The organism is Sphingomonas sp. EU05-FHT14C10, from assembly GCF_058790595.1.
Genome location: NZ_JBYTEN010000004.1, coordinates 54751 through 110863, shown reverse-complemented (window position 1 = coordinate 110863; position 56113 = coordinate 54751). Strand labels below are relative to the sequence as shown.

Below are 56113 nucleotides of genomic sequence, written 5' to 3'. Positions count from 1 at the left end.
ATCGGCGGCCCCATTCCGGCACGCTTCCACGAATTACGCGCGGCCGAGGATGCGCGCGTGCTGGCCGAAGGCGTGCCGCCCGTTGCCGGCGCGGTTGCCGCCGTCGAAGGCTTCGACCCCGCATTGCCCCGCGCCATCGCGTCGTCGAGTTCTTCGGTGTGGATCAAGGCGCATCTCGATCATGTCGGGTTGCGTCGCCATTTCGACGATGCGCTGATCTTCAGCGGGCGCGAACATGTGCGCCACGGCAAGCCCGCACCAGACATCTATATCCACGCAGCAGCGGCGCTTGGCGTGTCGATCGAACGCGCGCTGATCGTCGAGGATTCGCCGGTAGGCGTGACGGGCGCGGTCGCATCGGGTGCGACGGTGGTCGGCCTCACCGCCGGGCGTCACTGCGCGCCCGGACATGGCGCGATATTGAAGCGCCTCGGCGCACACCACATTGCGTCGAGCTGGACCGAGGTATCGGCGCTGCTCGGAGTCTGAGCCAAGCCTACAGGATCAGACTCTAAAGCTGGTGCCCAGTCCGGTCGCGCTTGGTCGCGAGATATTTCTCGTTGAAGGGATTGGACGGCAGCTTGTGGGGAACGCGCTCGACGACGGTCACGCCGTGCGCCTCGAGCCCCGCCACCTTGTTGGGATTGTTGGTGAGCAACCGCACCTTGGCGACGCCGAGCAGGTCGAGCATCCGCGCCGCGACCGAGAAATCGCGCACGTCGACCGCGAAGCCGAGGCGGACATTGGCGTCGACCGTATCGAATCCTTGATCCTGCAAGCTGTAGGCACGCAGCTTGTTGACCAGCCCAATGCCGCGTCCTTCCTGGCGCAGATAGAGGAGGATGCCCCAGCGGGCGTCGGCGATCGCGTGGAGCGCGGCGTGAAGCTGGGGCCCGCAGTCGCATTTGAGACTGCCCAGCACGTCGCCGGTCAAGCATTCGCTGTGGAGTCGGACGAGCGGCGGGTTGCCGTCGGGCTGGCCGATGATGAGCGCAACATGCTCGTCGGCTGTCTCGGCGCTGCGGAAGGCGACGATCTCGGCCGTCTCGTTCGCCTCGACAGGAAGGCGCGCGCGCGCCGCGACCACCAGCCGGGCTGAGGAATCGTAGGCGGCGATGTCGGCGGGCGTGATCGCGGTATCCTCGTCGTCGGCCGCGCGAACGAAGAAGGCAGGGAGCAGGCCGGCGAGGCGCGCCAGTTCGAGCGCCGCCGCCGCCGCGTCGGTAGCGCCGACCGGAACCGCGCGGAATGGACCCTTGAAGGGCGTCGCGAGGTCGAGCGCAGGGTCGGCGATCGCGGTCGCCATCGCCATGTCGATCCATGGCGTCCGCTCGATCCGCGTGGCGGCGCCCGCGACGGCATCGCGCTGGTTGGCGAGCTTGAGCGTCGCGGCGCGCGAGGTCGACAGCAATATGTCCGCGCTAGCGGCGGGATCGAACGCCGCGAGGCGCGGCGCATCGGCCGTCTCGATGGCGAGCAGCGCCAGCGCGCCGTCGGACCCGGCGATGCGGACTTCCCAGCCCCGGCGAAGTGCGTCGACGGCGCGGGCGGCAGCGCGGGGATCAGTCAAAAGGCGAACTCGGTAATGAGCGGTATGTGGTCGGATGGCTTGCCCCAGTCGCGGCATTCCTCATGCACGCGGTGGGCGACAGCCTGTTTCGCAAGCTCGGGGCTGGCCCACATATGGTCGAGCCGGCGGCCGCGATCGGATGCCGCCCAATCCTTCGCACGATAGCTCCACCAGGTGTAGAGCCGCTCGGGCGCGGGCACGAAGCGGCGGCCGAGATCCACCCAGTCGTGCGCGGCCTGCAGGCGGGCCAGCGTCTCGACCTCGATCGGCGTATGGCTGACGACGTCGAGCAGCTGCTTGTGGCTCCACACGTCCGATTCGAGCGGCGCGATATTGAAATCGCCGACCAGCAGGGTGGGCGTCTTCAGCGTCGCTGACCAGTCGATCATCCGCGCGAGGAAATCGAGTTTCTGGCCGAATTTGGGGTTGAGGTCGCGATCGGGAATATCGCCGCCGGCAGGCACATAGACATTTTCGAGACGCAGTCCGTTGGCGAGGCGGACGCCGACATGCCGCGCCTCGCCATTGGCTTGCCAGTCTAGTCGGTCATCTTCGGCCAGCGGCACGCGGCTGACGATCGCCACGCCGTGATGCATGCGCTGGCCATGCAATATCTGATGCTTGTAGCCGAGGCGGTGGAAGGCGGCGGCGGGGAAAATCTCGTCCACCACCTTGGTTTCCTGCAGGCAGAGGATGTCAGGCGTCTGTTCGGTCAGGAAGCGTTCGACGATGTCGATCCGCGCACGCACCGAATTGATGTTCCACGATGCGATCTTCAATGTGTCGGCCATGGCTAGCATCTAGACGGGGATTTGCTCTGGTGGAAGCGGGCCTGCGCCGCGTCGTTGCGGCATCGCCGCAACCGCAAAAAAGGAAAGGCCCCCGCTCCGGGGGCATGGAACGGGGGCCAACCTAGCGTTCGTCACGCTGGCGGGACGAGGTCCTTTGGGGAGGGGCAACAGGGGGGAAACCCGTCCCGCTGACTTTTCGTCCGCACCGTCTGTCTAGGCGACGCTACCTGTCGCCAACATGAACGACATCGTCAGCGACCGCGCGTCTGCGGGCGCGGATCGCGCCAGCGGAACGTTCCGTCGTCCACCGGGGCGTTATAGCGCTGCTCGTTGAGGCGGATCTGCGTCCGGTTGTTCTGTGCATCGAGCGCGGTCCAGCCGGTCAGCGTCAGCCCCGCCGGCCCGTCGCCGCGCGCGAAGGCCAGCGTGATCGTGCCGAATTCGGGATGTTTGGGGTCGCGCGCCTGCACGAGGATGAGGCGCGGATCGGGCGAATCGATGATCCTCGCGATCTGCGACAGATCCTTGCGCGGATCGAGGATGAACGAGAGCGGCGAATTGCCGATCGGCCAGCGCGACACCTGCTTCACCGAATAATCGATGAAGGTCAGCGCCTTGCCGTCGCCGACGATGAGCAGCGGCACGCCTTCCTGATATTGGAAGCGCACCTTGCCCGGGCGCTTGAGGGTGATCGTGCCGCCCACGACCTTGCCGTTGCGGTCGGTCTGCGTGAAGCGCGCGGTCATCGTATCGATGCCCGCCATGAAGCTTTTGACCTGCGCGAAATCATCGGCGGGCGCGGTGCTTTGCGCGGCCAGCGGCGCAGCAACGGCGGCCAGCGCGATCGGCGAAAGCGCAAGGATAAGGGGCAGGCGAACTTTCATTCATTCACTCCGGTGAGACACGAGGCCTTTCGTTCAACCGGGTTGAACGCGCACTGAACCCGAATGGGTTCCCGATCAGAGAGGATGACCGTCGCGGTCGATCAGGACGTCGCGGCGGCCGACATGATCAGGCGGGCTTACCTTTCCCTCCTGCTCCATGCGCTCGATCAGGCGCGCCGCGCTGTTATAGCCGACGCGAAGCTGGCGCTGGACATAGCTGGTCGAGGCCTTCTGGCTTTCGGCAACGATCTGGAGCGCGCGGCGGTAAAGCTGCTCTTCGGGGCTGTCGTCGCCCTGCGGCGCGCCTTCCAGCTCGAAGCCGCCATCCTCGGGCTCCTCGGTGACGGCCTGGATATAGTCGGGCTTGCCCTGCGCGCGCCAATGATCGGCGACGGCGCGGACTTCCTCGTCCGAAACGAACGGCCCGTGGACGCGGACGACCTGCTTGCCGCCGGGCATGTAGAGCATGTCGCCCTTGCCCAGCAGCTGCTCGGCGCCCTGCTCGCCCAGGATGGTGCGCGAATCGATCTTGCTGGTGACCTGGAAGCTGATGCGCGTCGGCAGGTTCGCCTTGATCACGCCGGTGATGACGTCGACCGAGGGGCGCTGCGTCGCCATGATCAGGTGGATGCCCGCCGCGCGCGCCTTCTGCGCCAGGCGCTGGATCAGGAACTCCACTTCCTTGCCCGCAGTCATCATCAGGTCGGCAAGCTCGTCGACGACGACGACGATCTGGGGCAGCGGCTCGTAGCTGAGCTGCTCTTCCTCATAGATGGGCTGGCCGGTTTCGGCATCATAGCCCGTCTGCACGCGGCGGCCGAGCGGCTGGCCCTTGGCCTTGGCGGCGCGCACCTTCTCGTTGAACGAGGCGAGGCTGCGCACGCTGACCGAAGCCATCATGCGATAGCGCTCCTCCATCTGCTCGACTGCCCATTTGAGCGCGCGGATCGCCTTGGGCGGATCGGTGACGACGGGGGCGAGCAGATGCGGGATGTCGTCATAGGTGCTGAGTTCCAGCATCTTGGGATCGATCATGATCATCCGGCACTGCTCGGGGGTCAGCCGGTAGAGCAGCGACAGGATCATCGCGTTGAGGCCGACCGATTTGCCCGATCCGGTGGTGCCGGCAACGAGCAGGTGCGGCATTGGCGCGAGATCGGCGATCACCGGATCGCCGCCGATATTCTTGCCCAGCACCAGCGGCAGCGAGCCTGACTGCGCTTCGAAGGCCGGGCTGGAGATGAGTTCGTGGAGCACGACCGATTCGCGCTTCTGGTTGGGCAGTTCGATGCCGATGACGGTGCGCCCCGGGATGGTCGCGACGCGCGCGGAGATCGCGCTCATGTTGCGCGCGATATCGTCGGCCAGCGCGATCACCCGGCTGGCCTTGATCCCCGATGCCGGTTCCAGCTCGTACATGGTGACGACCGGGCCGGGGCGAACCTCCACGATCTCGCCTTTCACATGGAAATCGTCGAGCACCGATTCGAGCAGGCGGGCGTTGCGCTCCAGCCCGGCCTTGTCGATCGTGCCGCCGGTCGAAGGCGGGGCGGGGGCAAGCAGCGACAGCTTGGGAAGCTGGAAGCGGTCCTTGAGATCGAAGGATGTCTGGACCGGCGCCTGCTTCTTCGCGTTGTCGGCCGGCTTGCTCTCGGGCACCGAAATGACGGGCGGCGGTCGGCGGTCGGGCTCGGCGGTGGGGCGCGGTTCGGGCGGGCGCGCAGTCTTCGCCTTGCGCGAAAGCGCGACCGGCCGCTCCGCGACATCGTCCTCGTCGTCCTCATAATCGAATTCGTCATCGTCGCGCGCGCGGCGGCGGAACAGCCAGCCGCGCTCGACTTCGTCGAGCTCGAGGCTCTTCGCCCAGATCACCGCGCCGCCAAGCCCGATCAGGATGCCGCTGCCCAGCGAGGTCCAGAAGCGGGCTTGCTCGGGAAGGAAGGCGATCAGTGCATCGGCTGCCATCGAACCCGAAAGCCCGATCGCGCCGCCAAGCCCCGCCGGCAAGCCGCCGATCGCGCCGCCCTTGGCCATGGCGAGCGCGATGCCCAGCATCGCGATGCCGATCAGCGCCTGCGGGATCGTCCGTTTCCAGCGCCCCGGATCGCGATCATGCCACAGGCGAAGCGCGATGAAGACCATCAGCGGGAGGATCAGTGCGATCACCGGCCCGAAGATCCAGAGCAGCCCGTCCGCCACCCAGGCGCCAGGGGTGCCGATGAAATTCTTCGCCGGCCCTTCGGCGGCGGTGTTCATCGAAGGATCGCTGGGATGGTAGGAAACCAGCGCAAGCGCGAGCAGCAGCGCGAGGATGAGGATCGCGACGCCGCCGAACAGCGCGCCGCTGCGCGCGGCGCCCCGCCGCATCGCTTCCCGCCAGCCCGGGCTCTGCGTCGCCATTGCGCGGCTCCCCATGTTCGTCATCCAAGTCTATGTGCTGAGCGTCTGTGCGCTTAATGTTCCGCCCTGGGCCACAATGCAGCCCGAGCGGACTCCGCGTCAAGCGGGCTTCCGCGCGGGCCGTCGCGGGTCTAGGACGGATGCCATGCAGAATGAGCTCGAAGCGGACGTCATCATCCTGGGCGGGGGGCTGGTCGGCCTTACGCTCGCGCTTGCCCTTGATGCGCACGGTCTGTCGAGCGTGGTCGTCGACCCCGCCGATCCCGATGCGATCCTTGCTCCGGGCTTCGACGGGCGCGCCTCGGCGATCGCCAGCGCGAGTTGGAAGATGCTCGATGCGATCGGCATCGGCGCGCGACTGGCGGGCAAGGGTTGCGAGATCCGCGACATCCACGTGACCGATGGGCTGGCGCCGGGGCGGCTCGCCTTTGAATCGGCGGCGGACGAAGGCCCGCTGGGCTATATGTTCGAGAACCGGCATGTCCGGCAGGCGCTCCACGCTGCGGCGGCCGAGAGCGCGAATGTCGCTCTGCTGATGAAGACGCGCGCGATCGAGACGCATCGCGACGCGCATGGCGTCACCGCCATTCTGTCCGACGGACGCACGACAAAGGCCGCTCTGCTCGTCGCGGCGGAGGGGCGCCAGTCGCCGACGCGCGAGGCGGCGGGGATCAAGGTCGCGCGCTGGCAATATGATCATGTCGCGATCGTCGGTGCGCTCGAGCATGAAAAGCCGCACGGCAACATCGCCTATGAGATCTTCTATCCCGAGGGTCCGTTCGCGCTGCTGCCCATGCCGCCGGGCAATCGCTCGGCGATCGTCTGGTCGGTGTCGCGCGAGCATGCCCCGGCGATGATGAAATTGGGCGAACGCGCCTTCGTGGCCGAGGCCGAGAAGAAGATGGGCGGCCTGCTCGGCAAGCTGAAGTCGATCGCGCCGCGCAGCGGCTTTCCGCTCGGCTTCCACCACGCATCGCAGCTGACCGCCGAGCGGCTCGTGCTGGTCGGCGATGCCGGGCATGGCATCCATCCGATCGCGGGGCAGGGGCTCAACCTCGGGTTGCGCGACGTTGCGGCGCTTGCCGAAGTGCTCGTCGATGGCAGCCGGCTCGGGCTCGATCTCGGCGACACCCAGCTTCTCGATCGCTACGCGCGCTGGCGCGGGCTCGACACTTTGATGGTCGCGGGCGCGACCGACGCCTTCACGCGGCTGTTCGGCGTGCAGGGCAAGGCGGCCTCGGCCGCGCGGCGCTTCGGCCTCGGCGTGGTCCAGCGCACGCCGCCGCTCAAGCGCTTCTTCATGCAGGAAGCGCGCGGCGAAACGGGGGCGCTGCCTCACCTGCTGCAGGGCGAGCTGGTTTAATCCGTGAGCCTGCGCGCTTCTTCGACCAGTAGCACCGGCACGCCGTCGCGGATCGGATAAGCAAGCCCGGCGGCCGTCGAGACCAGTTCGTTCGCCGCTTCGTCGTAGATCAACGGCGTCCGCGTCACCGGGCAGACGAGAATCGCCAGCAGATCGGGGTCGATGCTCATTGCAGCGTCACGTCCGCGCGGCCGTCGCCATGATGGCGGCCAAAGAACTGCATGAGCTGGACGAGCAGGTCGGCGCGATCGTTGAGCCCATCGGCCTCGAGCAGCGCCTGCTTGGCCGCAACGTCGAACGGCGCGATCTGCGCGATCCCGTTGACCAGCGATTCGTCGTCGAGCCGCGCGACCGCATCCCAGTCGACGGCATAGCCCTGCGTATCGGCGAAGCGCTTCGATTCGGTCTCCAGCGCGGCTCGGCGCACCACCGCCAGTGCGGGCTCGTCGGCGGGCGTCTCGATCTCCGCCTCGATCTGGCGAAAGGGCGTCGAGACATCGAGCTCGCCGACCATGCGGAAACGCGCCAGCCCTTCGAGCACGATATTGTAGCGCCCGTCATCGAGCGCCTCGACCTCCGAAATCCGGCCGACGCAGCCGATCGCGAACAGTTCTGGCGGATCGCCGGCGGACGGGCGCGGCTGGATCATGCCGATCCGCCGGTCGCGCGCCATCGCGTCGCTGACGAGGGCGCGATAGCGCGGTTCGAAGACGTGGAGCGGCAAGTGCATCCGCGGGAAGAGCAGCGCGCCGCCCAGCGGAAAGATCGACAGCCGCGACGGGCGGTCGGCCATCAGGTGAACAGGATGGCGGACAGGCGGCGACGCTGCGCCGAAACCCAGGGATCCTCCAGACCGACCACTTCCATCAGCTTGAGCAGTCGCTGGCGCGCCGCGCCGTCGTTCCACGTCCGGTCCGTGGCGATGCTGGCGAGCAGCGAATCGGCGGCGCCGTCGCGGTCGCCGGCGGCCATCAGCGCGCCGGCCAGCTCATATTGCAGCGCGAGATCGTCGGGCGCAGCGGCGGCACGCTGCTTGAGATCGCCAAGATCGTCGGCCGGGGTCGCCTCGCGGGCCAGCGCGATCGCAGACAGCGCACGCTCGATTGCCGGGTCCTTCGCCGCCTCGGGAGGCAGCGAATCAATCAGCGCCTGTGCTTCGTCGGTGCGGCCGAGCGCGGCATAGGCGCGTGCAAGGCCCGAGATCGCGTCGGCTTCCACAGGCGCCATTTCCAGTATCTGCGAAAAGACGCTGGCCGCGCGCTCATTGTCGCCGCTCGCCAGAACCTCCTCGCCCATCGCGAGCAGCGGGGCGAGATCGGCCTCGCGCTGCTGTGCCGCACCCTGCACCGGCAGCTGGCGGAGAAGCTGGTCGAGCATCTGGCCGATCTGGCCCTCGGTCCGCGCGTTGGTGAGATCGGCGACCAGCTGGCCCTGGAAAACCGCATAGACGGTGGGGATCGACTGGACGCGGAACTGCGCGGCGACCAGCTTCTGCGCATCGACGTCGATCTTGCGCAGCAGGACGCCCTTGTCGGCATAGGCCGCCGCGACCTTTTCGAGCACGGGACCCAGCTGTTTGCACGGCCCGCACCATTCGGCCCAGAAATCGAGAATGACGAGCGATTCCATCGACGGATCGATGACATCGCGCTTGAAGGTTTCGATTTCCTCGCGCTCGGCGGCGCTCAATCCCAGGGTTGCCACTTTGTCGCTCCAGTTGCTTGGCCGCCCTTATGTGGGGCGAAGCCCCGCGCTGCCAAGCCCCGGCGCGGGATTCGCGCATGTCGGGGCGGCGATTGGCGAAAAGTCGCAGGAGGGGGCTTGCGCCACCCGATCCCCCACGCTATCAGCCGCGCCTCACCCGCCCCCTCCCTTGGGGGCAAACGCCGAGCGGGCGTAGCTCAGGGGTAGAGCACGACCTTGCCAAGGTCGGGGTCGAGGGTTCGAATCCCTTCGCCCGCTCCAGTTTTCCGAAAATCGATATCGAACCTCAGTTCGTCGGCGCAGCGCGCGGCGGCTCGGGGAGCAGCGGCGGCGGTCCGGCCAGCTTGGGCTCGACGATCGCACTCGTCTCGAGCACGTCCAGCGCCTGGCGCGTCGCGATGTAGCGGCGTGCGGCCTGCATCCAGCCATCGGCCTTTTCGCGGCCCGGCATGCGCGCGACTTCGGCGAGCGCGGCATCGACGCGCCCGGCCTCAAGCATCCGCCGTGCGCGGCGCAGCCGCTCGCTGGGCAGCGGCGAGGGGCTGCCGGCCTTGCGGATGACGGCCAGCCCCGACAGTTCGCGCTTGAAGGATGACCACCAGCCGCTGCTGCTCGTCGTGTCGGCGGCGAGCGACGGGCCGAGATCGTCGAGGCTCAGCTCCAGATCCTCGATGGTCAGCGGATCGCGCGACGCGGCGATCACCGTCGCCACCGCCTGCGGCTGGGTGGCGCCGAAGCGCGCGCGTAGCTGCGCCTCGATATAGCCGAGCCCCAGTCCGCGTTCGATCGCGCGCCGCGCCGCGAAGGCGATCAGCAGCCCTTCGGCCCGTGATGCGTCGCCCGAGGCAAGCTGCGCGCGTTCGCTGACATGCGCGATTCGCGATTCGAGATCCGCGACGCGCGTGTCGAGCGCGGATACGGTCTGCGGATCGGCGGTCACGCGCGGCAAGGCGGCCGGCGCGGCGAGCATCGGCGCGGGTGTCGCGACGGGGGCGGGGGCAGGCGATGCGCCGACGACGCCAAGCGTCTTCGCCGCGCGGTCCGAATGCGAGAGCAGCCAGGCCATCAGGCCAAGCCCGATGAGGAAAGCCACGAGGATCGCGATCAGCGGGCCGCGCCAGCTTCGCATCCGGGCGGCATCGCCCGGGGTCGGATCAATTTCGCCCGTCATCATTGCATCCACTCATCGCATGGCCGCCTTCACTGGCACAAGCCCGCCGCAGCCGCCAGCAAAGCCGCATCATCGGGCGTCACCGCGACCGCGCGGGCGGCCCAGCCTTCGCCCGCCGCCTCGGCTGTCGCCGCGCTGATCGCCGCGATCCTCACGTCGCGGTGCGCAGGGGCCAGCCCGGCGAAAATTCGCGCGGCGCGCGGCGAATGGAGCAGCGCGACATGCCCGGCGGCATCGGCGAAGCCGGGGGGCGGATCGACGATATTCGCCCGATAGACCTCGATCGCATCGATCTGCAGGGTGCCCGGATCGAAGTCGCGGCGATCGGCCCCGCAGGGATGGAGGATGCGCCGCCGGCCGTCACCGGCCATCATCGCGGTCAGCCCCTGCGCGTCGCCCGGTCCGATCCGCGCATCGGCCAGCCCCACCTCCGCCAGCGCCTCCGCGGTTCGCTCACCGACGGCGTAGAGCGGCAGTCGGGCATAGAGAGGCAAGGCCGCCCCCGCCATGCGCGCGGCATTGGCGCTGGTGATCATCAGCGCATCATATCGGTCGGGATCGGGCGGCGCCCAATCGACCGCCCCAATCGTGAACAACGACCTGATCTCCGCTTTCAGACCCAGCCGCGCGGCGGCGCGCGCCGTTTCCGACGCGCCGGGTTCGGGCCGGAGGATCAGCAGCGAACGGTTCATCCCGTGAACAGCGCGCGGACCGGTTTGGGCGATTGCTCGAGCAGGCGCCGCGCGAGAATCGCCGCTTCGCCACCGTGGAGAATGAGCGTCTCGTCCTTCACGCTGCTCGATCCGTCGGGCGCATAGACCGCGCCGCGAAGATGGATGCCCTTCGCGCCCGATGTCGCGAGCGCGGCGATCGGCGAGTGGCAATCGCCGCCCAGTGCGAGGAGAAGCGCGCGTTCGGCGCGGACGCAGGCGCTGGTCGGCGCATGGTCGATCGCGCGCAGCCATTCGATCATGCGATCGTCCAGCGCGCGCGCCTCGATGCCCACCGCGCCCTGCGCGGGGGCGGGCAGCATCGTGCCGATCTCGATTGCGGTGCCGATGTCGGCGCGTCCCAGCCGATCGAGCCCGGCGGCGGCAAGCAATGTCGCCTCGGCCTCGCCCAGATCGAGCCGCGTGAGCCGCGTATCGACATTGCCGCGAAAGGGCACGATCGACAGGTCGGGCCGCAGGTTGAGCAACTGCGCGGCACGGCGCGGCGAACTGGTGCCGACGCGCGCGCCCTCGGGCAGCACCGCGATCGATTCGGCGCCGATCAGCCGGTCGCGCACGTCCGCGCGCGGCAGCATCGCGACGATCGCGATCTCGGCCGGGCGGATCGTCTCGACATCCTTCATCGAGTGGACCGCGAAATCGATCTCCTTGGCGAGCAGCGCGCGATCGAGCTCCTTGGTCCACAGCGCCTTGCCGCCGACCTCGGCCAGCGGACGATCCTGGATGCGGTCGCCGCTCGTGCGGATCGGCACGATCTCGATATCCTCGGCGGCGATGCCGTGCGCCTCGCCCAGCGCGCGGACGACCATATGCGCCTGAGTGAGCGCCAGCGGAGAGCCGCGCGTGCCGAGCCTGACGGGTGTCTTCATGTCGCATTGCCCTTATCGCCGCGCGGCCGCTTTGTGAAATAGCCGATGAGCGACTATCTGCGCGGCATGGCGATCATTCTTGGACTCGAATCGAGCTGCGACGAGACGGCGGCGGCGCTCGTCACCACCGATCGGCAGGTGCTGGCGCACCGGCTGGCGGGGCAGGAGGCGCATCATCGCCCCTATGGTGGCGTGGTGCCCGAGATCGCGGCGCGCGCGCATGTCGAGATATTGGCGCCGCTGGTCGAACAGGCGCTGGGTGATGCGGGGCTGAGGCTCGTCGATGTTGACGCCATAGCGGCAACCGCAGGGCCGGGGCTGATCGGCGGCGTGATGGTCGGGCTGGTCACCGGCAAGGCGCTGGCGCATGCGGCGGGCAAGCCACTGGTCGCGGTCAATCATCTCGAGGGTCATGCGCTGTCGCCGCGCCTCGCCGATCCCGCGCTGCGCTTTCCCTATCTGCTGCTGCTCGTCTCGGGCGGCCATTGCCAGCTGCTCTTCGTCGAAGGCGCGGGGCGTTACCGCCGGCTGGCGACGACGATCGACGATGCCGCGGGCGAGGCGTTCGACAAGACGGCCAAGCTGCTGGGGCTTGGCTTTCCGGGCGGCCCGGCGGTGGAGAAGGTGGCGGCGCTGGGCGACCCCAAGGCGATCCGCTTCCCGCGCCCGCTGCTCGGCACGCGCGAACCCCATTTCTCCTTCGCGGGGCTGAAGAGCGCGGTGCTGCGCGCGCGCGACGCCGGCGTGCACAGCGCCGAGGATATCGCCGCCAGCTTCCAGGCGGCCGTGATCGATTGTCTCGTCGATCGCACGAAAAGGGCGATCGCCCGCGCGCATGGCGCGACCGCGCTGGTCGTCGCGGGCGGCGTCGCGGCAAACACGCCGATCCGCAGCGCGTTGGAGGCGCTGGCGCACAGGCACGATCTGCCCTTCGTCGCGCCGCCGCTCTGGCTGTGCACCGATAATGCGGCGATGATTGGTTGGGCGGGCGCGGAACGTTTCGCGGCCGGCCATAGCGACGGGCTCGATACGCCGGCGCGCGCGCGCTGGCCGCTCGATCCCGATGCGGAGGCAGTGCGCGGCGCGGGGGTGAAGGCATGACGATCGGCGTGGTTGGGGCGGGCGCATGGGGCACGGCGCTGGCGCAGGTGATGGCCGGCGACGGCAGCGACGTGCTGATCTGGGCGCGCGAGCCCGAAGTCGTCGAAGCCGTCAACCGCGACCAGGTCAACAGCCTGTTCCTGCCCGATCGACCATTGTCGCCCGGGATTCGCGCGACGGGCGAGCTGAGCGATCTCAATGGTTGCGAAGCCCTGCTCGTCGTCGTCCCCGCGCAGCATCTGCGGACCGTGCTTTCGGGCCTGACGCCGGGGACGGCGCCGCTCGTGCTCTGCTCCAAGGGCATCGAGGCGGGATCGATGATGCTCCTGAGCGAAGTCGCGGCGGCGCTTCATCCGCAGGCGACTGTGGCCGCGCTTTCGGGCCCGACCTTCGCGTTCGAGGTCGCGGGCGGCTTGCCCACCGCCGTCACGCTCGCGGCCGAGAAAGACCATGTCGCGGCGACGCTCGCGACGCGCTTCGCGCGGCCGACCTTCCGCCCCTATGCCTCGACCGATCTGGTCGGCGCGGAGATTGGCGGTGCGGTCAAGAATGTCCTCGCCATCGCTTGTGGTGTCGTCGAAGGGCTGCGCCTCGGCCAGAATGCGCGCGCGGCGCTGATCAGCAGGGGCTTTGCCGAAATGACGCGCTTCGGGATGGCGCGCGGCGCGCGGGCGGAGACGCTGGCGGGGCTTTCGGGGCTGGGCGATCTCGTGCTCACCTGCTCGTCGACCAGTTCGCGCAACTTCTCGTTGGGCAAGGGGCTGGGCGAGGGGCAGAGCGCCGCCGCGCTGCTCGCCGACCGGCGCACCGTGGCCGAAGGCGCCTTCACCGCGCCCGTGCTGCGCGAAGCGGCGCGCGCCGTGGGGGTCGAGATGCCCGTCGTCGACGCGGTCTGCGCCTTGCTCGATGGCCATATCGATGCGCCGCGCGTGGCAGAGGCCTTGTTGTCGCGTCCGCTGCGCGTCGAGGGCTGAGGCTCAGCGCCCCAGCGCGCGAGCGATCAGTGCGTTGCAGTCGGCATCGGTCGCCAGCGGCGCCTGCTTGCCGGTGATCGCCTTGCCCAGCATACGCAGCAGCGTCTTTTCCCGCTTCACCTTGGGCGGCGGGAAGACGGCAGGATTCTTGATCGTCCCGCCGAAAGGCAGCGGCTTGTCGTAACGCAGCAGGCTCTTCTTCTTGGGTGCGCCGATTGCGCTGCCGTCGAGCTTCTCGCTCGCGAGGCTGATCGTCCCGCTGATCGTCGCCTGCGATCGTGTCGTGTCGATGATCAGCGGATTGAGCCGGCCGAGCCCGCCCGTCACGTCAAGCCGCAGCACCAGGCAGCGCAGCCCGGCCTCCTTGTCTTTCTTCGCGATCAGCCCGCGCGCAATGTCCATGCCGATGAACGAGGCAAGCCGCGCGGGCAGCTCTCCGTCGCGCGCGGTGATCGCGACCATCCCGCTCGAATCGCCGATCGCGGCGCGCAGCCGTGTGCCCCGCCCCGTGAGCCGCGCGCGCGCCTCGAGCTTGCCCGAAAAGTCGCTTTCGCCGGCCAGGCTGGCAAGCGTCGCATCGTGCATGGCGAGGTCGAGGCGCATCACCGGCGGATCGCTCTTGCGCTGATCGACGGTCATCCCGCCGATCAGCCGCCCGCGCGGCATGGTCAGCGTCAGCGGCGCGACGGTCAGCAGCCCGTGGTCGAGCGCGATCCGCGCCTTGAGCGAGACGAAGGGCGTCGGCTGCGCCCACAGCAGCTTCGCCACGCTGAAATCGATATGCCCGTCGGTGTGCATCATGCGCTTGAGGTCGATCGCGGTGTCGGGGATCAGCCTTGGCCCCATCTTGCGTCGCCGTGCCGCGCCGATCGCGCGACCCTCGGCATTGGCGAGATCGTCGAAATCGAAGCGTTGCGATGTCGCGCTGCCCTCGATGATGCTGCGTCCGTCGCGCTTTTTCACCGTCACCTGCCCGCGCAGGTCGGATCGGCCGACCGTTCCGGCCAGATTGGTGACCGTCCAGTCGCGCCCGTCATGCCGCGCATCGGCGGAAAGCTTCACCGGCTGCGTCCCCGGCAACCCCGCCTCGATGATCGCATCGAGATATTTGAGGTCCTGTCCGCTCGCGGCGACATGGACGTTCATGTGCGCGGCGTCGAAGGGGGCGTCCATGACACCCGCGGCGCGCATCGCCAGCGCATCGCCCTTGATCGTCGCGGCGAAAGGCCAGGCTGCCGCCGGGCCGCCTTTCAGCGGCGCGCCGGCGACGCCGATCCGCACCGGCGCGCCCAGCACCGCGCCCGTTCCGCCAAGCAGGAAGCCGCGCTTGTCGAAGCGCGCCTGCGCGTTGAACCGTCGGTCGCGCTTCGCATCGGCATAGCTGATCGTCGCATTGCTGATGCTCACCGTTTCCAGCCGCAGCGGCGGGCCGGGCTTCGCGTCGGGCTTGCGCTCGCGCTGCCAATTCTCGCGCCCGCCGGCGTCGCGGATGAGGTTGAGCGCCAGCCCGTCGACCGCGATCTCGCTCGGCTCGACGCGCTTGTCGATCAGGGGCAGCAGCGGCAGGCGGATGGTGATCGTCCGGGCTTCGATCAGCGTGCCTGGTCCTGCCCAGCCGGGCTGCGCGATCGAAAGGTCGCGGATCGCGATGCGCGGGGTCAGCGTGAAATGGTCGATCCGTTCGATCGCGCCGATCCGGGCCGGGGCGCCGATCGAGTCGGACAGCGCCTTTTCGACGCGGGGCTTGAGCCAGCCGATCGGCGCGAGCGCCGCCGCCAGCAGCGCCGCGAGCAGGATCAGCGCGATCCCGCCGACACTCCACAGTGCAAGTCTCAATGGCTTCAAGCGGTCGGCCCCCTCTCGCCCGCGTTAGAAATCGACGGCTATGCCTTTCAGTTCCCAGTCGCCGTAGCGCGTCGGATCCTTGCCCAGCGGGTCGCTTCCGGGCTGCGCGACCGGCTCCGGGCGCGGCACGGGCGGACTCTTCGTCAGGTAGGCGGGCGGCTTCACATGGGCTGGCCGGCGGCTCATCGCATTTTCTTTCGGCTGTTGCGGGCGTGGTCGCTTGCCCCCACATTGGGCGCGAGGAGGCGAGGACGCAAGATGAACGGCTTCAGGACGACCATACTGCTGGCGGCGCTGACGGCGCTGTTCATGGCGCTTGGCTATACGCTGGGTGGCAGTGGCGGTGCGGCGATCGCGCTTTTGGTCGCTGCCGGGATGAACCTCTTCACCTTCTGGAACGCCGATCGGATCGTGCTGGCCATGCACAATGCGCGCGAGGTCGACATGGCGAGCGCGCCCGAATTCGTCGGCGTCGTGCAGGGGCTGGCGCAGCGCGCCGGGCTACCGATGCCGCGCGTCTATCTGATCGACGACGATCATCCCAATGCCTTCGCCACCGGCCGCGATCCCGATCATGCCGCCGTCGCTGCGACCACGGGGCTGCTTGCGATGCTGTCGCGCGACGAGGTCGCCGGGGTGATGGCGCATGAACTCGCGCATGTCCGGCACCGCGACACGCTGGTGATGACGATGGTCGCGACGATCGCCGGTGCAATCTCGATGCTCGCCAATTTCGGGCTGTTCTTCAGGGGCGGAGACGATAATCGCGGCAATATGCTTGCCAGCCTCCTCGCCGTGATCGTCGCGCCCTTCGCCGCGATGATCGTCCAGATGGCGATCAGCCGGCAGCGCGAATATGGCGCCGATCGCGGTGGGGCGGAAATTTCAGGCAATCCGCGCGCGCTTGCCTCGGCGCTCGCCAAGATTTCGAACGGCGCGGCGCGCATTCCCAATCCGGTGGTCGAGCGCAACCCGGCCGCCGCATCGCTCTATATCGTGCCGGCGCTCGCCGGTGGCGGCGACAGCTGGTTCTCGACGCATCCCGACACGCAGAACCGCATCGACGCGCTCGAGGATATCGCGATGGAGATGGGTCAGCTTCCCCCGCCGCCATCCTCGCCTGCCGGCCCGCGCGCCTCGGCATTGTCGCCGCTTCCCGTCCGCCGGCGCGGCAGCGCCCTCGATCCGCTGCGCCGCAATTGAGCGCGCCTTCCGAAGCCCCCGGCGTCGCAACGCGCCGCGCCGCGCTGCGCCTGCTCGATTCGGTGCTGCGCCAGGGCCGCGCGCTCGAACATGCGCTCGGCCCCGCGACGCGCGAGCTGGAGCGTGCCGACGATCGCGCGCTCGCGCATGCCATCGCGGCTCAGGTGCTGCGCCGCCTTCCCGATCTCGATGCACTGATCGACAGCGCCACGCAAAAGCGGCTGCCCGATGACGCCAAGGCGCGCTTCGCGCTGCGCATCGCGCTTGCGCAGGCCCTGTCGCTCGGCACCCCGCCGCACGCCGCGATCTCGACGGTGCTGCCGCTCGTCGACGGCGGCCCGCGCAAGCTGGTCCACGGCGTCTTCGGCGCGCTTATGCGCCGCAAGGCGGTGCTCGCCGAAACCCCGTCGCTGCCGCGCAACGTCGCGCTGCGCTGGGGCGAGGCCTGGGGCCGCGACATGGCCGATGCGGCCGCCGAGACAATCGCCGCGCCGCCGCCGCTCGATCTGACGCTCGTTCCCGGCGCGCTCGCGCCCGATGGCCTGTCGCTGGCTCCCGGCCATGTCCGCATCGCGTCCAGCGATGTGACCGCGCTCCCCGGCTATGCCGAGGGCGGCTGGTGGGTGCAGGATCTCGCCGCCTCGATCCCGGCGCGGCTGCTCGGCCGGGGCGAGGGCCGGCATGTGCTCGATCTCTGCGCCGCGCCCGGCGGCAAGACGATGCAGCTCGCGGCGGCCGGCTGGCGCGTCACGGCGGTCGAGCAGGCGCCAAGTCGTCTCGCGCGACTTCGTGAGAATCTCGCGCGCACGAGCCTTTCCGCCGATCTGGTCGAGGCCGATGTGATGCAATGGGCGCCCGCCGCCCCCGTCGATGCACTGCTGCTCGATGCGCCGTGCAGCGCGACCGGTATCTTCCGCCGCCATCCCGATGTGCTTTACCGCGTCCGCGCCAAGGACATCGCGGCGATGGCCGAGGTGCAGGCGGCGATGCTGGCGCGCGCGGCCGATTGGGTGAAGCCCGGCGGGCAGCTGATCTACGCCACCTGCTCGCTTGAGCCGGCGGAAGGCGAGGCCCAGCTCGCGGCCTTCCTCGCGGCCCGGCCCGACTATCGGCTCCAGCCCGTCAATCCCGCCGAACTGCCGCAAAATGTCGTGCCGACGGCGGGGCATGTCCGCACGCTTCCGACGATGCTGGCGGGCCAGGGCAGGCTCGACGGCTTCTTCGTCGCGCGGCTGATTCGTCAGGGCTGAAAAGCCGCTTTCAGTCGCTTGCCCCGATTCGCATGCCCGCGTAAGGCATGGCATCCATGACGTCGCCAGTTCGCATCGCCCCTTCGATCCTTTCGGCCGATTTCGCGCGGCTGGGCGAGGAAGTGCGCGCGATCGACGCGGCCGGGGCCGACTGGATCCATGTCGATGTGATGGACGGCCATTTCGTCCCCAACCTGACGATCGGGCCGGGCGTGGTGAAGGCGCTGCGCCCGCACACGACGAAGCCGTTCGACGTCCATCTGATGATCTCGCCGGTCGATAATTTCCTCGATGCCTTTGCCGAGGCGGGCGCGGACAACATTACCGTCCATCCCGAGGCCGGCCCCCACGTCCACCGCACCGTCCAGCGTATCAAGGCGCTGGGCAAGTCGGCCGGAATCTCGCTCAACCCGGCGACCCAGATCTCGACGCTCGACTATCTGATCGACACGATCGATCTCGTGCTGATCATGAGCGTCAATCCCGGCTTCGGCGGCCAGAGCTTCATCGACAACCAGCTCCGCAAGATCGAGGCCGTGCGCACGATGATCGATCTGTCGGGTCGTGACATCCGGCTGGAGGTCGACGGTGGCATCGATGTCGAAACCGCACCCCGCGCGATTGCGGCGGGTGCCGACGTGCTGGTGGCCGGCACCGCGACCTTCAAAGGCGGCCCATCGGCCTATGCGGATAATATTCGCGGCCTGAGAGGCGGGTGACCAAGGTCACCCCGATCGATCCCGCCGCCGATGGGATCGAGGAGGGAAAGCGGCTCATCCGTCTCGATGGCGAGAAGGGCCAGTCGCTCGCCGAGCGCGCCGCCAATGCCTTTAATCGCCTGACCTGGCGCACGCCGCTCTACAGCTTCCGCCTGCGCGGCCGTTTTCCGCTCAAGCTGCGCGCGGTGCCCGACGATCCGATCATCGGCGATCTGCGCGCGGGCCAGTCTATGCTCGGCGGCGTGCTCAGCTATCGCGGCGAGAAGCTGGCGATCCGCGATCTCGATTTCGCGACGCTTGCGGTCTCGCCGGGGTTCGCCGCTTATCTGCACAGCTTTGCCTGGCTGCGCGATCTGTCGACTGCGGCGACGCGCGAACAGGGCGTTCCCGTGGCCGAGGCGATCATGCGCCGCTGGCTCGCCGTCCATGGCGATCAGGTCGGCGGCACGGCGTGGCGTTATGACGTCACCGGCCAGCGCATCCTGTTCTGGGCCGCGCATGCGCCGCTGATCCTCTCGTCGCGCGATCTGATCTACCGCTCGTCGGTGCTCAACGGACTCGCCCGCTTCGCCCGCCATCTCGATCGCGGTGCCGATCGGGCGCCGCCGGGGCTGACGCGCGTCGCCGCATGGTCGGGCGTGGTCGCGGCGGGCCTGCTCATCCCCGGTGGCGAGCCCCGCCGCCATTTCGGCGAGGACGGGCTGACGCGCGCGCTGTCGAGCGCCTTCTACGACGATGGCGGCACGATCGATCGGTCGCCGACGGCTCTGCTCGACGGTATCGCGCTGCTCACCCTGCTTCGCGCCGTCTATGACGCCCGCCGCGAGGAGCCCTTGCCCGCGATCCAGACGGTGCTGTCGCGCGCGGTGCCGGCATTGCTCGGCGTCACCCACGGCGATGGCGGGCTGACCAGCTGGCAGGGCGGCCTCCCGATCGATGCCCAGCGCGTCGCGACGATCGTCGAGGCCAGCGGCGTGCGCGCCCGGCCGCTCCGTCAGGCGCGCGACTGGGGGTATCAGCGGCTGGCCGGGGGCGCGACGATGGTCAGCGTCGATGCCGCGCCGCCGCCGGTCAGCCGCTTGTCGGACGGCGGCTGTGCGTCGACGCTTGCTTTCGAGATGTCGGACGGTCCCAACCGGCTGATCGTCAGCTGCGGCGGCGCGCGCCATCGCGGCGCGACTTTGCCGGCCGAGCTTGCCGAGGGGCTGCGGACCACCGCGGCGCATTCGACGCTGGTGCTCGGCGACAGCAATTCGACCTCGATCCATGTCGACGGCAGCCTCGGGCGCGGCGTCGGCGAGGTCGAGATCGACCGGCAGGAAACCGAGGCGGGCAGCCGGCTCGAAGGCAGCCACGATGGTTATGCGCGCAAACTTGGCTTCACCCACCGCCGCCAGATCGCCCTGTCCTCCGATGGTCGCGAACTGCGCGGCGAAGATGTCCTGATCCCCACGGGGCGCAAACGCTTTCGCCGCTCGACCGCTTTCGCGATCCGCTTTCACCTCGCGCCGGGGATCGAGGCGACGCCCACCGCCGATGGGCAGGGCGCGCTGCTCCGCATTCCGGATGGCGCGCTATGGCAGTTCCGCGCCGCCGGCGGCGGACTCGCGATCGAGGACAGCCTGTGGGTCGATGGCGCCGGGCGGCCACAGCCGACGCTCCAGCTCGTCGTCAGCGGCGAGACGCCGGGCGGCGGCACCAATGTCGGCTGGCTGTTCCGCCGCGCCGGCTGACCCCGGCGCCGCGCCCGACGTTCGAACGCTGTCCTACAGCCGCCAGCCGATGTTAGGCTTGGGTCCGGCTCATGCCGGCCCGTTCTTTGACATCGCCCCGGCTTCGAAGTTGAGAAGACCCCTCCAGCCTCTCAACTTTGTCAACTTCCAGATGCAGGAATGGCGGAAAACCGTCATTCCCTACACGAGGCATCGTCACGCTGCCTCGTCATTGCGAGGAGGCGAAGCCGACGAAGCAATCCAGCAATCTTCGACGTCGTTCTGGATTGCTTCGCTATGCTCGCAATGACGATACAGGGATGATCGGCGTCAGATCGACTTGATCAGCCCGCCTTCGGCGCGGATCGCGGCGCCGTTGGTTGCCGCTGCAAGCGGGCTCGACAGATAGGCGACGAGGCTTGCGATCTCATCGGCCTTGATCAGCCGCTGGAGCAGCGAGCTCGAACGATGGAGGCGGAAGAATTCGGCCTCGACCTCGGCGTCGTTCGCCTTCGGATCGGATGCGATGCTGCGCAGGAACTCGAAGATTCCCTCCGACTGCGTCGGCCCGGGCAACACGCTGTTGACGGTCACGCCGCTGCCCTTGGTGCGTTCGGCCAGCCCGCGCGCGACGGCGAGCTGGGCGGTCTTGGTCATGCCGTAATGAACCATCTCCTCGGGGATGGAGAGCGCCGATTCGCTGGCGATGAAGATCACGCGGCCCCAGTCGCGCGCCAGCATGCCGGGGAAATAATGGCGCGACAGGCGGATGCCGCTCAGCACATTGACCTCGAACAGGCGAAGCCAGTCGGCGTCGCTGATCTCCTCGAAAGGCTTGGCTTCGTAGATGCCCAGATTGTTGACGAGGATATCGACCTGCGGAAGCGCCTTGATCACGGCCTCGGCGCCCTCGACGGTGGCGAGATCGGCGACGATCCCGTCCGCATTCTCGGTCGCGGCGACTGCCTTGTCGACGCCGGCCTGACCGCGCCCGACGATCGTCACCTTGGCGCCTTCGCGGCCCAGCGTCTGTGCGATGGCGAGCCCGATTCCGCCGGTCGATCCCGAAACAAGCGCCGTCTTGCCGCTCAACTGGAGATCCATGGTCATGTCCTTGTCTGGTGGGGGATGGGGAAAGCGCCATCTGGGGACGCGCGAGACGGGTTCAAGGACGGTTGCGACACCGCGCCGCGCGGCCTATGGCGCGCGCCATGAGCGACATCAGGATCACGCGCGCGCTGCTCTCCGTCTCGGACAAGAGCGGCCTTGTCGAACTGGGCCAGACACTGGCCCGCCACGGCGTCGAGCTCGTCTCGACGGGCGGCACCGCCAGGGCGCTTCGCGATGCGGGGCTCGTGGTCAGCGACATTTCGGACCTCACCGGCTTTCCCGAGATGATGGACGGCCGCGTCAAGACGCTTCACCCCAAGGTGCATGGCGGCCTGCTTGCGGTGCGCGACGATCCCGAACATGCGGCGGCGATGGCCGCGCACGGCATCGGCGCGATCGATCTGGTGATCGTCAACCTCTATCCCTTCGCGCAGACGGTGGCGAAGGGCGCGCCGCGCGACGAGGTGATCGAGAATATCGATATCGGTGGTCCCTCGATGGTCCGTTCGGCGGCGAAGAACCATGCCTATGTCGCGATCGTCACCGATCCCGCCGACTATGCCGAACTGAGCGCCGAGCTCGATGCCAAGGGCGGCGCGACCTCGCTCGGTTTCCGCAAACGCCTTGCGGCCAAGGCCTTCGCCGCGACCGCGACCTATGACGCGATGATCTCGCAGTGGTTCGCCTTCGCCGACCAGCAGCAGCTTTTCCCCGATACGCTCGCGATCACCGCGAAGCGCGGCGACGAGCTCCGCTATGGCGAGAATCCGCACCAGAAGGCGGCGCTCTACATCCCCGTCGGGCCGCATGCCAAAGGCATCGCGCAGGCCGAACAGCTCCAGGGCAAGGAGCTGAGCTACAACAATTACAACGACGCCGATGCCGCGCTGGAGCTGGTCGCTGAATTCCGTGACGGGCCGCCGACGGTGGTGATCGTCAAGCACGCCAATCCCTGCGGCGTCGCCAGCGCCGATACGCTGCTCGAGGCCTATGAGGCGGCGCTGGCCTGCGACAGCGTTTCGGCTTTTGGCGGGATCATCGCGGTAAACCGGCCGCTCGATGCCGAGACTGCCAAGGCGATGACCGGCATCTTTACTGAAGTCGTCGTCGCGCCCGATGCCGATGCGGAGGCGCGCGCCATCTTCGCCGCCAAGAAGAATCTGCGCCTGCTGCTCACGGGCGAACTGCCCGATCCCGCGCGCGGCGGATTGATGCTCAAATCGATCGCCGGCGGCTTTCTCGTCCAGTCGCGCGACAATGGCCGCGTCACGCACGACATGCTGAAGCTCGTGACCAGTCGTGCGCCGACCGAGCAGGAGCTGGCGGACGCGCTCTTCGCCTGGACAGTTGCCAAGCACGTGAAGTCGAACGCCATCGTCTATGCCAAGGGCGGTAGCACGGCCGGCATCGGCGCGGGGCAGATGAATCGCCTCGAATCGGCGCGCATCGCGGCGTGGAAGGCAAAGGACGCGGCGGAGAAGGCCGGCTGGGCCGAGCCGCGCACCATTGGTTCGGCGGTCGCCTCGGATGCCTTCTTCCCCTTCGCCGACGGGCTGCTCGCAGCCGTCGAGGCCGGCGCGACGGCCGTGATCCAGCCGGGCGGGTCGATCCGCGACGAGGAAGTGATCGCAGCCGCAAACGAGGCCGGGCTGGCGATGCTCTTTACCGGGATGCGTCACTTCCGGCACTGAGCGGGCGGAGCGGCGGCGCTTCATCGCCGCCGCGCGCCGGCTCGGACGGCGTCCGCTTGAACAGCACGCGATCTTCCTCGGTGAAGCCGCGCTTCCAGATCACCGCGCAATAGACGGCGAGGATCCCGGGGATGCCCAGCGACAGCTCGGCCCATTCGGGCAGTTGCGTCGCCGCTTCGCCAACGATCACCGCCGCCGCCGACGCCCAGATGATCGGCCAGCGCCAGCCCGATACCGGTGCGCCGAGCAGCCGGCCGAGCAACCGCGCCTTGACGATCGACGCGCCTGCCAACGCCAGCGCCAGGGCGACGGCGGGCCCTGCGGCTGCGATCTTGTCGTCGCGCAGCGCAGCACCGTCGTCGGCGAAGCTGTGGAGCGCGAAGATCAGGACGAAGGACAGCAGCGCCTGCACTGCGATCATCGCCAGCGAGATCATCAGGTTGCGGTGGCGCGCGATATAGATGAGCGCGGCTTCGGACACGACGGCGGTCGCCGCAACGACTTCGGCGGCGAGCAGGAAGGCGAGCGCGCCGGTGCCGCCGACGAAATTGGGGCCGACAAGGCCCATCACGCCTTCGCCGGGAATACCGAGCGCGAGGCCAATTCCCGCCTGCGCCGCGATGATCCAGAAGCCGACCTGGCGGACTTGCTTCGCGACCGCCGGCTTGTCGCCTTCGGCGAGCTTGGCGGTGATGACGGGGCCGAGGATCGGATCGAAGCTGGTTTTCAGCTTCTGCGGCAGCGAGGCGACCTGCTGGGCGACATAATAGATGCCGACGATCGCGGGCGAGAAGAACAGACCAAGGATCGCGATGTCGATGCGTCGCGATCCCCATTCGACCGCATCGGCGGCGGCGAGCGGCGCGTTGCGTTGCGCCAGCCGCCACAGCCGCCCCGGATGCGGCGTCCAGCCCCGCGGCCAGCCATAGCTGCGCGCGAGCGGGATCATCGCGGTCACGAAGGCCGCGACCATCGACAATACATAGGCGAGGATCAGCCCGTCGCGCGTCGAATAAAAGGCGAAGGCGAAGGCGCCGATGCTGATTGTCCAGGGCTCGACGATCGCGCGCGCGCGCACCGTCGCCCCCACATCGCGTCGGTACGCCAGCGCCGCGAGAGCGATGTCGGCACCAGCGATAAAGAAGATGATCAGCGGCAGCAGCCGGTCGAGCCCGTCAATCCCGCTGTTGGGGAACATCATGCGGGGAACGAGCGCGAGGATCGCGCCCGTCACGGCCGAGAGGATGAGGGTGACGACCAGCGCATCCCACACCGCATGGCCGTGGCGGTCGTTATCGGTGCGCGTCAGCTGCAGCGCCAGCCCGCGCTTCAGCCCCAGGGTCGATATCTGCGCCGCAAACTCGACGACAAGCACGGCATAGGCGAAACGGCCGAGTGCTACGTCGCCATACCAGCGGCCGGCGATGAAAAGGAAGGGCAAGCGCGCGGCAAGCCGCAGCAGGAAGCCGAAGAAATTGGTCCTCCCGCCCTTTGCGAGCGCGGCGATATCGCCTTCGCCCGTCTTTGTGGCTTCTGCCCCCATCAGCTTTCCTTAAAGGCGGACGCGGCGGAGCGCCAGATCGCCTGTCGCACCGTCAGTGCGCAGCGCCCCAGCTCGCCCCGGTGCCGATCTCGACGCCCAGCGGCACGCTGAGCGCGACGGCGGGCAGCGCGGCATTGGCCATCACGTCGCGGATCACCTCGCTCGCGGCCGCGACATCGCCTTCGGGTAGCTCGAACACCAGTTCGTCATGGACCTGCAGCAGCATTTTGACCCGGGGCAGCCCCGCCTCGGCCAGCGCGGCATCCATGCGCGCCATTGCGCGCTTGATGATGTCGGCGCTGGTGCCCTGGATCGGGGCATTGATCGCCGCACGCTCGGCGCCCTGGCGTTCGTGCTGGGTCTTGGAGTTGATCCGGCTGAAATGCGTCTTCCGCCCGAACAGCGTCGTCGTATAGCCGGTCTCGCGGACATGCGTCAGCGTCTCGGCGATATAGCGGTTGATGCCGGGGAAGCGCTCGAAATAGCGATCGATCATCGCCTGCGCCTCGTCGGGCGTCACGTCGAGCCGGCCGGCCAGCCCCCAGCGCGAAATGCCGTAGAGGATCGCGAAGTTGATCGTCTTGGCGCGCCCGCGCGTGTCGCGGTTGACCTCGCCGAACAGCTCTTTCGCGGTCAGGCTGTGGATATCGTCGCCGCGCGCGAAGGCTTCCTTCAGCGGCGGCACGTCGGCCATGTGCGCGGCGAGGCGAAGCTCGATCTGGCTATAGTCGGCGGAAAGGATGACGTTGCCCGGCTCGGCGACGAACGCGTCGCGGATCTGCCGCCCCGCCTCAGTGCGCACGGGGATGTTCTGCAGATTGGGGTCGTTGGACGAAAGCCGCCCGGTCTGCGCGCCGGTCAGGCCGTAGCTGGTGTGAACGCGCCCCGTCTCGGGGTTGATCTGTTCCTGCAGCGCGTCGCTATAGGTCGACTTGAGCTTGGCGATCTGGCGCCAGTCGAGCACCTTGCGTGCGATCTCTACGCCCTCGCCGGCGAGCCGTTCAAGCTCGTTGACGTCGGTCGAATGAACGCCGCTCTTGCCCTTGCGCCCGCCTTTCAGCCCCATGCGGTCGTAGAGGATCTCGCCCAGCTGCTTGGGGCTGCCGATGGTGAAGGGGCCGCCGGCAAGCGTGTGGATTTCGCCTTCCAGCGCCAGGATCTGCGTCGCAAATTCTGAAGACAGCCGGGTCAGCACGCCGCGATCAACCTTGATCCCGCGCTGTTCCATCCGCGCTAGCACCGGCACGAGCGGCCGATCGACGCGTTCGTAGATGCGCGTCACCTGCTCGGCCGGCAGGCGTGGCTTGAACCGCCGGTGGAAGCGCAGCGTGACATCGGCGTCTTCCGCCGCGTAGCGCGTAGCGCTGCGCAGATCGACTTCGTGGAAGCCAAGCTGCTTCTTGCCGGTGCCGACGACGTCCTTGAAGGCGATGCATGTGTGGCCGAGGTGAAGCGCGGCCAGCTCGTCCATGCCATGGCCGTGGAGGCCGGCTTCCAGCGCGAAGCTCATCAGGATCGTGTCGTCGAAGGGCGCAAGGCCCATGCCCGCGCGCGCCAGCACGATCATGTCATATTTGAGGTTGTGGCCGATCTTGAGGACCGACGGATCCTCGAGCAACGGCTTGAGCCTGGCGATCGCCCCCGTGCGATCGATCTGCACCGGCGCGTCGGAAAGCAGGTCGCGGCCGACATGGCCGATCGGGATATAGCAGGCCTTGTTGGGCGCCAGCGCCAGGCTGACGCCGACAAGCGTGGCACGCATCGGATCGATCGAATCGGTCTCGGTATCGACCGCGACGAAGCCCTGCGCCGTCGCTTCGGCGACCCAGCGATCGAGATCGGCTTCGCTGACCACCGTCTGATAGGCGTCGTGATCGCAGGGCGGATCGTCCGAAACCGCGATCGGCGCGGCGGGTGCGTCGCTGCCCGGTGTGGGGACAGGCCCCGGCGATGGAGCGCCGCCGAGCTTGGCGACGAGCGAACGGAAGCCATGATGTTCGAGGAAAGTGCGCAGTGGCGGTTCGGGAATGCCCTGCATGGCCAGATCGTCGAGCGGCTCGGGCAGCGGCACGTCATCCTTCAGCGTCACCAGCAGCCGCGAAAGCCGCGCCATGTCGGCATGCTCGATCAGATTGTCGCGCAGCTTGCCGGCCTTCATGCCCGGCGCGGCGGCGAGCACCGATTCCAGGTCGCCATATTCGCCGATCAGCTTCGCCGCGGTCTTCGGGCCGACGCCGGGGACGCCCGGTACGTTGTCGACGCTGTCGCCCATCAGCGCGAGCACTTCGCCTAACTTGTCGGGGCCAACGCCGAACTTTTCGACGACATAGTCGGGGTCGATGCGGCGGTTGTTCATCGTGTCGAGCATGTCGACGCCCGGCTCGATCAGCTGCATCAGATCCTTGTCGGACGAGACGATGGTCACCGACCAGCCGGCGGCGATCGCGGCCTTGGCATAGCTGGCGATGATATCGTCGGCCTCGAAACCCTCCTCCTCGATGCAGGGCAGCGAAAAGGCGCGCGTCGCGTCACGGATCATCGGGAACTGGGGCACCAGATCCTCGGGCGCGGGCGGGCGGTGCGCCTTGTACTGGTCGTACAGCTCGTTGCGGAAGGTGTTCGACGACTTGTCGAGGATCACCGCGAGATGCGTCGGACCGTCGGCCTTGTGCAGGCCGTCGGCGAGCTTCCACAGCATCGTCGTATAGCCATAGACGGCACCCACCGGCTCGCCATGGATGTTGGTGAGCGGAGGAAGCCGGTGATAGGCGCGGAAGATGTAGCTCGATCCGTCGACGAGGTAGAGATGGTTGGATGCCATCGCGCGGGGATAGCCCAAGCCGCGCGTTCGGGCCACAGCTTCGCGCAAGCGTCGGTTAATGCCGCGCCGCATAAGAGGAGCGCATGATCGACAGGCGATATTTCATCGGCGGACTGGCCGCGGCGATGGGTTCGGCGGCATTCGCCATGCCGCCCGCGAACGGCTTCGTGTCGCGCCGGATCAGTGTGGTTGCGCGCGGCGCGGGGCCGGATGTGATCCTGATCCACGGCCTCGATTCCTCGCGCGCCGTATGGAACGGCACGGTCGCCGCCATTGCGGGCTATCGCTGGCATCTCGTGCAGATCGCGGGTTTTGGCGGGCTGGCGGCAGGGGCCAACTCCGACGGCCCCATCGTCGCGCCCGTCGCTGCAGAGATTGCGCGCTATGCGCAGTGGGCGGGGCTCGATAAGCCCGCCGTGATCGGCCATTCGATGGGCGGCACGATCGCGCTCACCCAGGCGATCGATCTGCCGCAGAGCCTCGGGCGGCTGATGGTGGTCGATATGCTGCCCGCGCCGGCAGCATTGCTCGGCCTCGATTCGGCGATGGGCGGCCTGTTCGCTTCGCTCGCGATATCGCTCGGCGGCGGCGATCCGGGCATGATGCGGTCGTTGACGCGCGCGCTCGGTGGCGGTGAGGACAGCGACGATCGGGTAACGGCCAATGCCCTGCGCGAGCTGGCGGGCCTCGACCTTGGTCCGCGCCTGCCGCGCATCGCGACGCCGCTGACGGTGGTCTATGCCGAGCCGCCTGCCGAGGTTGCCGATCCGCGCCTCGTCGCCGCGCGTTACCGTTCGGCTTATGCAGCGGTGCGCGGCGCCCGTCAGGTCGGGATCGCGGACAGTGGCCATATGGTGATGCTCGATCAGCCCGCGCGCTTCGCAGCGGCGGTCCGCGCCTTCCTCGCGCAGACGTAGAAAGGGGCGCCCGCACCGGCGGACGCCCCCTTCCGATCCTAAGATCGATCCAGTCCGGATCAAGCGAAGGCGATCTTCGCCCGGCGACGGCGCACCGCGCCGCCGATCATGCCGAAACCGGCAATGAGCATCGCCCAGGTCGTCGGCTCGGGCACGGCAAGGAACTGACGCGTCATGTCGGCAGTCGAGAAAGTGTAGTTGGGGTTGGCGAGGACATCGACTGAGACGTTCCAGCCGATCGCGTCGAACAGCGCGAGGTCCAGCGCGGTCGTCTCGTCGGTCAGCCCGTTGCAGATATACGGGTTCATGATGCCTTCGAAATTGGCGCAGCCGCCGCCGACGGGCTCCTTCCAGTGCGAAGCCTGCCAGCCGTCGCCCGTATAGGTGCCGGTCGAGAACAGGCCGCCCATGAAGGCCGTCGCACCGCCGTCGATCGAGAAATAGGAGTCCTGGTTGGGACGCCAGTCGAGACCGTCGGCGCTGTACCGGAACATGTCGAGGCCATAGCCCCACCAATATTGGTCCGGGTTGAAGCCCGTCTGGCCGTTACTATAGTCGAAATCGTCAGCCGCGCTGACGAAGCCCAGCGCATGGCCGATCTCGTGCACCGCCACGCCGACGAAATCGTAGCTGCCGGCCGAAATGCCGTCGAGCGGATTGAAATCGAAGTTGAAGGTGTTCGAGAACTGCACCTCGCCGTCGACGCCGCCGCTGGTCAGCCCCAGCGCCTTGGCGTTGGCGGTGGTCAGCGCGATGGTGTTGGCGATAGCCGTGCCGTCGGGCGTGAGGCGCGATGTCCCCACGTCGACGCCGTCCTGCGTCGCCGGATTGACGTAGCCCGGAACCAGTGCGGAAACGCCGCCCGACGCGCTGAGCGGCGCGAGGTTCGCCACGGCCTGCGCATCGAGCGCGCTGTTTCCGGTGGCGGCGAGGGCGTTGTAGTAATCGCTGATCGGCACATAGGTCAGAAGGGTGCTGCCCGTGCTGCCGAGCACGTTGGGGCCGAGGTCGGAGAAACCGATATTGAGATTGATCACCGCGTTGCCGGTGAGCGTCTTTTCCCAATAGGACGCGGCGATCTTGAAGCCGAGTTCGGCCGGGGACCCGGTGACGCCGCCGAGGTCGATCAGGTTGATGGTGATGGCGTTGGCCGGCGCGCTGGCGGTCAGCGCGGCGGCGGCGGTAAAGCAGAGCAATGCAGACTGGATTTTCATGTCTTCCCCCATGAAAGCCGGCACGACCGCAGCCTTTCGACTCCGGGACCGGTAACGTTAAGAAAACCTTAACAAATATGAAGGAGTCAAGCATGCGCGAGGCGGATTTGCGTCCGGATGCCGCAAAATGAGACAAGATGAACTAAAGTTCATGGAGCGCAATAAAAAGGGCGCCCGCAACGCGGACGCCCTTTCGATTGACGATCGCTCGATCAGGCGAAGGCGATCGTGGCCCGGCGGCGGCGCATCGCGCCCCCGATCATGCCGAAGCCGGCGATCAGCATCGCCCAGGTCGCCGGTTCGGGAACCCCGGCCGCGAACTGGCTGTAAATATCGGCGGACGTGATGTGATAGCCCGAATTGGCGAGCACATCGAAGGAGATGTTCCAGCCCATCGCGTCATAGGCCGCGAGGTCGAGCGCCGTGATGTCGCCCATCTGGCCGTAGCAGAAGGTCGGGTCCATGATGCCGAGCTGGCCGGTGCAGCCGGCCGTGTCCTTCCAGTGCGAAGCCTGGCGCCCATCTCCGGTGTAGCGGCCGGTCGAGAAGAGCGAATTGCCGAACAGCTGGGTTACGCCGCCGTCGATCGAGAAGTAGCTGGCGGTATTGGCAGACAGATCGAGGATCGGACCGTTGCCTGCGACAAGATTCCGCGGATCCATGCTGTAGCGGAACATGTCGAGCGTCGAATAAAGCGACGCGTTGTCGAAGTTGTAGGTGATCGGGTTGGCGGCGAAATAGTCGTAATAATCGACGCCCGAGACGAAGCCGAGCGCGTGACCGATCTCGTGGATCGCGACGCCGATGAAGTCCATCGTGCCCGCCGTGATGCCGTCGGTTGGATCGAAGTCGAAGGCGAAGTTGGACGAGAAGGTCACGTCGCCGTCATGGCCGGTGTCGCTGTAGGTGTAATCGGCCGTGCCGCCCAGCGCCTTCACCACCGAGGTGTTGGCCCACAGCACGCGGTTGTTGACGCTGCCGTTGGTGTCGTAGACGAAATTGCTCGTCGAGACGCTGTTTCCGGCTGTCGAGTTGTGCGCCACTGCGATGCCGCCGTTGACGACAGTCGGAAGGTGGGCAAGCGCCGCCGTGTCGAGCGCGCTCTTCGCGCTGTTAGCGGCCAGCGCACCCGCGAAAGTCGAATAATTATAGTCCATCTTGGCGCTGCCGGTCTGACCGATGATGCCGGCATCGAGAGCGGCGAAGCTCACGCCAAGGTTGATCGTGACGTTGTTGGAGAGCACCGATCCCCAATAGGCTGCGGCGATCTTGAAGCCGCGTTCGGCGACCGACCCCGTTACGCCGCCATTGTCGATCAGGTTGATCGTCGCCGCGTTCGCGCTGGTCGCGACGGTCAGCGCCGCCGTAAAGCAGCAAAGAGCAGTCTTCAATTTCATGCTAGCCCCCAAAGCAACTGAAACGGGGCGTCCCCACGACCCCCGTCCGTTGGGTAAATGAATCCTTAATGACATAATGGAGTCAAGCATCCGCTCATCCATTCGGGGAGGGCGGTGGCGCGAAATGGCACAGATGGAACGCTTTTGCCGCCGAGCGGAGCGCGAAGCCGGGGCGAACGCGTAACTTTATAACAAAAGGGCGTCCGCATCGGCGGACGCCCTCTGTTCCGAAAGGTCTGGCCTCAGGCGAAGATAACGGTCGTCCGGCGGCGGCGCATTGCGCCGCCTACCATGCCGAAGCCGGCGATCAGCAGCGCCCATGTCGCGGGCTCCGGAACCGCAGCGAAGCGGTTATAGATGTCGGCCGAGGTGATCTTGTAGCCCGAGTTGGCGAGAACGTCGAAGGAGATGTTCCAGCCGATCGCATCCATCGCCGCGAGATCGAGCGCGGTTACTTCGCCCATCTGTGCATAGCAGAAGGTCGGGTCCATGATGCCGATCTGGCCCGAGCAGCCTGCCGCGTCCTTCCAGTGCGAAGCCTGACGACCGTCGCCATTATAGTAACCGGTCGAGAAGAGCGAATTGCCGAACAATTGGTTCGCACCGCCATCGATCGAGAAATAGCTGGCCGTACCAACCGAAACATCGAGCGCGGGACCGGCGCCCGGCGCAATATTCGTCGGATCGGAGCTGTAGCGGAACAGGTCCAGCGTGCTCAGAATCGCATATTGCTGCACGTTGACCGTGCGATAGCTATTATAGAGTGGCCCATTCGGGCCGCCCACGATGTCATAGGTGTCGACCCCCGAGACGAAGCCGAGCGCGTGGCCGATCTCGTGGATGGCGACGCCGATGAAGTCCATCGAGCCGGCCGTGATGCCGTCGGTCGGGTCGAAGTCGAAATTGAAAGCGGTGCTGAACGTCACCGAGCCATCCACCGTTGCGGCGGTCGAAATGCCGAGCGCCTTCAGGTTTGCGGTGTTGACGTCGAGATTTTTGTTGTTGTTCGAATTGGTGCCCGTCGTGTCGGTGTCCCACACCTTCGTGGCGGTGTTCACGCCGCGCGTGCCGTTGGCGCTGGCATAGCCGCTGGTGATCATCTTGATCGCGCCGTTCGTCGTCGTCGGCAGCACCGCCGTCGAATCGAGCGCGCTCTTGTTGGTGTTGGCGTTGAGCGCATTGAGGACGTTGGTGACCGTCGTCACCTCCGACGTGCTGCCGGTCGAGCCGATGATGCCCGTGCCGAGCGCCGAATAGCCGACCTGGAGATTGATGGTGACATTGTTCGAGAGCACCGAGCCCCAGTAAGCGGCGGCGATCTTGAAACCCTGCTCGGCGGCCGACCCGGTGACCCCTCCGGTGTCGATCAGATTGATCGTGGCCGCATTGGCCGGCGCGGCAATAGCCATCGTTGCCGCAAAGCAGCAAAATGCACTCTTCAGTCGCATGATTTTCCCCATTTTGAGTTGGAGAACGGTCCCCACCGCCCCCGCCCGTTAACGAAGCCTAAACATGGGACTGACGTCAAGGCGTCGCGCATATGGAAAATAACTAGATGCAAAATGGGACATATTTGGCGTGGCGTCGCCGGATCAGGGGATGAGGATCGTATCCTCGGCCACTGGCAGCATATCGGGATAGTCGAGCGTATAGTGCAGCCCGCGGCTTTCTTTGCGGTGCAGCGCGCAGCGCACGATCAGCTCTGCGGTCTGGAGCAAATTGCGCAGCTCGATCAGGTCGGGCGTCACGCGGAAATGGCCGTAATAATCCTCGACCTCGCTCGACAGCAGCTTGATCCGGTGCGCCGCGCGCTCGAGCCGCTTGGTCGTGCGGACGATGCCGACATAATTCCACATGAAGCGACGGATCTCGGTCCAGTTCTGCTTGATGACGACTTCTTCGTCGGAATCGGTCACGCGGCTTTCGTCCCACGGCCTGATCGCGGGCGGCGGCGGCAACTCGTCCCAGTTGGCGAGGATATGGTGCGCCGCCGCCTCGCCGAAGACGAAACATTCGAGCAGGCTGTTGGAAGCGAGCCGGTTCGCGCCGTGCAGGCCCGACTGGCTGACCTCGCCTGCGGCATAGAGGCCGGGCAGGTCGGTGCGCCCGTCGCGGTCGATCACCACGCCGCCGCAGGTATAATGCTGGGCGGGGACGACGGGGATCGGCTCGCGCGTCATGTCGATGCCAAGGCCGATCAGCTTCTCGTAGATATTGGGGAAATGCTCGCGCACGAATTCGGGCGGCTGGTGGCTGATGTCGAGATGGACATAGTCGAGGCCCAGCCGCTTGATCTCATGGTCGATCGCGCGGGCGACGACATCGCGCGGGGCAAGCTCGGCGCGCGGATCGAAATCGGGCATGAAACGATGCCCCGTCTCGGGGATCAGCAACCGCCCGCCTTCGCCGCGCACGGCCTCGGTGATCAGGAAATTCTTGACCTCGAGATTGTAGAGGCAGGTCGGGTGGAATTGCATGAACTCCATGTTCGACACGCGCGCGCCAGCGCGCCAGGCCATGGCGATGCCGTCCCCCGTCGCCCCGCGCGGCGCGGTGGAGAAAAGATAGGTCCGCCCCGCCCCCCCCGTGGCGAGGATCGTCGCGCGTCCGGTGAACAGCTCGACGCGCCCCGTCGCGCGGTTGACGGCATAGACGCCCCACACATGCCCCGCCCCCGAATAGCGCATCTCGTGCCGGCTGGTCGCAAGGTCGATCGCCACCATGTCGGGGACGAGTGTGATATTGGGGTGCGCCGCCGCCGCCTTCTCCAACGCATGCTGCACGGCCGCGCCTGTCGCGTCGTCGACATGGACGATGCGGCGGTGGCTGTGGCCGCCTTCGCGCGTCAGGTGGAGCGCGCCTTCGTCGACATTGAAGGGCACGCCAAGCGCCGCCAGGCGCTCGATCGCATGCGGTGCGTTCTCGACGACGAACTCGACGGTGCGGCGGTCGTTGAGCCCCGCACCGGCGATCATCGTGTCCTCGATATGGCTTTCGAACGTGTCGCCGGGTTCGAGCACTGCGGCGATGCCCCCTTGCGCCCAGGCCGTCGACCCTTCGGAAAGCCCGCTTTTGGCGAGCACCAGCACGCGCGCCTTGTCGGCCAAGTTGATCGCGGCGGTCAGCCCGGCCGCGCCGGAGCCGATGATGACGACGTCAAAATTGTGGGACTGGGACAACCAATACTCCGTCGCGGGGCCCGCGCCCCTTATTCAGCAGCCTCGCTCGCGCGGGTGAGGCTCAGGAACACATCTTCGAGGTCGGCCTCGCGCGTCGAGACGTCGACCACGCCGTAACCGGCGGCGGCCACGGCCGCGAGCACCTGCCCGGCATTCACACGGTCCTTGGAATAGGTGATCGACAGCGTGCGATCGCCCTTCAGCGCGATCTTCTCGAAAGCGTCGGACTGCGGAGGGGCCGCGACCGCGCGGTCGACGGTGACTTCGACGACCTTCTCGCGCGCCTTGCCCACCAGCTCGCGCGTCGGTTCGTTGGCGATCACCTGTCCGTGGTTGATGATCGCGATGCGATCGCACAGTTGCTCGGCTTCCTCGAGATAATGGGTGGTGAGGACGATCGTGACGCCCTGATCGTTCAGGTGGCGCACATAAGTCCAGAGCTGCTGGCGAAGCTCGATGTCGACGCCCGCCGTCGGCTCGTCGAGCACGAGGATGGGCGGCGAATGGACCATCGCCTTGGCGACGAGCAGGCGGCGCTTCATGCCCCCCGAAAGCGTGCGCGCATAGGCATTGGCCTTGTCCTCGAGATGGACGGCGCGCAGCAGCTCCATCGAGCGGCGCTGATCCTTGGGCACGCCGTACAGGCCGGCGAACAGCTCGAGCGTCTCGAAAGGCGTGAAGAAGGGATCGAACAATATCTCCTGCGGCACGATCCCGATCGAGACCTTGGCGTTGCGCGGGTGCTCGTCAATGTCGAAGCCCCAGATCGTCGCCTTGCCGGAGGTCTTGTTGACGAGCCCGGCGAGGATATTGATCAGCGTCGACTTGCCCGCGCCATTGGGGCCGAGAAGCCCGAAAATCTGCCCGCGCGGCACGTCGAAACTGACATTGTCGAGCGCGCGCTTGCCGCCCTTGTAGGTCTTGGAAAGCGACTGGATGCTGATCGCGGCTTCGGTCATGCTTTGGCAGATAGCGCCGCGATCATGCCGCGCCAACAGGAATGAAGCCGGTCAGAAGCGCGTCTTTAGCCTGACGAGCGCCCGCCTGCTTACCGCTCCGCCTGCCAGCGGCGCGCTTTCCACCACCACGGCGCCGGTCACGCCCTTGGCAATTCCCGTTTCCGCCATGAACGGCTTTGGTTCGAAACGATCCGCGGGCAGGGGTTTCAGCCGATGGTGATCCGGATCGGCCGATCCGCACACCACGATCTCCCCATTCACGCTCCCGCCGCAACGGCGCGGTGCGGGCTTCAGGCTTTTGAGGTCGAAATCGCCGCCGACTCCTATCGTGACGGCCGCTCCCTGCAAGGCGAATGCGAACAGCCGGAGCACCGGCGGCGCCTCCAAAATGGTCCCGCTGCGTGATCGGCATGATTTGCGGCGACGATATGGCGGTCGGAACCCGACATCGGTCCGCTCGTTCAAACCGAAAGCCGCATCAAGCGGCATCGAGAGGAAATGCAATGGGAAAAGGCATCCTGCTCTGGCTGATCGGCGTGCCGATCCCGGTCATATTGCTGCTCTGGTTTTTCTTCTTCAGATAGCGCGCGGGCGGCGGCAGCCGATTGCAAGCCTGTGCTGCGCTTGCTAGCAGGCGGGCATGACCGACCAGCCCGAAACCTTCCGTGTCGAGCATGCCCGCGTCGCCTGCGACGGCGCCGGCGAGATCGCTCCCGCCCTCGGCCATCCGCGCGTCTGGCTCCAGATCGACGAGAAAGGCTATGTCGATTGCGGCTATTGCGATCGGCGTTATGTGCTGATCGGCGGCCCGGCCGACGAACAGGGTGCGCAAGCGGCTTAATCGCCCTATATCGGTGCCATGGCTGACAGCACCGATCCCCGTTCTTTCCTCTATCGCGGCGACCTCGATCCCGACAGCGCGCTACGCCTGACGGCAGAAGCCATTGGCCGCTGCGACGATGGCGAGCTTTACCTTCAATATATCGCGAGCGAGAGCTTCGGTTTCGACGATGGCCGGCTGAAGACCGCCGACTATTCGACCGACGCGGGATTCGGCCTGCGCGGCGTATCGGGCGAGACGACCGCCTTCGCCCATGCCAATGAGTTGAGCGTGGCCGCCATCCGGCGCGCGGGCGAGACGATGCAACTGCTCGATCCTGCGGCCAATGTGCCGGCCCCGCCGCCGCAGCGCACCAACCGCCATCTCTATACCGCCAGCGATCCGCTCTCGCTCGTTCCCTTCGCGAAGAAGGTCGCGCTGTGCGAGGCGATCGACGCTGCCGCTCGCGCGCGTGATCCGCGCGTGGCGCAGGTTTCGGTCGGGCTTTCGGGAAGCTGGAACGTGGTCGAGATCGTCCGCGCCGACGGTCATGTCGCGCACGACGTGCGCCCGCTCGTCCGCCTCAACGTCTCGATCGTGGCCGAGCAGAATGGTCGGCGTGAAAGCGGCTTCTTCGGGATGGGCGGCCGCTACCTCTACGATCGGCTGCTCGATCCCGCGCACTGGAATCGTGCGATCGACGAAGCGCTGTCGCAGGCGCTGGTCAATCTCGAATCGATCGCCGCGCCTGCGGGTGAGCAGACCGTGCTGCTCGGACCGGGCTGGCCTGGCGTGCTGCTGCACGAAGCGATCGGCCACGGCCTCGAAGGCGATTTCAACCGCAAGGGCACCAGCGCCTTTTCGGGACGGATCGGCGAGCGCATCGCGGCACAGGGAGTCACGGTCGTCGACGACGGATCGATCCCCGATCGACGCGGATCGCTGACCATTGACGACGAAGGCACGCCGACGCGCGAGACGGTGCTGATCGAGGACGGCATCCTCAAAGGCTATATGCAGGATCGGCTCAATGCCCGCCTGATGGGGGTAGAACCCACGGGCAATGGCCGCCGCGAATCCTACGCCTATGCGCCCATGCCGCGCATGACCAACACCTTCATGAAAAGCGGCGACAGCGATCCCGCCGAACTGCTGGCGCGGTTGAAGAACGGCATTTTCGCCAAGAGCTTCGGCGGCGGTCAGGTCGATATCGTCTCGGGCAAGTTCGTCTTCTCATGCACCGAGGCCTATCGCGTCGAGAACGGCCGGCTGGGTGCGCCGATCAAGGGCGCGACGCTGATCGGCGACGGCCCTTCGGTGCTGACCAAGGTGATCGGCATCGGCAACGACATGGCGCTCGACGAAGGCGTGGGCATCTGCGGCAAGGGCGGCCAGTCGGTGCCTGCGGGCGTCGGCCAGCCGAGCCTGCTGGTCGGTGGCCTCACCGTCGGGGGGACAGCTTAAGCCTCATGGCGTCGCGCTTCGATAGCCTGCCCAGCCGGCGCGCCATCGTCGATCGCCGCGCGGTCGCCGATGATCTCGCCGCGCTCGAAGGCGAGGGCGCGGGGCTGCGCGCCGCGATGGTGGCGGTCCTCAGGCGCGTGCTCGACGCGGGGCGCGCCGAGATCGCCGGGCGCCTCGCCGAACATCCCTCGCGCGGGATCGAGGCGGCATCGGGCCAGGCATTCCTGATCGATCAGCTCATCCGCCTGATCTTCGATTTCACGACACAGCGCCTTTATCCGATCAACAATCCCACCGCTGCCGAACGGCTGACGCTGCTCGCGGTCGGCGGCTATGGCCGGGGGGAGATGGCGCCCTATTCGGACGTGGACATCGGTTTCCTGACGCCGTGGAAACAGACCGGCTGGACCGAGCAGGTCATCGAATCGATGCTTTATACGCTCTGGGATCTGGGGCTGAAGGTCGGCCATTCGAGCCGCTCGCTCGACGAGATGGTGCGTATGGCGAAAAGCGATCTCACCATTCGCACCGCCTTGCTCGAGGCGCGCTATGTCTGGGGCGATCAGGCGCTTTACGACGAGGCCTCGGCGCGTTTCGGACAGGAAGTAGTGGCGGGCACCGCGCGCGCCTTCATCAACGAGAAGCTGGCCGAGCGCAACGAGCGCCATAAGCGGATGGGCGACAGCCGCTATGTCGTCGAGCCCAACGTCAAGGAAGGCAAGGGCGGTCTGCGCGATCTGCACACGCTCTTCTGGATCGGCAAATATATCTACCGTGTTCAGAGCGTCAGCGATCTCGTGGAAAAGGGGCTGCTGACCCGCGCAGAGCTGCGACAGTTTCAGAGTGCCGAGAATTTCCTGTGGGCCGTGCGCTGCCACCTACATTTGATCGCCGGCCGCGCTGAGGAAAGGCTGACCTTCGACGTTCAGCGGGAGATCGCCGATCGGATGCGCTATGCCAACCGGCCGGGCGGTTCCGCCGTCGAGCGCTTCATGCGCCACTATTTTCTCGAGGCGAAGAAGGTCGGCGACCTAACCGGCGTCTTCCTCGCGCATCTCGACGACAGCTTTGCGAGCAAAGGGCGGCGGATCGGCTTGCCGTTGCTCAGGCGCACGCCGCGCGGGTTGAACGGATTCCGCCTCGATCGCGGCCGGCTTGCGCTGCCGTCCGACGATTTCCTTGCCGCCGATCCGGTCCGACTGATCGAGATGTTCGCGCTGGCCGACAAGCACGGCCTCGAGATTCACCCGCAGGCCATGCGAGCTGCGGGGCGCGACGCGAAGCTGATCGGCGCCGCCGTCCGCCGTGATCCGCGCGCCAACGCCCTGTTCCTCGATGTGCTCACCTCGCCTCGCGATCCGGAGACGGTATTGCGCTGGATGAACGAAGCCGGTGTCTTCGGCCGGTTCGTGCCCGATTTCGGCCGCGTCGTCGCACAGATGCAGTTCGACATGTATCATCATTATACGGTCGACGAGCATTCGATCCATGCCATCGGCCTGTTGTCGAAGATCGAGCGCGGACTGTTCAAGGAAGACCATCCGCTCGCGAGCATCCTGATCCACCAGATCACTTCGCGGCGCGTGCTCTATGTGTCCGTCCTGCTTCACGATATCGCCAAGGGCCGGGGAGGCGATCACAGCATTCTTGGCGCGGAGGTGGCGGAGGAGCTTTGCCCGCGTTTCGGACTGACTGCGGCGGAGACCGAGCTGGTCGCCTGGCTGGTGCGCTGGCACCTGCTGATGTCGGCGACCGCATTCAAGCGGGACCTCGCCGATTTCAAGACGATCCTCGATTTCGTCGAGGCCGTGCAGAGCACCGAGCGACTGCGGCTGCTGCTGCTGCTCACCGTCGTCGATATCCGTGCGGTCGGCCCCGGCGTATGGAACGGATGGAAGCGCCAGCTGCTCATGGACCTCTACAATGCCGCAGAGGAAGTGCTGCGCCTCGGCCACAAGCAGACGGGCCGCAAGGAACGCGTCACTGCCAAGCAGGAGGAATTGCGCCAGCTGCTCGGCTGGGGTGCTGACGCGTTCGATCGCTATGTTCGCCGCCTGCCCGAAAGCTACTGGATCGCCGAGCCCGTCGACGTGCAGGCGCGCAATGCCCGCCATGTCGCGGACGCGGGCGACAGGCCGCTGTCGATAGGCGCGCAGGTCTATCCCGAACGCGGCGCGACGCTGGTCACTGTCTACGCCGCCGACCATCCGGGCTTGTTCTACCGGATCGCGGGTGCGATCCACCTCGCGGGCGGCAGCGTTATCGACGCGCGTATCCACACCACGCGCGACGGCATGGCGCTCGACAATTTCCTCGTCCAGGATCCTTTCGGCCGCCCCTTCGATGAGGCTGATCGGCTTGAGCGGCTGCGGGCCGCGATCGAGGATTCGCTTGCCAACCGCAATCGCCTGACCGACCGGCTCGCCGCCAAGCCGCTGGTCCGCGCGCGTGCCGACGCGTTCAGGATCGAACCCAGCGTCTTCATCGATAACAAGGCGTCGAACCGCTACACTGTGATCGAGGTCAACGCGCAGGATCGCCCCGCGCTGCTCAACAGCCTCGCGCGTGCGCTCTTCGAATCGAAAGTGACGATCCATTCCGCGCATGTCGCGACTTATGGCGAGCGCGCGGTCGATACTTTCTACCTGACCGACCTGATCGGCGACAAGATCGTCGCGCCGGCGCGGCTGAAGGCACTTGAGAAGCGATTGATCGAAGCCGCACCCGGCACGCCCGAGAAACGCGCGGCCGCCTGATCCGCCTGCGTCCGAAAGAAAAGGCCCGCCCCGCTTGCGCGGGACGGGCCTGAAGTCGATCTCGTCAGGCGATCAGAACTTGCCGCGCAGCGTCAGCCCGTAGGTGCGCGGCTCGGCCAGGAAGGCGGAGAAGATCTGCGCGCCGCCGGGATATTGCGACGAGGTGAAGTTCGGCGAAGCCGCGCCTGCCTGGAACGGCGAGTTGAAGGCGACCTGCATATAGCCCCTGTTGAAGATGTTCTGCGTCCAGACCTCAACCGCCCAACGCTGGTCGGGGCCGCGGATGCCGATGCGGGCATTAACCAGCGCGAAGCCGTCCTGCGCCTTCTGCGGGAACAGGTCGGAACCTGTATTATAGTCACCGGTCAGGCGGCTGTCGACGTAGAGCAGGCCCGACAGGCCCGACCCGCCGATCGGCGGCGACCAGCTGAACGACGCGGTCGTCACGATCTTCGGCGCGTTGGAGATCTGCTTGCCCGGCAGCACGCGCAGCGCGGGATCGAGCGGAAGGCCGGTGGCGCTGCCGACGAGATCCTTGCGATATTTGGTGCTGGCATAGGTCAGGCCGGCATTGAACTGAACATAGCGGACCGGCGAGACATTGGCCTCGAGCTCGACGCCCTGCGCCAGCACGCCGTAGGTCACATCGCCCTTGGCGCATGATCCGGTCGTCGCGCTGGTGTCGGTGTCGGCATCGCTGCCGCCGATCAGGTTCTTACAGCCGTTGATGTTCTGGACGATGTAGTTCGAACCGTTGAAGGTGTTCAGCTGGAAGTTGCTGAACTCTTCGCGGAAGGCGGAGACGTTGAAGTTGAAGCCGCGCAGCGAGAATTTGCCGCCCACTTCGTAAGACGTCACCTTCTCCGCGCCGAACTGCAGCACGCCGCTGCCGACCAGGTTCTGCAGCCCGGTCTGGCCGCCCATCGGGGTCAGCGGCGACTTGATCGACGAACGGTCGAGGTTGAAGCCGCCCGCCTTATAGCCGCGCGCGTAGCTCGCATAGAGCAGCAGGTCGTCGATCGGTTTCCACGAGACGATCGCCGTGCCGGTGAACTGATCCTCGCTGCGCCGGTCATGGGCGGTGGCGCCGTTGATCTCGCTGCTCGAATTGCCGAGACAGGTCAGCGTGATCAGCGAGCCGGCGAGGGATGCGAGGCTCGGGTTGGTGAGCAGCGGGCCGAGCGCCTGCTGCTGCGGCAGACAGAAGTTGTTGTCGTTGTTGAAGCTCGCGTTGAACTTCTTGATTTCCTTCGTCCAGCGCACGCCCAGCGTCACGTCCAGCTTGTCGGTGATGTGGAAGATATTGTGCGTGAAGAACGCGAAATTGTTGCTCCGCTGGCGATAGGTGTCGTTGATGCTGCCGACGCTGCGCACTGAGTCGAGCCGGTCGAAAGCCGCCCAGACCAGCGGCGACGCCGCACCGAACAGCGCCGGGCGTGCGGCGAGGCAGCCGGGCGAAGTCGGCGAATAGAGCGCGGACAGCGAACTGCCTGAGACGACGCGACAGGTGGCGAAGCGCCCATAGTCGCGGCCGAAGTGGAGATTGTCGACGAGGCGGAGCGATTCGTGCGAGAAATAGCCGCCGACGAGCCAGTCGAGCTTGTTGTTGAACGCCGAGCCTTGCAGGCGGACTTCCTGGCTGAACGTGCGGAAGCGCCGGTCATAGGCGTTCTTGCCCGGATCGCGATACAGCAGGTCGAGCTGGCTGTAGTCGGTGTCGGAGCCCTGATTGGTCTCATAGTTGCGATAGGCGGTGATCGAGGTCAGCTTCGCGCCGCCAAAATCCCAGTCGAGCTGGCCCGAGACGCCCCAGTCGGTGGTCTTGCCCGCATAGCTGCGGCCCGACGATACATAGACGTTCCGGTCATAGGGATCTTCGGTGAAAGCCGCGGGGTTCTGGCCCAGATCGGTCATTACCTTGATGATCGTGTTCTTGGTGGGATCGAGCAGCGAGCCGACTTCCGGATTGTCCGCGCGGCGGACATAGGCGGCGGCGCAGCACTTCTCGTTGCGGTGCGTATAGTCGCCGATCAGGCGCAGGCTGATGTCGCTCGTCGGCTCGAACAATATCTGGCCGCGCACGAAATAACGATCGCGATTATTGACGCGCGTATCGTTGACGAGATCCTTGTAGAAACCGTCACGCTTCGACCACAGGCCGTCGACGCGAACTGCCACGGTCTCCGATACCGGCGCGTTGACGCTGCCGACGAGGCGCCAGAAATCGTAATTGCCGTAGGTCGCCTCGCCCGTCACGCCGAAGCCGGAGAAGCTCGGCTTCTTGGTGACGATGCTGATCAGGCCGGCGGAAGCGTTGCGGCCGCCCAGCGTGCCCTGCGGGCCGCGCTGGACCTCGACGCGCTCGATGTCGCCGATGTCGTTGAGGCCGGCGCCGGTGCGCGCGCGATAGACGCCGTCGATGAACACCGCGACCGAACTTTCGAGGCCGGGATTGTCGCCGACGGTGCCGACGCCGCGGATGCGGGCCGAGCCGTTGGCTTCGGAACCCGTCGAGGACACGAGTAGCGACGGCGCGAGCTGATTGAGCTGGCGGATGTCGGTCGCGCCCGAATTCAGCAGCGCTTCGCCGCTGACGGCGGAAATGGCGAGCGGCACGTCCTGCAACTGCTGGGCGCGGCCCTGCGCGGTGACGATGATGTCGGCGCCGGTATCGGCTTCTTCGGTGGCGGCGGCCTGCGGTGCCGCTTCCTGCGCCATCGCAGGCGCGGCCAGTGCGGCACAGGCAGCCGTCATCATCCAAATATGCTTGGGCATCAAACTCTCCTCCAATAAGTTTTATTTTGTTGTTTGATGACCAGCCTATCGTAGCTGTGGCAAAGATGCCATCGGCTAAATGGCGGAAATCCGTTATTTTTTATGTCTCGCGGCGAATATGCAACAGCATCCCCGGTTGACGCTACGGCAACCGGGCTTTCCGCTCACGTAAAAGGAAGGTCGTCGGCGCCGAAAAAGCGCCCGGATTCAAACGGGGCCGGCTCTTTTCCGTCCACGACGGACGGGAAAAGCCGGCCCCGGACCCGCTTATTTGGGGGCGATGACCATCAGCATCTGGCGCCCTTCCATCCGGGGATGCGCCTCGACCTTGGCGATCTCGACGGTATCCGCCTGCACGCGCTGGAGAAGCAGCATGCCGAGCTGGCCGTGGCTGAGCTCGCGCCCGCGGAAACGCAGCGTCACCTTCACCTTGTCGCCCTCGCCGATGAACTCGAAGATCTTCTTCATCTTCGTCTCATAGTCGTGGTCGTCGATGTTCGGACGCATCTTGATCTCCTTGATCTCCTGCGTCTTCTGCGACTTGCGGGCGAGATTCGCCTTTTTCTGCGCCTCGTACTTGAACTTGCCGACATCGAGGAACTTGGCGACGGGCGGGTCCGCGTTGGGCGACACCTCGACCAGGTCCAGCCCCACTTCGGCCGCCTGCTCGATCGCCTCGCGCGTGTACATCACGCCCAGATTTTCGCCATTCTCGTCAATCACCCGGACCTTGGGCGACTGGATAAATTCGTTGAAGCGCGGCCCGTTGGCCGGCGCGGGCGCCATCGGGCGCCGCATCATGGGAGGACGTATAAGACTTGCTCCTGTCACTGTGAACCTGACCGAATGTAGTCTCTCGGGCGGTTCAAGGAAAGGTGGCAGGTCGAAGGCCGCCCAATTTTCCCGCGGGCATGTGCGCTTTTTACGTCAGAATTGCCGGAGCGTGCTGATGGCGGGGGCAAAGAAATATTCGCCGCCGCGATGGTGGACCTGCTCCTCGAAGCTGACCTTACGCCCGGTCGCGGCGAGATCGTTCCACCTGTCGCGCAGGGTGATCGGCGCACCGGCGCCTGTGCCGTGCTGGCCGATGATCGGGTCGCGCCCGGTGTTCGCCTTCGCGAAATCGACATTGTTCGCCCAGAGCCGCTGGGTGAACTCGAACTGGTCGCGCAGATTGGCCTGAAACGCCATGAACATCAGCCCGACCCCGCCGTCGGGCTTGTCGCTGGGGTTGGTCACATGATTGCGCGTGCCGAAGGGCATGCCCCGCCGCGCCATGATGTGGCTCCGCTCGTCTGCAACCGAACCGAACCCCAGGCGCTCCGTGTCGCCGCGCGGATTGGTCTTGCGTATGTGCGCGGAGAATGGGCAGCGCAGCTCGTCCATGTCCGCGCTGTAGTCGAAATTATTGACGACGGGGCGCGCGGCACTTTCTTTGCCGAAAAGCGTCACTGGTGTGCCGTCCTCGAAACGCCCGACCAGAAAGGCGCCGGCAAGCTCGTCGATTCCAAGCTGCTCACCCAGCTTCTCCTCCGCGTCCTTGAAGCCGCGAACATCTTGTTCCAGCTTGCGAAAGACGAAGAAGCTGCCGAAGCCCGTATCGGCATCCGCCGCGCCGGGATCAGCGACCAGCACCTGCCGCAGCGGAAAGCGCGGATCCCAGACATCGATCCCGCCATTCTCGTCGCGCTCGCGGTCGATCAGCTCCTCGATCATCAGCGGCTGGCTGCGTCCGTCGACATAGCCGAAATGCTCGATCCCCTCGGCCTCGCCGCCCGGGTCGCGGCGGAAGATCACGCGCCCCACTTCCATGACGATAGGGTCGAAGCTGCTGGGATCGGCAAGGCCGAGAATCTCATCCTCCTTCAGCTCGACCTGGGCCGATGTCCATTTGTCTTCGCCATCGGGATCGCCCCCGATCAGGATCATGGCATGGATGCGCTGACGATAGCTGGGCTCGAGCGCGCTCTTTGCAGGATCGTTGAGCATCGCGCCGCGCGCCAGCAGCCCGTCGGCAAAGGCGCCGTCATCGTCGGGCTGAGGCATGATGTCCCCGCGCCCGAGAAAGGCGTAGCCGGCAGACGACAACATCAGCCCGACGACGGGACCGCCCGATTTGCCTGTCTTTCGATGCTCGGCCGCGTCATCCAGCTGCCGCTGCGCCGATGTCACATGTTTGGCGATGGCCCGGACGAACGCCCGCCCTTTCGCGGCGTCGAGGAAGTTGAGGAACACATTCCGCGTCGCCCGCCGCCCATGGCCGTCGAGGATGTTCATCTGAAGGTCGGCGAGCATCGCCTTTTCGTCGGCGTTCGCGCTGCTCAGGCGCAGCGCCTTGTCGAGATCGATCGGCATCGCATCCACTCCCCCGTTTCGCTTGGAGGAAAGTCGCCCTCATCGCGGTCGCGGGAAAGCGGATACCGGTCGAAATCGGTGGATTCGGCTGGCATCCGAACAGCCGGCCTCATCGATTCAACGGCTTCGCTGAATCGATTTGCACCAAGTTGGAGTCGGATGCACGCCACGCTTGAACGCGGCGCGCCGATTCAACGCAGATCGGGCGGAGTCGCCTCTGCCTTCAGCATCGCGATCGCCTCGTCGAGCGGCATCACGCGCTGGCCTTCCTGGCCCAGCGTGCGAATCGCGACCGTGCCTTCCTCGGCCTCGCGCTTGCCGATCACCAGCAGGTGCGGAACCTTCGCCAGCGAATGTTCGCGCACCTTGTAGTTGATCTTCTCGTTGCGCGTGTCTGCTTCGGCGCGGAGACCTGCGGCACCCAGCTTCGCGACCACATCCTGCGCATAGCCGTCGGCGTCCGACACGATGGTCGCGACCACCGCCTGTACCGGTGCCAGCCACAGCGGGAAGCGCCCGGCATGATGCTCGATCAAGATGCCGATGAAGCGTTCGAACGTGCCTAGGATCGCGCGGTGGAGCATAACCGGGCGGTGGCGCTGGCCGTCCTCGCCGACATAGCTGGCGTCGAGCCGCTCGGGCAGCACTTCGTCCGCCTGGATCGTGCCGACCTGCCAGGTGCGGCCGATCGCGTCGGTCAGATGGAATTCCAGCTTGGGCGCGTAGAAGGCGCCTTCGCCTTCAAGCTCTTCCCAGCCATAGTCCTCGGTATCGCGCCCGGCGGCGTGCACGGCATCGCGCAGCACCTGCTCGGCATTGTCCCACATCTCTTCGCTGCCGAAGCGCTTCTCGGGGCGCAGCGCCAGCTTGATCGCATATTTGTCGAAGCCGAGATGCTTGTAGACGCTGTCGAGCAGGTCGCAGAACTGGCGGATCTCCTCGATCAGCTGGTCCTCGCGCACGAAGATATGCGCGTCGTCCTGCGTGAACTGGCGCACGCGCATGATGCCGTGCAGCGCGCCGTGCGGCTCGTTGCGGTGGCAGCAGCCGAATTCGGCCATGCGGATGGGCAGGTCGCGATAGCTCTTGATCCCCTGGCGGAAGATCAGGACGTGCGCCGGGCAGTTCATCGGCTTGAGCGCCATCAGATCGGCCTTGCCCGACAGCACGGGGCCGTCCTCCTCGGTCGAAGGGATCTCGTCGGGGACGACGAACATATTCTCGCGATATTTGCCCCAGTGGCCAGATTGTTCCCACTGGCGCGCGTCCATCAGCTGCGGGGTCTTGACCTCGACATAGCCCGCCGCATCGAGCCGGCGGCGCATATAGGCCTCCAGCTGGCGCCAGATGATATAGCCCTTGGGGTGCCAGAAGACGCTGCCCTGCGCTTCGGACTGGAGGTGGAACAGGTCCATCTCCTGCCCGATCTTGCGGTGATCGCGCTTGGCTGCTTCCTCCAGCCGGTGGAGATGCGCGTCGAGCTGCTTCTTGTTGAGCCAGCCCGTGCCGTAGATGCGCGAGAGCATCGCGTTTTTCTGGTCGCCGCGCCAATAGGCGCCCGACACGCGCGTCAGCTTGAATGCCTGCGGATCGAGCTTGCCCGTCGAGGCGAGGTGCGGGCCGCGGCACATGTCGAGCCAGTCGCTGCCCGACCAATAGACCGTCAGCTCGTCGCCCTCGGGAAGCTCGGCGGCCCATTCGGCCTTGAAGCTCTCGCCTTGCTCCCGCCACCGCGCGATCAGCGCCTCGCGGCTCCACACTTCGCGCTTCAGCGGCTTGTCGGCGGCGATGATGCGACGCATCTCGGCCTCGATCGCCGGCAGGTCCTCCTCGGTGAAGGGGCGGTCCCTGGGTGCGAAGTCGTAATAGAAACCGTCGTCGGTCGACGGGCCGAAAGTGATCTGCGTGCCGGGGAACAGCGTCTGCACGGCTTCCGCCAGCACATGGGCATAATCGTGCCGCGCGAGCTCGATCGCATCGGCCTCGTCGCGCGCCGTTACCAGCGCCAGCGTCGAATCCTGGTCGATCGGCCGGGCGATGTCGCGCAGCTCGCCATCGACGCGCGCCGCGATCGCCGCCTTGGCCAGCCCCGGCCCGATCGCCGCAGCCACATCCGCCGGGGTAGTGCCGCGCGGCATCTCGCGCACGGAACCGTCGGGCAGGCTGATCTTGATCATCTCGGACATGGAAGTGGTCTTGCCTTGGCTAAGGATTGCGTGTTTGCGCGCGGCTTATGCCCGCGCCGCCCCGATATAGGCAAGCCGCGCGCAATTTTCCGCTTTCTTCGCGTGCGCCGGGGATTTTTTCCGTGCGATCCGCGCGTTCAGCGGCTATCGTTGCTCCCTCTCAACAGCCCATGGGACGACTGATGCTGAACCGGCTTTTTCGCGACCATCCCGCCGAAGTCGGCGAAACCTATGGCGAACATTTCGCGGCGGCGGGCGGCTTCGGCACGCGGATGGTCGTAGGCGGCGTCGCCTGCATGATCCATGCGGTGGTCCCGGGCATGTTCGTCACCACCGGCAGCGGCATGGTGAAGAAGCTCTATGACGAGATGGTCGCGAAGCGCGATGCCAAGCGCCGCGCCAATATCGAGGTCCAGTCGATCGAATGGGTGATCTGATCGCGCCCGATGGGGGCGTGACGGGCTGGCTGGATCGCGGCGACGGCGTGCGCCTTGCCTTTGCGAAGCGCGAAGGGGCGGGGCCGACCATCCTGTTCCTGCCGGGTTACATGTCGGACATGACAGGCGGCAAGGCGCTGGCGCTCGATCGCTGGGCAGCAGGGCTTGGCCGCGCGATGCTCCGCTTCGACTATACGGGCTGCGGCGCCAGCGAAGGCGATTTCGAGACCGCGACGCTCGCGCGCTGGCGCGACGATGCGCTGGCGATGATCGACGGGCTGACCGATGGACCGATGATTCTCGTCGGTTCCTCGATGGGCGGCTGGATCATGCTCCTCGCGGCGCTGGCGCGGCCCGATCGCATCGCCGGTCTCGTCGGCATCGCCGCTGCGCCTGATTTCACCGATTGGGGGTATAGCGAGGCACAGAAGCTGGAAATCCTCTCGCACGGCCGTCTCGAACAAGCGTCGGACTATGCGCCGACGCCTACCGTCACAACGCGCGCCTTCTGGCAATCGGGCGAAGCGCACCGCCTGCTCCAGGGCGAGATTGCGATCGACTGCCCGGTCCGGCTGCTCCACGGCCAGCGCGATCCCGACGTGCCCTGGCACCATGCGCTTCACCTCGCTGAACGGCTCCGTTCAGCCGATGTGCAGACGCTTCTCGTCAAGGACGGCGACCACCGCCTGTCGCGCGATCAGGATATCGCGCTGATGCTGGCGACCGTCGAGGCGCTTTGCTGATGTTCCCCATCCTCCTTCTCCTCGCGGCCGAAACGCAGGCCGCTTCGCCCCCTGCGGCACTTCCCGCCGCGCCGCCGACCAACCAGGAGCTGCTCGACCTGTGCCTCGGCTCGGTCGCCGCCGATCCCGACAAGGCGATCGTCGAGGCCAATAACTGGCATCTGCGCGGCGGCGGTGCGCTTGCGCGCCAGTGCCTCGGCGTCGCCTATGCCAAGAAGCTGCAATGGGCTGCTGCCGCGACCGCTTTCGAACAAGGCGCGCGCGAGGCGGAGATTTCGCGCGAGGCGCCTGCCGCCGATCTGTGGATGCAGACGGGCAATGCGCGGCTGGCGGGCGGCAACGCCGCCGGCGCGCGCGCGGCCTTCGATGCAGCGATGGCGCGCGGCGAGCTCGTCGGCCCGTCGCTGGGCGAGGCCAGCCTCGATCGCGCGCGCGCGTCGGTCGCGATGGGCGATCTCAAGGCGGCCCGCGCCGATCTCGATCTCGCGATCCAGCGCGTGCCCGATGATCCGCTGGCCTGGCTTCTCTCGGCGACGCTCGCACGCCGGCAGGGCGATCTTGCCCGCGCGCAGAAGGATATCGGCGAAGCGGCAAAGCGATCGCCCGACGATGCCTCGGTCGCGCTCGAGGCCGGCAATATCGCGATCCTCTCCAACGCGCCCGATGCCGCGCGCGCCGCCTGGCAAGGCGCAATCACCAACCAGCCCGGCAGCACGGCCGCCGAGGCCGCCGCCGCCAGCCTCAAGCAGCTCGACGCGGAAAAGCCGAAATCCTGACCGGTGCCGGAAATGCGCATCGGGCCGCATTTTCAAACCGACGTCCGGCGCCTATGAAGGGCGCATGAAATATCTCCATACGATGATCCGCGTCTCGGACCCTGAGGCGACGATGCGCTTCTTCGATCTGCTCGGCCTGAAGCTGGTGCGGCGAATGGACAGCGAGCAGGGACGTTTCACCCTCTATTATCTGGCCGCGCCGGGCGACGAGGATGCGCAGGTCGAGCTGACGCACAACTGGGATCAGGAAACATATTCGGGCGGCCGTAATTTCGGCCACATCGCCTATCAGGTCGACGATATCTACGCGACTTGCCAGCGGCTTATGGATGCGGGCGTGACGATCAACCGCCCGCCGCGCGACGGCCATATGGCCTTCATCCGCACGCCGGACGGCATTTCGATCGAACTGCTGCAGAACGGCCATCTGGAACCGGCCGAGCCATGGGCGTCGATGCCCAGCACGGGAAGCTGGTAAGACGATGAGCGGCTGGCCCGACCCCGCGCTGCTGGCGAGGGTCGGGATGTCGGTTCCGATCGTTCAGGCGCCGATGGCGGGGGCGGGCGGCGTCTCGCTCGCCGTCGCCGCGATCGAGGCGGGCGCGCTCGGCTCCCTGCCCTGCGCGATGCTGTCGCCCGATGCCGTGCTCGATCAGGTGGCGGCGGTCCGCCAGCGCGTCGCCGGGCCGGTCAATCTCAATTTCTTCTGCCACCGCCTCGGCATGCCGCCCGACGATACGGCATGGCGCGCACTGCTCGCGCCTTATTATGCCGAATATGGCGTCTGCTATCCCGACGATCCCCCGCCGCTCCGCCAACCCTTTGACGACGCGATGTGCGCGGCGGTCGAGGAAGCGCGGCCTGAAGTCGTCAGTTTCCATTTCGGCCTGCCCGATCCAGCGCTGCTCGATCGCGTGAAGGCGGCCGGCGCCTTCGTCATCGCCAGCGCGACCAGCCTCGATGAGGCGCGCATGCTTGCCGACCGGGGCGTCGATGCCCTGATCGCACAGGGGTGGGAGGCGGGCGGTCATGCCAGCTACGCGCTGCCCAACGACGGCAGCGACCATATGGGGCTGTTCGCGCTGCTGCCGCAGATGGTCGACGCGGTGACTGTGCCGGTGATCGCGGCGGGCGGAATCGGCGATGCGCGTGGGATCGCCGCCGCGCTCACGCTGGGGGCGAGCGCGGTGCAGATGGGCACGGCCTATCTCCACACGCCCGAAAGCCTGATCGGCGAAGCGCACCGGGCGCTGTTGTCGAGCGAGGCGGCCGAACATACGCAGTTCACCAATATGATGACCGGCGGGCTCGCGCGCGGGCTGCCCAACCGATTGATGATGGAGCAGGGGCCGACGAGCGCGGACGCGCCGCCTTTCCCCTATGCCGCCACCGCGCTCGCGCAGTTGCGCCGCACGGCCGAGGCAGCCGGCGATCCCGCCTTCTCGCCGCTCTGGGCGGGGCAGGGGGCGGGGCTGGGCGTCTCGGGCGAGCCGGCGCGGCTGCTCACCGAAAGACTGGCGCGCGAGGCGCTGGCGATCCTCGCGGCACGCGCCTAGCATGGCGGCCATGCTCGATATTGTCCGCATCCCCGTCCTCAGCGACAATTATGTCTGGCTCGCGCATGATGCGGCGAGCGGCGAGACGGTGGTCGTCGATCCCGCCGTCGCGCAGCCCGTGCTCGATGCGGCGGCGGCACGCGGCTGGCGCATCACCCAGATCTGGAATACCCACTGGCACCCCGATCACACCGGCGGCAACGCCGGGATCAAGGCGGCGACGGGCTGCGCGATCACTGGCCCCGCGGCCGAGGCGGAACGCATCCCGACGCTCGACCGGCTGGTGGACGAGGGCGATCGGGTAAGCCTTGGCGATCATGTCGCCGATGTGCTTGCGGTCCCAGCGCATACTGCCGGGCACATCGCCTATCATCTGCCCGACGATGGACTGATCTTCGTCGGCGATACCCTGTTCGCCATGGGCTGCGGCCGGCTTTTCGAGGGAACGGCGGATCAGATGTTCGCCAATATGCAGCGGTTGAAAACGCTGCCGGGCGAGACCGCCGTCTACTGCGCGCACGAATATACCCAGTCCAACGGCCGCTATGCGCTCGTCGCGGAGCCGGGCAACCAGGCGATCGCCGATCGCATGAAGACGGTCGACGCCGCGCGCGCGCTTGGCGAGGCGACGGTGCCGACGACGATCGCGCTCGAACGTGCGACCAATCCGTTCATGCGCGCCGCCGATGCCGCCGAGCTCGCCGAACGCCGCGCCGCTAAGGATGCGTTCAGGAGCGAGATGGTCTAAACTCTGCGCGTGGGGCGACTGACCATGGAGATCGATATGCGCCGCCTGCCACTTTTCATCGCCGCCGCCGGCCTCGCTGCCATTGCGGGCGGCACCGCCGTCGTCGCGTCGAGCGCTGCGCCGCCCCTCAGCGCCAAGGATCAGACGAAGCTCGACAAGGCGCTTGCCGGCAAGACGGCGGGGTCGTCGCAGACCTGCATCCCGCTGACGCAGATCCGCGACACCATCTATGTCGGAAACCGGACGATCCTCTACCGGGTCAGCTCCAACCTCGTTTATCGCAACGATCCGCCGGGCGGCTGCCCGGGCCTGCGCGAGGGCAGCGGCCTCATCACCCGCACCACCACCGGGCAGCTCTGCTCGGGCGACATCGCGCAGGTGCGTGATTTCTCGGCAGGTTTCAGCGCAGGCTCCTGTGCGCTGGGCGATTTCACGCCCTATCGAACGGCCAAATGACTTGCGTCCTTTCCGGCCGGCGGCTTAGCGTCCCGGCCGGAAAGGACGGGGTCGATGCGCAGAATCATTATTTTGGTGGCAGCGGCGCTCGCGGCCATCCCGGCTTTCGCACTGGCGGCCGGGGTCGATCCGCTCGCCGAGCTTGACGCGCTGTTCAAGGGCCGCGCCCCCGAGGCGCCGGTCGATTGCGTCCAGCTTCGCGGCAGCTACGGCCTCCGGATCGTCGGCACGACCACGATCGTCATCCGCCACCGCAACGGGCTGATCTATCGCAGCGATCCGCCGGGCGGCTGCCCATTCCAGCGCGGCAGCTATCAGCTCGCGACCAACCCCAGCGACGTTCGCTTGTGCGAGGGCAACCCCGTCGGCGTCGTCGATGTCGAGCGCGGCGTTCAGATCGGCGCGTGCAATGTCGGCCAGTGGACGCCCTATCGCCGGATCGGTGACAAGGCGTCCAATCCCTAGGCTCGATCGACTAAAGCGGAGGCCGCACCGGCCCGCTCCCCCGCCTGATCCGGCTTTGCTGGATCAGCCTCGATAAAGCCCGTCCAGCCGCGTGCCATAGGCCGCGCGCAGCACATGGCGGCGGACCTTCATCGATGGCGTCATCTGTTCATTCTCGACGGTGAAGGGCTCGTCGGCGATGATGATGCTGCGCACGCGCTCGATGACCGAAAGGTCGCGATTGACCCGGTCGACCGCCGCCATCACCGCCGCGCGATACTGCGGATTGTCGGCCAGCGCGCGGAAATCGAGCTTATAGTCGTTGGCGATCGCCCATTCGGCGGTCCATTCGGGATCGGGAACGATCAGCGCGACGACATAGGGCTTGCGGTCGCCATAGATCATCGCCTGCATGATCTCGGGCTGGAGGGTGAGGATGCCCTCCACCTTCTGCGGAGCGATATTGTCGCCCTTGTCGTTGATGATCAGATCCTTCTTGCGATCGGTGATCCTGATCCGGCCCTTTTCGTCGATCTCGCCGATGTCGCCGGTGTGGAGCCATCCGTCCTTCAGCGCGCGGGCCGTCTCGGCCTCGTTGCGCCAATAGCCGTGCATCACCAGCTCGCCGCGCACCAGTATCTCGCCGTCCTCGGCAATCCGCACCTCGGTATCGGGCAGCGGCGGGCCGACCGTATCCATCTTGATCCCCGCCTTGGGGCGGTTGCACGAGATGACGGGCGCCGCCTCGGTCTGCCCATAGCCCTGCAGCAGGGTTAGGCCGAGCGAGTGGAAGAAGGTGCCGATCTCGGGATTGAGCGGGGCGCCGCCCGAAACGAGCGCCTTGATTCGCCCGCCGAAGCGCTTCTGCACCTTGGGGCGCAGCGTCTTGCCGATGAAGAAGTCCATCGGCGCATCCCAGAAGGGGCGCTTTCCCGCCAGTTCCTTCGCCCCGATCGCCAGCGCGCGGCGCAGCAGCCCCGGCCCCGCGCCGCCCTGTTTCTCGATCGCTTTCACCATCCGCTGGCGCAGCACCTCGAACAGGCGGGGGACGACGACCATGATCGTCGGGCGCACTTCCTCGATATTGGCGGCGAGCTTCTCCAGCCCTTCAGCATAATAGATTTGCGCACCCAGCCCGATCGGGAAAAATTGGCCGCCCGAATGCTCATAGGCGTGGCTCAACGGCAGGAAGGACAGGAAGACCTCGTCATCCCATCCGAAATCCTCCGAGATCACGGCGATGCAGCCCGCGACATTGTGGAGGATCGCGCCATGATGCTGGCGCACCCCGCGCGGCGCGCCGCCGGTGCCGCTGGTGTAGATGATGCAGGCCAGATCCTCGCGCGCGAAGGTCGCCTCGGCCCGCGTCGCCTCCACATCGGGCGTCTCGGCGGCGATCAGCGCCGACCAGTCGTGGAAATCGATGCTCCCGCTCTGCGCGAAACGCAGCGGCTCGATCCCGATCAGCGCTTCCAGATTGGTCGCGCGGAGCGCCGCTGGCATCAGCGTGCGCGCCAGCTTGTCGGTCGAGACGATCACCGCCTTCGCGCCCGAATTCTCCAATATATGGTGATGGTCGCGCTCGGTATTGGTGGTGTAGGTCGGCACGGTCACGCAGCCCGCGGCCATGATCGCCAGGTCGGCGATGCACCATTCGGGGCGATTTTCCGAAACGAGCATCACACGGTCTCCCGGCTTGAGCCCGATGCTCTTGAGCGCCTTGGCCAGTGAGGAGACCTGCCGCGCCGTCTCCGCCCAGCTCTGCGATTGCCAGCGTCCGTCGGCCTTGCGCCACAGGAAAGGCGCGTCGCCCTTCTCCGCCGCGCGCGTGAAGAACAGGGCAACCAGATTGGGGAAATGCTCCAGATAGCGCATCATCTCTCCGGGATATTGTTTGAGCATATATGTAGCCGACCGCACCGGCGGGTCCAGCGCGGTTTACGTAGCGTCGGGCAGCGCCGCCTGCTCCGATCCTCTATTGAGGCAGCACTTCGCCTTCGCTGCGTGGGTCAGCGCCGCCGGCCCAGCCGGCCGCGGTGCGCTCGGCATCGTTGGCCTTGCCCCAGACCGACTGGCTGACGACACGGTGGCCGAGTTGCTCCAGCGTGGGAATCATCGGCACCAGCGACGATCCATCCTCGACGACCACTGTCGTTCCGCTGAAGAAGATGTTGGGCGCCGCCACGGCCTCTTGCGCGCTCTGCCCCCAGTCGATCCACGCGACCAGCGCCTTCAGCACCTGCATGATGATCGTCTTGCCGCCCGCGGCGCCCGTGGTGAACACCGGCTTGCCCTGCGCGTCATAGACGATCACCGGCGACATGGACGACAGCGGCCGCTTGCCTGCCTCGATCCGGTTGGCAACGGGCGCGCCGTCCTTCGAGGGTGCGAAGCTGAAATCGGTCAACTCGTTGTTGAGCACGAAGCCGTTGGCGACGAGCTGGCTGCCGAACGGACCCTCGACCGTCGAGGTCATCGTCGCGACATTGCCCCCGGCATCCACGGCGACGAAATGGGTGGTGCCGCTCACCTCGCCCGGAATGGCGGCGGTGCGCGCTTCGGCCCCCGGCGGCGCTCCGGCCTCGTAGCGGCCAAGTGTCGCGTCGGGCGAGATCAGCCTGGATCGCGAGGCAATATAGGCGCGGTCGAGCAGCCCCTGCACGGGCACTTTCACGAAATCGCTGTCGCCCAGATATTTGTCGCGATCGGCATAGGCGAGCATCATCGCCTCGGCGATCAGGTGCCACGACGTGGGATTGTCCTTGCCCAGCGCCTTCATGTCGAAGCGCTCGAGCATCCCCAATATCTGGAAAACGGTGGTCGCGCCCGACGAAGGCGGCCCCATGCCACAGATGCGATACTGGCGATAAGGCGCGCAGACGGCGGGGCGTTCCTTGGCGCGATAGGCGGCAAGATCGGCTTCGGTCAGCGCCGTCGGATGGCGCGGCGCGTTGGCGATGGCGGCGCTGATCGCGCGCGCATTGTCGCCGCGATAGAAGGCGTCGGGCCCTTTGGCCGCGATCTCGCGCAGCAGCGCCGCCAGTTTAGGATTGCGCAGCGTCGTCCCCACGGCGGGGGCCTTGCCGTCGACCAGATAGATGCTCGCAATCTCCGGAAAGCCGCTCCACAGCGGCGCGAGGCCACCGATCCGCGAATTCATCGTCTTGTTGACGACAAAGCCCTGCTCGGCCAGCCGGATCGCCGGCTCGAACAATTTGGCCCAGGGCAGCTTGCCCCATTTGGCGTGGACCATCTGCATCAGGCGGACATTGCCGGGCACGCCGACCGAAATCCCGCCGGGCACGGCCTCGCGCATCGTCATCAGCGTGCCGTCGGGATTGAGGAAGCGGTCGGGCGTCGCAGCGGCGGGCGCTTTTTCGCGGCCATCTATCGTCCCTGGCTTTCCGGTCTTCGCATCATGATAGATGAAGAAGCCGCCGCCGCCGATCCCGCTCGATTGCGGCTCGACCACGGTCAGC

46 protein-coding genes, 1 tRNA gene and 4 pseudogenes (2 of these 51 running past the window's edge) are annotated in these 56113 nt (G+C 66.8%); 22 read left to right on the top strand and 29 right to left on the bottom strand.

Going from position 1 to position 56113, the window contains the following annotated elements:
• Nucleotides 1–489 carry the 3' portion of an HAD family hydrolase gene (locus AC3WT0_RS06500; protein WP_492752341.1) on the top strand. 222 nt of this gene lie to the left of the window's left edge, so only the last 489 of its 711 coding nucleotides appear in the window; the start codon falls outside the window, past its left edge; it ends in the stop codon at nt 487–489.
• A gap of 22 nt (nt 490–511) precedes the next feature.
• Here the strand turns inward: AC3WT0_RS06500 and ribA are convergent, their stop codons facing one another.
• The 4 genes from ribA to AC3WT0_RS06480 all read right to left on the bottom strand — a co-directional run bounded on the left by ribA (nt 512) and on the right by AC3WT0_RS06480 (nt 5660).
• Entirely contained in the window at nt 512–1570 is a 1059-nt protein-coding gene (gene ribA / locus AC3WT0_RS06495) for a GTP cyclohydrolase II (RefSeq protein WP_492752340.1), read from the bottom strand.
• On the bottom strand, nt 1567–2361 hold the full coding sequence (locus AC3WT0_RS06490; RefSeq protein WP_492752339.1) for an exodeoxyribonuclease III: 795 nt from the start codon (nt 2359–2361) through the stop codon (nt 1567–1569). The genes ribA and AC3WT0_RS06490 overlap by 4 nt, the downstream gene beginning before the upstream one ends.
• Before the next feature lie 251 nt (nt 2362–2612).
• Nucleotides 2613–3245, bottom strand: a complete 633-nt coding sequence (locus AC3WT0_RS06485; RefSeq protein ID WP_492752338.1) for a LolA family protein — start codon at nt 3243–3245, stop codon at nt 2613–2615.
• Nucleotides 3246–3320: 75 nt separating this feature from the next.
• Nucleotides 3321–5660, bottom strand: coding sequence for an FtsK/SpoIIIE family DNA translocase (locus tag AC3WT0_RS06480; RefSeq protein ID WP_492752337.1), 2340 nt, complete (start codon nt 5658–5660; stop codon nt 3321–3323).
• 130 nt (nt 5661–5790) lie between these two features.
• Here AC3WT0_RS06480 and AC3WT0_RS06475 point away from each other — a divergent pair, with 130 nt between their 5' ends.
• Nucleotides 5791–7008, top strand: a complete 1218-nt coding sequence (locus AC3WT0_RS06475) for an FAD-dependent monooxygenase (protein ID WP_492752336.1) — start codon at nt 5791–5793, stop codon at nt 7006–7008.
• On the opposite strand, the gene AC3WT0_RS06470 is transcribed toward AC3WT0_RS06475, so the two are convergent.
• From AC3WT0_RS06470 to AC3WT0_RS06460, 3 genes are read right to left on the bottom strand one after another with little or no spacing between them, the layout of a single operon-like run.
• Complete coding sequence (locus tag AC3WT0_RS06470) at nt 7005–7178, bottom strand: Trm112 family protein (RefSeq protein ID WP_492752335.1); 174 nt, start codon at nt 7176–7178, stop codon at nt 7005–7007. The genes AC3WT0_RS06475 and AC3WT0_RS06470 overlap by 4 nt on opposite strands.
• Nucleotides 7175–7801, bottom strand: a complete 627-nt coding sequence (locus AC3WT0_RS06465; RefSeq protein WP_492752334.1) for an LON peptidase substrate-binding domain-containing protein — start codon at nt 7799–7801, stop codon at nt 7175–7177. Before AC3WT0_RS06465 ends, AC3WT0_RS06470 begins: the two co-directional genes overlap by 4 nt.
• Nucleotides 7801–8697 (bottom strand): tetratricopeptide repeat protein, encoded by an 897-nt coding sequence (locus AC3WT0_RS06460; RefSeq protein ID WP_492752558.1) that lies wholly within the window; start codon nt 8695–8697, stop codon nt 7801–7803. Before AC3WT0_RS06460 ends, AC3WT0_RS06465 begins: the two co-directional genes overlap by 1 nt.
• Nucleotides 8698–8898: 201 nt before the next feature.
• Between AC3WT0_RS06460 and AC3WT0_RS06455 the strand changes: the two genes are divergently transcribed.
• Nucleotides 8899–8973: transfer RNA gene (locus AC3WT0_RS06455), tRNA-Gly, on the top strand.
• A gap of 25 nt (nt 8974–8998) precedes the next feature.
• On the opposite strand, the gene AC3WT0_RS06450 is transcribed toward AC3WT0_RS06455, so the two are convergent.
• The 3 genes from AC3WT0_RS06450 to hemC are packed head-to-tail and all read right to left on the bottom strand — an operon-like array spanning nt 8999 to nt 11483.
• Entirely contained in the window at nt 8999–9883 is an 885-nt protein-coding gene (locus AC3WT0_RS06450; protein WP_492752333.1) for a hypothetical protein, read from the bottom strand.
• A gap of 29 nt (nt 9884–9912) precedes the next feature.
• Nucleotides 9913–10575 (bottom strand): uroporphyrinogen-III synthase, encoded by a 663-nt coding sequence (locus AC3WT0_RS06445; protein WP_492752332.1) that lies wholly within the window; start codon nt 10573–10575, stop codon nt 9913–9915.
• Nucleotides 10572–11483, bottom strand: a complete 912-nt coding sequence (gene hemC / locus AC3WT0_RS06440) for a hydroxymethylbilane synthase (RefSeq protein WP_492752331.1) — start codon at nt 11481–11483, stop codon at nt 10572–10574. Before hemC ends, AC3WT0_RS06445 begins: the two co-directional genes overlap by 4 nt.
• Before the next feature lie 66 nt (nt 11484–11549).
• Here hemC and tsaD point away from each other — a divergent pair, with 66 nt between their 5' ends.
• A complete protein-coding gene (tsaD, locus tag AC3WT0_RS06435; protein WP_492752554.1) occupies nt 11550–12584 on the top strand; it encodes a tRNA (adenosine(37)-N6)-threonylcarbamoyltransferase complex transferase subunit TsaD in 1035 nt (344 codons plus the stop codon).
• Nucleotides 12581–13558: an NAD(P)H-dependent glycerol-3-phosphate dehydrogenase gene (locus AC3WT0_RS06430; RefSeq protein ID WP_492752330.1), complete on the top strand. Its 978-nt coding sequence runs from the start codon at nt 12581–12583 to the stop codon at nt 13556–13558. The genes tsaD and AC3WT0_RS06430 overlap by 4 nt, the downstream gene beginning before the upstream one ends.
• A 3-nt stretch (nt 13559–13561) precedes the next feature.
• Here AC3WT0_RS06430 and AC3WT0_RS06425 read toward each other — a convergent pair whose 3' ends face one another.
• On the bottom strand, nt 13562–15403 hold the full coding sequence (locus tag AC3WT0_RS06425; RefSeq protein WP_492752329.1) for an AsmA family protein: 1842 nt from the start codon (nt 15401–15403) through the stop codon (nt 13562–13564).
• A 24-nt stretch (nt 15404–15427) separates the two neighbouring features.
• Nucleotides 15428–15589 (bottom strand): DUF1674 domain-containing protein, encoded by a 162-nt coding sequence (locus tag AC3WT0_RS06420; RefSeq protein ID WP_492752328.1) that lies wholly within the window; start codon nt 15587–15589, stop codon nt 15428–15430.
• Nucleotides 15590–15661: 72 nt separating this feature from the next.
• Between AC3WT0_RS06420 and htpX the strand changes: the two genes are divergently transcribed.
• Genes htpX through AC3WT0_RS06400 form a run of 4 tightly spaced genes read left to right on the top strand, consistent with a single transcriptional unit; the run spans nt 15662 to nt 20308 of the window.
• Nucleotides 15662–16606, top strand: a complete 945-nt coding sequence (gene htpX / locus AC3WT0_RS06415) for a zinc metalloprotease HtpX (RefSeq protein WP_492752326.1) — start codon at nt 15662–15664, stop codon at nt 16604–16606.
• Entirely contained in the window at nt 16603–17856 is a 1254-nt protein-coding gene (locus tag AC3WT0_RS06410) for an RsmB/NOP family class I SAM-dependent RNA methyltransferase (protein WP_492752325.1), read from the top strand. The genes htpX and AC3WT0_RS06410 overlap by 4 nt, the downstream gene beginning before the upstream one ends.
• Nucleotides 17857–17912: 56 nt before the next feature.
• Nucleotides 17913–18575, top strand: coding sequence for a ribulose-phosphate 3-epimerase (rpe, locus tag AC3WT0_RS06405; protein ID WP_492752324.1), 663 nt, complete (start codon nt 17913–17915; stop codon nt 18573–18575).
• Nucleotides 18572–20308, top strand: a complete 1737-nt coding sequence (locus AC3WT0_RS06400) for a heparinase II/III family protein (RefSeq protein WP_492752322.1) — start codon at nt 18572–18574, stop codon at nt 20306–20308. The genes rpe and AC3WT0_RS06400 overlap by 4 nt, the downstream gene beginning before the upstream one ends.
• 309 nt (nt 20309–20617) lie before the next feature.
• Here AC3WT0_RS06400 and AC3WT0_RS06395 read toward each other — a convergent pair whose 3' ends face one another.
• Nucleotides 20618–21391, bottom strand: a complete 774-nt coding sequence (locus AC3WT0_RS06395; protein WP_492752321.1) for an SDR family NAD(P)-dependent oxidoreductase — start codon at nt 21389–21391, stop codon at nt 20618–20620.
• A gap of 107 nt (nt 21392–21498) precedes the next feature.
• Here AC3WT0_RS06395 and purH point away from each other — a divergent pair, with 107 nt between their 5' ends.
• Nucleotides 21499–23088 carry a bifunctional phosphoribosylaminoimidazolecarboxamide formyltransferase/IMP cyclohydrolase gene (purH, locus tag AC3WT0_RS06390; RefSeq protein ID WP_492752320.1) on the top strand — a complete coding sequence of 530 codons (1590 nt, stop codon included), beginning with the start codon at nt 21499–21501 and terminating at the stop codon, nt 23086–23088.
• Here the strand turns inward: purH and AC3WT0_RS06385 are convergent.
• Both AC3WT0_RS06385 and polA read right to left on the bottom strand, forming a co-directional pair.
• Nucleotides 23060–24631, bottom strand: coding sequence for a lipopolysaccharide biosynthesis protein (locus AC3WT0_RS06385; protein ID WP_492752319.1), 1572 nt, complete (start codon nt 24629–24631; stop codon nt 23060–23062). The genes purH and AC3WT0_RS06385 overlap by 29 nt on opposite strands.
• 52 nt (nt 24632–24683) lie before the next feature.
• Nucleotides 24684–27452, bottom strand: coding sequence for a DNA polymerase I (gene polA / locus AC3WT0_RS06380; RefSeq protein ID WP_492752318.1), 2769 nt, complete (start codon nt 27450–27452; stop codon nt 24684–24686).
• Between the two features lie 83 nt (nt 27453–27535).
• On the opposite strand from polA, the gene AC3WT0_RS06375 reads away from it, so the two are divergent.
• The gene (locus AC3WT0_RS06375) at nt 27536–28369 is read left to right on the top strand and encodes an alpha/beta fold hydrolase (protein WP_492752317.1); all 834 of its coding nucleotides are present in this window, start codon (nt 27536–27538) and stop codon (nt 28367–28369) included.
• Between the two features lie 59 nt (nt 28370–28428).
• On the opposite strand, the gene AC3WT0_RS06370 is transcribed toward AC3WT0_RS06375, so the two are convergent.
• The 8 genes and pseudogenes from AC3WT0_RS06370 to AC3WT0_RS06335 form a co-directional block, all read right to left on the bottom strand.
• On the bottom strand, nt 28429–29583 hold the full coding sequence (locus tag AC3WT0_RS06370; RefSeq protein WP_492752316.1) for an NF038122 family metalloprotease: 1155 nt from the start codon (nt 29581–29583) through the stop codon (nt 28429–28431).
• 212 nt (nt 29584–29795) lie between these two features.
• A pseudogene (locus AC3WT0_RS06365) lies at nt 29796–29897 on the bottom strand (PEPxxWA-CTERM sorting domain-containing protein); the annotation flags it as partial.
• 81 nt (nt 29898–29978) lie between these two features.
• Nucleotides 29979–30980 (bottom strand): annotated as a pseudogene (locus AC3WT0_RS06360) (NF038122 family metalloprotease); the annotation flags it as partial.
• 242 nt (nt 30981–31222) lie between these two features.
• Nucleotides 31223–31324 (bottom strand): annotated as a pseudogene (locus AC3WT0_RS06355) (PEPxxWA-CTERM sorting domain-containing protein); the annotation flags it as partial.
• Nucleotides 31325–31402: 78 nt separating this feature from the next.
• Nucleotides 31403–32389: pseudogene (locus tag AC3WT0_RS06350) on the bottom strand (NF038122 family metalloprotease); the annotation flags it as partial.
• 183 nt (nt 32390–32572) lie between these two features.
• Nucleotides 32573–34159: an L-aspartate oxidase gene (gene nadB, locus AC3WT0_RS06345; RefSeq protein WP_492752314.1), complete on the bottom strand. Its 1587-nt coding sequence runs from the start codon at nt 34157–34159 to the stop codon at nt 32573–32575.
• A gap of 29 nt (nt 34160–34188) precedes the next feature.
• Nucleotides 34189–35118 (bottom strand): ABC transporter ATP-binding protein, encoded by a 930-nt coding sequence (locus AC3WT0_RS06340; protein ID WP_492752312.1) that lies wholly within the window; start codon nt 35116–35118, stop codon nt 34189–34191.
• Between the two features lie 51 nt (nt 35119–35169).
• Nucleotides 35170–35622 carry a hypothetical protein gene (locus AC3WT0_RS06335; RefSeq protein WP_492752311.1) on the bottom strand — a complete coding sequence of 151 codons (453 nt, stop codon included), beginning with the start codon at nt 35620–35622 and terminating at the stop codon, nt 35170–35172.
• Nucleotides 35623–35758: 136 nt separating this feature from the next.
• On the opposite strand from AC3WT0_RS06335, the gene AC3WT0_RS06330 reads away from it, so the two are divergent.
• The 3 genes from AC3WT0_RS06330 to AC3WT0_RS06320 are packed head-to-tail and all read left to right on the top strand — an operon-like array spanning nt 35759 to nt 40158.
• Nucleotides 35759–35959 (top strand): zinc-finger domain-containing protein, encoded by a 201-nt coding sequence (locus tag AC3WT0_RS06330; protein ID WP_492752309.1) that lies wholly within the window; start codon nt 35759–35761, stop codon nt 35957–35959.
• Nucleotides 35960–35977: 18 nt separating this feature from the next.
• A complete protein-coding gene (gene tldD, locus AC3WT0_RS06325) occupies nt 35978–37402 on the top strand; it encodes a metalloprotease TldD (RefSeq protein ID WP_492752307.1) in 1425 nt (474 codons plus the stop codon).
• A 5-nt stretch (nt 37403–37407) separates the two neighbouring features.
• On the top strand, nt 37408–40158 hold the full coding sequence (locus tag AC3WT0_RS06320; RefSeq protein ID WP_492752305.1) for a [protein-PII] uridylyltransferase: 2751 nt from the start codon (nt 37408–37410) through the stop codon (nt 40156–40158).
• 72 nt (nt 40159–40230) lie between these two features.
• Here the strand turns inward: AC3WT0_RS06320 and AC3WT0_RS06315 are convergent, their stop codons facing one another.
• From AC3WT0_RS06315 to thrS, 4 genes are all read right to left on the bottom strand, one after another.
• Nucleotides 40231–42933: a TonB-dependent receptor gene (locus AC3WT0_RS06315; protein ID WP_492752303.1), complete on the bottom strand. Its 2703-nt coding sequence runs from the start codon at nt 42931–42933 to the stop codon at nt 40231–40233.
• Between the two features lie 267 nt (nt 42934–43200).
• A complete protein-coding gene (gene infC / locus AC3WT0_RS06310; protein ID WP_492752301.1) occupies nt 43201–43734 on the bottom strand; it encodes a translation initiation factor IF-3 in 534 nt (177 codons plus the stop codon).
• Between the two features lie 126 nt (nt 43735–43860).
• Complete coding sequence (locus AC3WT0_RS06305; protein ID WP_492752300.1) at nt 43861–45288, bottom strand: Dyp-type peroxidase; 1428 nt, start codon at nt 45286–45288, stop codon at nt 43861–43863.
• Nucleotides 45289–45479: 191 nt separating this feature from the next.
• On the bottom strand, nt 45480–47474 hold the full coding sequence (gene thrS / locus AC3WT0_RS06300; RefSeq protein WP_492752298.1) for a threonine--tRNA ligase: 1995 nt from the start codon (nt 47472–47474) through the stop codon (nt 45480–45482).
• 182 nt (nt 47475–47656) lie between these two features.
• Here thrS and AC3WT0_RS06295 point away from each other — a divergent pair, with 182 nt between their 5' ends.
• From AC3WT0_RS06295 to AC3WT0_RS06260, 8 genes are all read left to right on the top strand, one after another.
• A complete protein-coding gene (locus AC3WT0_RS06295) occupies nt 47657–47911 on the top strand; it encodes a DUF6356 family protein (protein WP_492752296.1) in 255 nt (84 codons plus the stop codon).
• Nucleotides 47899–48654, top strand: coding sequence for an alpha/beta hydrolase (locus AC3WT0_RS06290; protein ID WP_492752294.1), 756 nt, complete (start codon nt 47899–47901; stop codon nt 48652–48654). Before AC3WT0_RS06295 ends, AC3WT0_RS06290 begins: the two co-directional genes overlap by 13 nt.
• On the top strand, nt 48654–49430 hold the full coding sequence (locus tag AC3WT0_RS06285; protein WP_492752292.1) for a tetratricopeptide repeat protein: 777 nt from the start codon (nt 48654–48656) through the stop codon (nt 49428–49430). The genes AC3WT0_RS06290 and AC3WT0_RS06285 overlap by 1 nt, the downstream gene beginning before the upstream one ends.
• 64 nt (nt 49431–49494) lie before the next feature.
• On the top strand, nt 49495–49908 hold the full coding sequence (locus AC3WT0_RS06280; RefSeq protein ID WP_492752291.1) for a VOC family protein: 414 nt from the start codon (nt 49495–49497) through the stop codon (nt 49906–49908).
• Nucleotides 49909–49912: 4 nt separating this feature from the next.
• The gene (locus AC3WT0_RS06275; RefSeq protein ID WP_492752288.1) at nt 49913–50986 is read left to right on the top strand and encodes an NAD(P)H-dependent flavin oxidoreductase; all 1074 of its coding nucleotides are present in this window, start codon (nt 49913–49915) and stop codon (nt 50984–50986) included.
• 10 nt (nt 50987–50996) lie between these two features.
• Entirely contained in the window at nt 50997–51734 is a 738-nt protein-coding gene (gloB, locus tag AC3WT0_RS06270) for a hydroxyacylglutathione hydrolase (protein ID WP_492752287.1), read from the top strand.
• A gap of 36 nt (nt 51735–51770) precedes the next feature.
• Nucleotides 51771–52190, top strand: a complete 420-nt coding sequence (locus AC3WT0_RS06265; RefSeq protein WP_492752286.1) for a hypothetical protein — start codon at nt 51771–51773, stop codon at nt 52188–52190.
• A gap of 54 nt (nt 52191–52244) precedes the next feature.
• Entirely contained in the window at nt 52245–52655 is a 411-nt protein-coding gene (locus tag AC3WT0_RS06260) for a hypothetical protein (protein ID WP_492752284.1), read from the top strand.
• 63 nt (nt 52656–52718) lie between these two features.
• On the opposite strand, the gene AC3WT0_RS06255 is transcribed toward AC3WT0_RS06260, so the two are convergent.
• On the bottom strand, nt 52719–54509 hold the full coding sequence (locus AC3WT0_RS06255; protein WP_492752551.1) for an AMP-dependent synthetase/ligase: 1791 nt from the start codon (nt 54507–54509) through the stop codon (nt 52719–52721).
• 100 nt (nt 54510–54609) lie between these two features.
• Nucleotides 54610–56113, bottom strand: the 3' portion of a protein-coding gene (ggt, locus tag AC3WT0_RS06250; RefSeq protein WP_492752282.1) for a gamma-glutamyltransferase. The gene runs 170 nt beyond the window's last position; only the last 1504 of its 1674 coding nucleotides appear in the window; the start codon falls outside the window, past its right edge — the gene reads right to left on this strand; the stop codon is at nt 54610–54612.

Excerpts from the sequence above, each read along its gene's own strand:
- AC3WT0_RS06490 (WP_492752339.1), bottom strand. The coding sequence starts at position 2,361 with ATGGCCGACACATTGAAGATCGCATCGTGGAACATCAATTCGGTGCGT.
- AC3WT0_RS06485 (WP_492752338.1), bottom strand. The coding sequence starts at position 3,245 with ATGAAAGTTCGCCTGCCCCTTATCCTTGCGCTTTCGCCGATCGCGCTG.
- AC3WT0_RS06480 (WP_492752337.1), bottom strand. The coding sequence starts at position 5,660 with ATGGGGAGCCGCGCAATGGCGACGCAGAGCCCGGGCTGGCGGGAAGCG.
- AC3WT0_RS06475 (WP_492752336.1), top strand. The coding sequence starts at position 5,791 with ATGCAGAATGAGCTCGAAGCGGACGTCATCATCCTGGGCGGGGGGCTG.
- AC3WT0_RS06470 (WP_492752335.1), bottom strand. The coding sequence starts at position 7,178 with ATGAGCATCGACCCCGATCTGCTGGCGATTCTCGTCTGCCCGGTGACG.
- AC3WT0_RS06465 (WP_492752334.1), bottom strand. The coding sequence starts at position 7,801 with ATGGCCGACCGCCCGTCGCGGCTGTCGATCTTTCCGCTGGGCGGCGCG.
- AC3WT0_RS06450 (WP_492752333.1), bottom strand. The coding sequence starts at position 9,883 with ATGACGGGCGAAATTGATCCGACCCCGGGCGATGCCGCCCGGATGCGA.
- AC3WT0_RS06445 (WP_492752332.1), bottom strand. The coding sequence starts at position 10,575 with ATGAACCGTTCGCTGCTGATCCTCCGGCCCGAACCCGGCGCGTCGGAA.
- hemC (WP_492752331.1), bottom strand. The coding sequence starts at position 11,483 with ATGAAGACACCCGTCAGGCTCGGCACGCGCGGCTCTCCGCTGGCGCTC.
- tsaD (WP_492752554.1), top strand. The coding sequence starts at position 11,550 with ATGGCGATCATTCTTGGACTCGAATCGAGCTGCGACGAGACGGCGGCG.
- AC3WT0_RS06430 (WP_492752330.1), top strand. The coding sequence starts at position 12,581 with ATGACGATCGGCGTGGTTGGGGCGGGCGCATGGGGCACGGCGCTGGCG.
- AC3WT0_RS06420 (WP_492752328.1), bottom strand. The coding sequence starts at position 15,589 with ATGAGCCGCCGGCCAGCCCATGTGAAGCCGCCCGCCTACCTGACGAAG.
- htpX (WP_492752326.1), top strand. The coding sequence starts at position 15,662 with ATGAACGGCTTCAGGACGACCATACTGCTGGCGGCGCTGACGGCGCTG.
- rpe (WP_492752324.1), top strand. The coding sequence starts at position 17,913 with ATGACGTCGCCAGTTCGCATCGCCCCTTCGATCCTTTCGGCCGATTTC.
- AC3WT0_RS06395 (WP_492752321.1), bottom strand. The coding sequence starts at position 21,391 with ATGGATCTCCAGTTGAGCGGCAAGACGGCGCTTGTTTCGGGATCGACC.
- purH (WP_492752320.1), top strand. The coding sequence starts at position 21,499 with ATGAGCGACATCAGGATCACGCGCGCGCTGCTCTCCGTCTCGGACAAG.
- AC3WT0_RS06385 (WP_492752319.1), bottom strand. The coding sequence starts at position 24,631 with ATGGGGGCAGAAGCCACAAAGACGGGCGAAGGCGATATCGCCGCGCTC.
- polA (WP_492752318.1), bottom strand. The coding sequence starts at position 27,452 with ATGGCATCCAACCATCTCTACCTCGTCGACGGATCGAGCTACATCTTC.
- AC3WT0_RS06375 (WP_492752317.1), top strand. The coding sequence starts at position 27,536 with ATGATCGACAGGCGATATTTCATCGGCGGACTGGCCGCGGCGATGGGT.
- AC3WT0_RS06370 (WP_492752316.1), bottom strand. The coding sequence starts at position 29,583 with ATGAAAATCCAGTCTGCATTGCTCTGCTTTACCGCCGCCGCCGCGCTG.
- AC3WT0_RS06340 (WP_492752312.1), bottom strand. The coding sequence starts at position 35,118 with ATGACCGAAGCCGCGATCAGCATCCAGTCGCTTTCCAAGACCTACAAG.
- AC3WT0_RS06330 (WP_492752309.1), top strand. The coding sequence starts at position 35,759 with ATGACCGACCAGCCCGAAACCTTCCGTGTCGAGCATGCCCGCGTCGCC.
- tldD (WP_492752307.1), top strand. The coding sequence starts at position 35,978 with ATGGCTGACAGCACCGATCCCCGTTCTTTCCTCTATCGCGGCGACCTC.
- AC3WT0_RS06320 (WP_492752305.1), top strand. The coding sequence starts at position 37,408 with ATGGCGTCGCGCTTCGATAGCCTGCCCAGCCGGCGCGCCATCGTCGAT.
- AC3WT0_RS06315 (WP_492752303.1), bottom strand. The coding sequence starts at position 42,933 with ATGCCCAAGCATATTTGGATGATGACGGCTGCCTGTGCCGCACTGGCC.
- infC (WP_492752301.1), bottom strand. The coding sequence starts at position 43,734 with ATGATGCGGCGCCCGATGGCGCCCGCGCCGGCCAACGGGCCGCGCTTC.
- AC3WT0_RS06305 (WP_492752300.1), bottom strand. The coding sequence starts at position 45,288 with ATGCCGATCGATCTCGACAAGGCGCTGCGCCTGAGCAGCGCGAACGCC.
- thrS (WP_492752298.1), bottom strand. The coding sequence starts at position 47,474 with ATGTCCGAGATGATCAAGATCAGCCTGCCCGACGGTTCCGTGCGCGAG.
- AC3WT0_RS06295 (WP_492752296.1), top strand. The coding sequence starts at position 47,657 with ATGCTGAACCGGCTTTTTCGCGACCATCCCGCCGAAGTCGGCGAAACC.
- AC3WT0_RS06290 (WP_492752294.1), top strand. The coding sequence starts at position 47,899 with ATGGGTGATCTGATCGCGCCCGATGGGGGCGTGACGGGCTGGCTGGAT.
- AC3WT0_RS06285 (WP_492752292.1), top strand. The coding sequence starts at position 48,654 with ATGTTCCCCATCCTCCTTCTCCTCGCGGCCGAAACGCAGGCCGCTTCG.
- AC3WT0_RS06280 (WP_492752291.1), top strand. The coding sequence starts at position 49,495 with ATGAAATATCTCCATACGATGATCCGCGTCTCGGACCCTGAGGCGACG.
- AC3WT0_RS06275 (WP_492752288.1), top strand. The coding sequence starts at position 49,913 with ATGAGCGGCTGGCCCGACCCCGCGCTGCTGGCGAGGGTCGGGATGTCG.
- gloB (WP_492752287.1), top strand. The coding sequence starts at position 50,997 with ATGCTCGATATTGTCCGCATCCCCGTCCTCAGCGACAATTATGTCTGG.
- AC3WT0_RS06265 (WP_492752286.1), top strand. The coding sequence starts at position 51,771 with ATGCGCCGCCTGCCACTTTTCATCGCCGCCGCCGGCCTCGCTGCCATT.
- AC3WT0_RS06260 (WP_492752284.1), top strand. The coding sequence starts at position 52,245 with ATGCGCAGAATCATTATTTTGGTGGCAGCGGCGCTCGCGGCCATCCCG.
- AC3WT0_RS06255 (WP_492752551.1), bottom strand. The coding sequence starts at position 54,509 with ATGCGCTATCTGGAGCATTTCCCCAATCTGGTTGCCCTGTTCTTCACG.